The following is a 57,671-nucleotide window of genomic DNA, read 5'->3' on the forward strand; positions in this document are numbered from 1 at the left end:
TTTCGGAAGTGTATTCGCCGTTAATAATTTGCATGTATCAGCTAAGGAATTACCTGTATTATTTATGATTTCGGGATTGAGCTCATTGGTGATTATGCCTTTAATCGGCAGGTTAAGTGACAAGATCAGTAAGTTCAGAATTTTCACTGTCGCTTCTGTCTGGACAATGATTATTTGTGTTGCCTACACGAATTTGTCCGTAACCCCATTCTGGATTGTCATTGGTCTTAACATATTAATGATGATCGGGGTGATGAGCCGGATGGTACCTTCTTCTGCTTTAACAAGTGCTATTCCTGAAATGGCAGACAGGGGTGCTTTTATGAGTATCAATGCATCCATGCAACAGATTGCCGGTGGGATAGCTGCTGCAATAGCAGGGATGATTGTTGTTCAGCAGACTAAATTCAGTCCGATAGAACATTACGACATTATTGGTTATGTGGTTGTAGCAGTTTCTCTGATCAGCATAGGTTTAATGTACAGGGTAGATCAGCTCGCCAAAAGTAAGGCTACAGCAACTCCCCAGGCTGTGGAAGAAAAGGAAGAATTAGTCATATTAGAAATGTAATTAGCTATTCTTCTCCAAAAAGGGGGCTTATCGATAAGATAAGTCCCCCTTTTCAATTTATGATTTAACTTCTTATTCCGGACTCATCGGCCATCTTGTGAAACAGACTTTTAATCAATTGGTTAAGTTCTTTCTGATGATAACCAGCTGTTATTTTATCTAAACCACTTAATACATATAAACTCAATCTGGTATTTTGTAAATAGGCCCGCTGAAATTCTGGTGTCAGGGTAGATACATAGTTATACTCCTGAGCCAGAAAATCTGAGGTTTCTTTAGTCAGGCGGTTAGCTTGTTCCAGGTGATTCAATGCATAGAGGTTTTGAATTGTATAAATTCTGTCCAGAGTATCTCTGACGGAATAATTTTTGAGTGGCAGGTCTCTTAAACTTTTCTGCATAATATGATTCGCCTGTGCTGGTTTCCCTTCCAGGAGTAGGTTACTGGCCAGTGTATTATTAAAGTTCCAGGTTGAATTAACGATTCTTCTCGATTCAGGATCAAGATATGATGCTTTTTTAAATCCGGAATAATCCATCTTATTCATGACATTGGTGTACATGACATCAGAATTTGTTTTCTCAGATTTGTCCCTGGTATCATTTGCTGAAGTTTTAAAAGGCAGCAGACGATAGGCATATCCTTCCAGGTAAAGATACTGATCAAGACCTGCATAAGTATCTTCTGATACGGAGGTCGCAAAATAGACAGGACGCTCCCAGTTATTATGAACTAACAGGTCAAACAGCGCAAGATCACCTTTACTGGCGTAGGATTTATTAAAATTCCATTCCATTGCCGGGGTTACATTTGCCTTTTGAGCCGGGGTGATGGTTTTTGTCTTAACCAGTTGCTCCGGATCTATAGTTAGTTTCAGCTTTTTGGTGGGTAGAAAGTTCATATATGAACCATCCGCCATTTGTACCATGTCATCTTTATTGTCAGAAGTCATGACGGTTAACAGATCTTTCAGTTCAACACTATCGGTCAGTCCATAATCAACATAGGGAAGATAATCTCTGACTCCTGCCTTATATTTTGCCTGGACCATGGTGATGGGTAAGGGAGCAGAATGATTCATCTTTTTCTTCAATTGATTAATAAAATCACTGTCGGGCAGAAACTGCATACAGATTACTCTTACATCAGTTCTGAACCCCTCAACCTCCTGCGCATACCACAAAGGGAAAGTATCATTATCAGCATTGGTGAAAAGTATAGCATTCGGGGCACAGGAGTTCAGGTAGTTTTTTGCCCAGTCAGCAGCAGTGTATTTATGTGAACGGTCATGATCATCCCATCCCTGTATGCCCATCAGTACCGGAACTGTGAGCAGACAGATCCCTGTAGCAATAATAAGGCTCAGCTTCTGATGCGCAACTTTAGCCAGGATTTCTTTCAGGGCAAGGACGCCGAAACCGATGCAGATTGCAAAGGCATAAAAGGAACCTACATAGGCATAATCTCTTTCACGGGGCTGTAAGGGATCCTGGTTGAGATAGAGAATGATAGCGAGTCCTGTGAAGAAAAACAGGGTCATCACCACTATGGCTGCCTGTCTGTTCCGGCGATATAACCAGATTAGTCCGGCTATTCCAAAAAGGAACGGGAAACAGTAATATACATTATGTGCTGCATTTGTGGTTATACTTAATGGCAGGTCAGACTGATTACCCAGACGTAAGGTATCCAGTGGTTTGATACCAGAAATCCAGTTGCCGTTTTCGACACCACCTTGTCCCTGAACATCATTTTGTCTGCCTGCAAAATTCCATAGGAAATAACGCCAGTACATAAATCCAACTTGCCAGGAAGCAAAGAAATTAAGGTTCTGTAGAAATGTTGGGGTCTGTCCCGGGCTCATATTCAACCATTGCTGATAGAACTGAGGATGACCGGTTTTCTGACTGTAAGTTCTCGGGAAAAAGAGGTTTTTATCATAAGTAGTTTGATAAGTTTTACCGGATACTTCGTATTGTGCCGCACCTTTTCTATAGGTGTCTCCGGTTTCTTTGTTTTCAACAGTCTGGGCATCAAAAGTCTTTCCGTAAATTAATGGTGCAGCTTCGTAATTTATACGCCCCAAATAGTTATACAGGGAATAAGCATTGTCAGGGTTACTTAAGTTGATATTGGTTTTTGCGTCCGCTCTGATCAGGAGCATGAAATAAGAACTGAAACCGAAGAGAATAAATACCAGGCAAAGCAGGCCAAGGTTAAGATTGTACAGCTTGCGACGGATGGAATAGTTAATTGCCAGATAAATCCCCAGCGCAAAAAGGAGGATAAAAGTGAGCCCGCCAGCACCAAAAGGAAGTCCGAAAGTATTTACGAACAGTAAATCAGATTCAAATGCAAACAATACAAAGTACTGAATCAGGATAAACTGGACGATCCCAACGATGAGACAACCTATCAAAAAGGCTTTAATTGTTCCCAGAGTAGTGGCTTTCTTTGCTTTTTTAAAGTAATAAACCAATGTTATTGCAGGAATGGTGAGTAAGCTGAGTAAATGAACACCGATGGAAAGCCCGACTATAAAAGCAATAAAAACAAGCCATCTGTTGTTCATCTCGCTTTCCCATTTGAGAATAGCCCAGAATGCAACAGCGGTAAACAGGGCAGAGAGGGCATAAACTTCTGATTCTACTGCTGAAAACCAAAAAGTATCAGAAAAAGTGTAGGCCAGGGCACCAATAGCACCTGCAGCAATAATACTGAAGGTCCTGGTTTTAATTCTCTCTTTTCTATAGACCCTGGCTGCAAGGGCTGTGATCGTCCAGAAGAGAAACATAATTGTCGCAGCACTGGAAAGAACTGCGCTGAAATTGATCCAGTAGGCAATCTTAGTTTTATCACCCATGGCAAGTAGGCTGAATAATTTACCAATCATTGAAAATAATGGAGCCCCTGGCTGGTGACCAACCTGTAGTTTATTAGCAATAGAAATGAACTCTCCGCAATCGTAAAAACTTGCCGTAGGTTCCATGGTAAGCCAATAGGTCAACAACGCAATACCAAACAGTATAAAGCCAGTGAAGGTATTGATACGGTGATAGGCCCTTTTTTCTTCCGGTGTATTGATCATATCAGCAAACTCTGTATCGATCATTTGTTTAACTTCTGCCATATTGAATTTAGCAGATGCCGGTTTTTGTTCCATTGAAGTAATCAGGTGATCATATAGCTCGTCAAATGTATTCTCGGTAAGAGACAGACCTAAAAGATGCTGACGTACTTCGAGCTGTTGCTGTGCGGTTAACTTCATGACAACTTCGGTTTGATGTTAAGCAGTAATTGTAAGTTTCCGATAAAACTCTGGGCTTCCTGTAATTTATTTTCTACTTCTTTCTGACCTTCTTTAGTGAGCGCATAATATTTACGAACCCGGTTATCCACTAATTCGGTACTGGTACTTAACATACCATCAGCTTCCATTTTATGAAGAGAGGGATACATGGCACCTTCTGTAAGTTTAATGTCTCCATTAGTGATTTCTTTCACTTTTTGTGTGATCTCGTAACCATACATCTTCTCATTTTCCTGAAGAAGTTTCAAAATGATAGTTTGCAGGCTGCCCTTTAACATTCCGTTTGTTGTACTCATAATACAAATATATAATTTTCTTATATACATAGGAAAATTATGTATGTTGATTTTTGGCCTTTTAATTTGAGAATATGGAGGAAGTGGGCAAATTTCCCGGAAATTGCGAATCTTCCGGGAGATTGAAACACTAACGTACTTTAGTATATATTTCTACAATTTCCTGATTGACTTTTAGGCTGTCAATTTTTTCTATTCCTTTCTGGGTTAAAGTATCATTCTTTAGTGTCAGGGTAAATTTGAAACTTTTGTTCTCCCAGTCCCTGTAGTTGCAATAATCTAAATGTTCTTCATAATCAGTGCCATTAAGGGTATAAGTTCCTGCACCTGAGTCATAAACCGGAGCTGTTACTTTTCCATGTGCTGTATCGTGTTTGAAAAAAGCAAAATGACTCCCGTTAAAGATTTTGATCATCTCTTGTCCTTTTACCGGATAGGTAGCCTCTACTTTTTTGCCGATAGTCACCTTACTGGATACCAGTTTCCATGTACCGGTAAGGGGCGGCGGTAAATGATGCTCATCTACAGGTTTACTCTGGCAGGCGGCCAGGCAGCTTAGCCCGGCAAGGCATAATAGTTTAAATTTCATTTAAGGTTAATTTTTTTGTAAGAGTTGGTTCGTTATTTAAGTTAAACACAATCTAGCAAAATAAATTATATAATAAGAGGTGAAATTTAGTGTTGCGAATCGTATCTTTTATACTGCAATCTGGATTATTGCGTAGTTCTACGCTTGTTATTCCAGTGTCTTTAAAAGATTTTTAAGGTATCAAGGCAGGAAAATTATGATAAGAAAATTAACGCTCATCGAAGGAACAATGTATGCAGGAGGAGATACAGCAGTAAATGCTGTTGTAAATGCTAAAATATGTGGTGTAATCCATGAAAAGAGTCTGCATGCAGCTCTTGCTAAAATACAATTAAGACATCCTTTGTTAAATGTTAATATTCAGGAAGATGTGTCCGGAATTCCATATTTCGTAACACTGGATAATATCCCTGAGATACCTGTGCGTATTTGTGAAAGGTATACTGATGCAGACTGGCAAGAAGAAATGACAAGGGAGTGCCTGACTCCATTTGATGTGCTGGAGGGCCCGCTGATGAGAATGGTCTGGTTGAAATCGCAGACAGTCTCAGACCTGATCCTGTCTTGTCACCATTGTATATGTGATGGGAAGGCGGTATTAAATCTACTGGAAGAAATTTTATATTTGCTGGATCAGCCCGAAATGGAGATGGACACTTATGAATCATTTTCTTCTTTAGCTGATTTTATCCCTGACAGGGATAGAAATAGCCGGATCAACAAACTGCTGATCCTTTTGACTGGTAGGATGGTCAGACTGGCTTTGTTAATCGGATCATCGAGAAAAGCAATTCAAAGAGAGAATCCCTATCTGATCCACTGGAGATTAGATAAGCAAGAGTCTGCTTCAATATTATTCAAATGTAAGACCGATGGGATTTCTATGAATGCTGCATTGGGAGTCGTTTTTCTAAAGGCATTTGCTCACGTAGAAACGATCAGGTCTTATACCAAACTCTTTTGTGCAGTGGATATGCGGAAATTTATTCCGACAATCAAGGATAATATGTTATTCGCTTTTCCTGTAACAATAGGATTAGGGCTGAAGGCTAAGAAAGGGACTGGCCTTTGGGAGATGGCCAGGTTATTCAGGAATGAATTATTAACCAAAATTGGTAAGATTGATGTCTACAGACAATTTATGATCAGTGAGAGTCTTTTGCCTTTACTCCCAAAAATCATCAAATATGCCAAAACAGATAAAGGTGCACATGATTTTACCTTTTCCAATATGGGGAATCTGGCGATAAAAGAAAATTACGGGACGTTTGTACTGGACAGGTTATATTCTCCTATAACCATATTTCCATTTGGCAACCCATCTACTTTATCTACGTCAACCTTTCGGGGGCAGATTGATTTTATGTTTACCTCAGATGAACATTTTCTGAAAAAAAGTGATGCACTTCAGCTGAAAGCAAAAGCAATGGAGTTATTGTTTGAAGCTACCGGGCATGAAGTCGTTTAATGGATAACCAATTCACAATCAATCATGATTTTCTGATAAGGGAAAACAGTTTCCTTCTGATCGATCAGCTGTAAAAGTAGTTTAATAGCCTGGTCACCTATTGATTCCGGGTTTTCTTCAATAGAAGCAAAAGGTGGTTTGTCGAGGTAACTGATAAAAGGCATATTCCCGAAACCGATATAATCTGTATGGTCCAGGCCTGGATAATTATTTGAACGGAGGTATTTAATAGCATCAAATAAGATCTGTTCTTTAAAGGCTATCAGCGCAGTCGGGGGATGTGTTACATCATAGAAAAGAGTTTGAATTGCCTGATGGGTATTCTGCTGGTCGAAATTGGTATAGGCGACAAGGCTGGCATCGAAAGGAACCTGGTTATCATTCAGGGCATTAATGTAGCCTTTAAACCTGTCATGTGTAAAACTGATCATTTTCGGACCACCCAGATAGGCAATTCTCTGGTGTCCTTTTTTAATTAGCAATTCTGTTGCCTGATAACAACCCTGATAAGTATTACTTAATACTTTATGACAGCTTAAATTGAAACTTGGGTTTCTGCCATAATAAATAACTGGTAAACCCAGATTTTTGAATTTATCCAAATGATCAAAATTCTGGGTGTTTTTGGAGATGGCTATAATCAATCCGTCAACCCGGTTCTTCAGGAACATATTTGTGAGATCAATTTCTTTTTGCAGCTCATCGTATGACTGTCCGATAATTACATTATAACCATGTTTACCTGCAAACTGTTCAATACCAAAAATACTCCTGGTGAAGTAATGGTCCATCAGGTCAGGCAAAATCACACCAATGGTGTAGGATTTCTGAACCTGTAGATTGAGTGCAGATTTATTGGGTGTGAAATGCAGTTCTGCTGCCAGTTGTTTTACACGTTTCCTGGTGTCATCATTGATTGTAGGATAATCATTGAGCGCTTTGGAAACTGTGGATATAGAAATATTCAGTTTTTGCGCCAGAAACTTCAGGGTGACAGGTGTTTTTGTACTCATTATTCTTGATCAGGCTAAATATAAAGAAAATAAATTATTTTTATAAGGGATGTGGTAGGCTAAGGGGATAGCTGGATCCTGATTGATTTCAAACGTTTGAAATGATGTACCAAACGTTTGATAAATAATTTTTATCTTTTTAGTTATAATATAGTTGCATCCCTTTCTAAATTGCAGGGGTATATGTTGATGTTTTTTATTTTTTCGGGGATTACAAAATGAAGATAGCGAGCGAATCTGTTATATATAAAATGATCCAGACGATGCGCTGGTTTGGTCCGGGTGATCCTGTAAGTTTAGCGGATATCCGTCAGGCTGGCTGCAGTGGTGTGGTCAGCGCATTGCATCATGTGCCAAATGGTATGATCTGGACAATGGAAGAGATCAGGAAACATCAGTCTCTCATTGAAGAAGCAGGGATGACATGGGATGTGGTAGAAAGTCTGCCTGTGCATGAGGCAATCAAAACCCAATCTGGAAACTATAAAATCTATATTGCAAATTATAAGGAATCACTAAGAAATCTTGCGGCTTGCGGTGTAAAAATAGTTACTTATAATTTTATGCCGGTTTTAGACTGGACAAGGACTAATCTGGCTTTCGAGTTACCTAACGGAGCTAAAGCACTGAAATTTGAAAAAGCTGCGATCTGTGCTTTTGATGTTTTTATTCTGAAAAGGCCCCGTGCAGCAGCAAGTTATTCGGAGGAAGAAATAAGACGCGGAAAATCATGGTTTGAAAGTGCTGATGAAGCAGCGAAAATCTTATTGCAGCGGAATATCATTGCAGGACTGCCAGGTAGTGAAGAGAGTTTTACCCTGGAACAGTTTCAACATGCACTGGATCAGTATGAAGGAATAGATGAAGATAAACTGAGTAACCATCTGATTCAGTTTTTAACTGAAATTATAGAGACGGCTAATGCACTGGGAATTAAAATGGTTATCCACCCTGATGACCCTCCGTATCCGATTTTTGGCTTGCCACGTGTAGTGAGTACTGCCAGTCAGCTGAGAAAGTTATTTCAGGCTGTTCCATCTTTGAATAATGGTTTATGCTTCTGTACTGGATCATTAGGTGTCCGTACTGATAATAATCTGAAAGAAATGATCAGGGAATTTGCGGAACGGATTCATTTTATCCATCTGCGGAGCACTAAAAGAAATGCTGTGGGTGATTTTTATGAGGATAATCATTTAGAGGGGGATGCAGATATGTTTAACGTGGTGAAGGAGATTTTCCTGCAACAGCAGAAGTATAAAGTATGCATTCCCATGCGTCCTGACCATGGTCATCAATTACTGGATGATTTAAGAAAAAAGACCAACCCCGGCTATTCAGCAATTGGTCGTTTAAAGGGTTTGGCAGAGTTGCGCGGACTGGAGTTTGGAATTTTAAATGAATACTTGCTGAATCAAAAATAATATCTCTTTTAGAGGGGTAATAAACAGAAAATGAGCTAATATGACTGAAGGTAATATCATTACTGAGAATTTTTTATTGACAAACAAAAAGGCTGTATCACTTTATCATGGTTATGCCAAAGACTTACCAGTGATAGACTTTCACAACCATTTATCTCCTTTACTGATTGCTGAGGATAGGAAATTTGAGAATCTGACTGATATCTGGTTAAAAGGGGACCATTATAAATGGAGGGCCATGCGGGCCATGGGGATTGATGAAGAGTTGATTACTGGTAAAGCAGGTGATGCTGAAAAGTTTAAAGCCTGGGCCGGAGTTGTTCCTTCTACTTTAAGAAATCCCTTGTTTCACTGGACCCATATGGAACTTAAAAATCCATTTGGTATTGAAACTTATTTGAACACTGGTTCGGCAGAAAAGATTTATCAGCGCGGAAATGAACTACTTCTCCAGGATGAGTTTTCAGCCCGCTCACTTTTGAGAAATTTCAATGTAGAAATGCTGAGTACAACGGATGATCCTTGTGATGCTTTAAATCATCATCAGCAATTGGCTCAGGAAGGTTTCGAAATAAAGGTAAAACCAACATTCAGACCAGATAAAGTTTTAATGATTACAAGTCCCGGTTCGTTTAAGTCTTATCTTAAACTTTTGGGAGATAAAGCAGGAATAGAGATTACAGATATAGACTCACTGCTGGAAGCCTTAAAAAGAAGAGTTGATTTTTTTGCTGCGCATCAATGTTCAATTGCAGATCACGGAATCAGTGTTTTACCCGGACAATTTGCTTTAAGTGCAAAGCTGGTGCAGGAATTTAAAGTATTCTTAAAATCAGACCAGGCCTTGTTTTCCAATCCTGATGCTTTTGCTGGTTTTGTATTGACTGAACTTTGTAAAATGTATCATGAAAAGGGCTGGGTGCAGCAATTTCATCTGGGGGCTATCAGAAATAACAATAAAAAGATGTTTCATGAGTTAGGTGCGGATGCTGGATTTGATTCGATCGGTGACTATAGGCATGCCGGAAATCTGAATGCATTTTTAAGTCAGTTGAATAAGACTGATCAATTGGCAAAAACGATAGTTTATAATCTGAATCCTTCAGATTTTGAAATGATCGCAACGACAATAGGTAACTTTGCAGACGGAAGGGTAAAGGGCAAAATGCAACTGGGTTCTGGCTGGTGGTTTTTAGATCAGAAGGATGGAATAGAACGACAACTGAATGCGCTTTCGAATATGGGGATAGTCGGTACTTTTGTAGGTATGCTGACGGATTCACGAAGTTTCTTATCGTATTCGCGCCATGAATATTTCAGAAGGATACTATGCAATCTTTTTGGTTCAGATATGGATCAGGGGCTTTTACCTGATGATGAGCAATGGGTAGGCCAGGTCATCCAGGATATTTGTTATTATAATGCTAAAAACTATTTTGGATTAAATCAGGGTGTTTAATTGGTTTTTTGGCCGGAAGAGGCCCTGATAACAAGGTTAGAAGGAATGACTGTCACCTCGTTCAGTACCTGGTTCCGTTTTGATCCCATTGAACTGATCAGAAGTTTTGCCGCTGTCTGACCAATCTGGAATGCGGGCTGGGAAACAGTGGTTAAAGATGGGTTTAAAATTCCGGCTGATGGATTGTTGGAATAGCTGACGAGCTTTAGCTCTCCGGGTATAGTTAAACCTAGTTTTTCACTGGCGATATAGACAGGTAAAGTCAGTTTGTCGACAAGGGAGATTATGCCGTCAGGTCTGTTTTCTGATTTTAACAGGTTGTAAATCTGGGTATAGCTGTTGTCATCTTCCCTGCAAAACAAAATATTGTCTTTACCGGCAGGTATGTTGTTGTCCTGGAGTGCTTTTATGTAACCTGCAATCCGTTGTTTACTGATGATCAGGTTATCGGAAATGGTACACAGGTTTATTTGTTTACAGCCACTATCCAGCAGATGCTGTGTAGCCTGGTAACAACTTTCAAAATCGTTGGTGACTACCTTGGGAACTTCTACCTGTTCCATCATTCTGTCGAAAAAAATTACTGGTATGTTTTCTGGTGCAAATTTGGTGATATGGTCTGCGACAGTTGTTTCTTTGGTAACTGAGATCAATAAACCATCTATTCTTCCTTTTCTGATATATTCCAGTATTTCTTTTTCTCTGTTGTAGTCTTCATGTGTTAAATAGATAAGTACATGATATCCGGCTGTTTTAGCAACTGATTCTATTCCGTTAATAACCAGGGCAAAGAAATGATCCGCTACCTCAGGCAGTACCACGCCTATAGTCTCGCTTTTCCCGGTCCTTAAACTCCTGGCATAGGCGTTAGGGGTGTAATGAAGTGCTGTTGCCAGTTCTCTTACTTTTTGTTTGGTGGGTTCACTGATTTCATAACTGTCCCGAAGTGCTTTTGAAACGGTTGTAACAGATAAATTTAGTTTGTCCGCCAGGATTCTGAGGGTAACATTCTCCATGAGTACTTTATCGTTAACGTAAATAATTACAGGGAAACCGGTTGAATTGAAGATACAAATCTTAATCTTTATATAAGGCAATTGTCTTCGTCTTTATTGAATATTAGTGTTTGTTTTAATGTAACTGGAAATTTAACATGGAAAAAGTAACTAAATCAGATAAATTGAATCCATTGGATTCGCTTGATCAGTGGGAAGATGCACTGTTGTCCCGTTATCCTGATCCCAATTCAATTTCCCAGGATAAAGCTGCGGATGCATTCAGAGATTATGAAAAAACTGAAAAAGCAGCGGTAAAGGAGTTCTACAGATTACAGCATATCAATCAGACTTATGATTTTGTTCAGCAGAAAAGAGCTGAATATTTGAAGTTTAACAGGATGGAAATGTCTGTATGGGAGGCTTTTGAGTTTTTAAACCAACTGGTTGATGATTCTGATCCGGATACTGATCTCGACCAGTTGCAACACTTATTACAAACCAGCGAAGCTATCCGGGCCGCAGGGCATCCTGACTGGATGGTGCTGACCGGACTTTTTCATGATATGGGAAAAGTACTCTGTTTATTTGGGGAGCCTCAATGGGCGGTAGTAGGAGATAGTTATCCGGTCGGTTGTGCCTATTCGGATAAAATTGTTTTCCCTGAGTTTTTTGCCGGGAATGCAGATTCGACTAATCCTTTATACAATACAAAATATGGGATATATGAGCCTGGTTGTGGTCTGGATAAGGTGACAATGACCTGGGGACATGATGAATATGTTTATAATCTGTTAAAAGATTATCTGCCTGAACAGGGATTGTATATGTTACGTTATCATTCTTTTTATCCTCAGCACCGTGAAAATGCCTATGCGCATCTGATGAATGCACACGATAAAGAAATGTTCAAATGGGTAAACCTGTTTAATCCTTTTGATTTGTACTCTAAAAGTGCGGTAGCCCCTGACTGGAAAGTACTCAGGCCTTATTATGAGGATCTGGTTGCCAAATATCTGCCCGCGAAACTGTGGTTCTGATAAACCTGTTCGATTTTTCTTTTTGATTTATTACATTTACCTTGATACAGGGGTAAATGTAATAAACCCTAAATATTCCATCTAATACTAAGCTAATGAATTCAACACTCTCAGCGGGAGGGATAGGCGTCTTTGTGATTTATTTTGTCGTTGTCGCTTTATATGGTTACTACGTTTACAATAAGAAAAATAAAAATCAGACGAATGATTCGAAGAGTTTCTTTCTGGCCGAAGGTTCTTTAACCTGGTGGGCCATAGGGGCTTCAATTATTGCTTCCAATATTTCGGCCGAACAATTTATCGGGATGAGTGGAGAAGGGTTCTTTGCCGGTATTGCAGTTTCTGTTTATGAATGGCTGGGTGCAGCTGTGTTAATCATTGTGGCCATCTTCTTTATGCCGGTATATATTAAGAATAAAATCTATACCATGCCGCAGTTTCTGAAGACCCGCTATAATGGGAGTGTAGCGCTGATTATGAGCGTTTTCTGGATTTTTCTGTACGTCTTTATCAATCTGACTTCAATTTTATATTTAGGTGCGCTGGCGATTAATGGTTTAATAGGAGGCGATTATTTTCATGTGGTCATGGTCTGTCTGGCTGTCTTTGCGATCCTGATTACACTGGGTGGAATGCGGGTTATCGGTTATACTGATGTGATCCAGGTGGGGGTATTGATTATTGGTGGTCTGGCGACAACTTATATGGCGCTCACGATTGTTGGTGAGAAATTTGGTTTGGGCAGTGATGCTATTGCCGGTTTTAATGTCTTGTTAAAGGAGGCGCCTGAGCATTTTCATCTGATGTTCGCCAAACCAAAAGCCGGGGCTTCACAAATGGATATCAATAAGTATCTTATTCTGCCTGCGGTGGGGATGTATGCAGCTGGTCAGTGGATCAGTAACCTGAATTACTGGGGCTGTAATCAGTATATCACGCAACGCGCATTAGGGGCAGATTTGCAGACTGCACGCACGGGTATATTATTTGCCAGTCTGCTTAAGATATTGATGCCGGTTATTGTCATGCTGCCGGGTATTGTCGCTTATGTTTTATTTAAAAGCGGACATATACAACTGTCAGGAGGGAAAGATAATGCGTATTCGGCTATTCTTGGTCTTTTGTCACCGGAATTAAAAGGGCTGGCTGCTGCGGCTTTAACTGCAGCTATCGTGGCTTCTCTTGCGGGCAAGTGTAATAGTATTTCGACAATTTTTACCCTGGATATCTATAAAAAACACATTAATACTGTATCCAGTGAAAAAAGAATGGTCTGGACAGGAAGGATAACAATAGTGATTGCCATGGTGGTTGCAGTGCTTTTTACCTGGAATGACTTATTGGGTATCGGGCGCGCAGGAGGGTATACTTTTGTTCAGAAGTATACCAGTTATATCAGTCCCGGTGTTTTTGCTACTTTCATTTTAGGGATGTTCTGGAAACGTACCAATAGTCTGGCGGCTTTTACAGGAATTATATTTGGATTTTTAATTTCGGTGTTCTTTAATGAGTTTGCAGTGAAGGTGTTCGGCCCGGAGACATTTTTATATACAGCCTTTCCAAATATGGACGGGAAATATGAAATTCCGTTTTTTATCTGTCTGAGCTGGTCATTCCTGATTACAGTACTGGTTATGGTCTGTACGAGTATTTTAGGTCCGAAAATTAATCCTAAAGCTTTTGAGCTGGACGCTGAGATGTTCAGGTTAAAGCCTTCTTCAATAGTGATGATTGTAGCTACAATGTTATTACTGATTGCAATTTATGCGAGGTTCTGGTAAAGAACAGGCTGGCTGTTAGTGTGGTTTCAGGTTTAGGAGGAAACGGGTAGTTAAAGCTACAGTCTCAACAGGACTTAATGTATTTGTATCAAGGATCAGGTTTGCATTTTCAGCATGATCAAATGTATCATTCAGACCAGTCAGGTTATGTATTTTGTCTGCATGTGTATCTGGGAGCATTGCTTTCCGGTAAAGCCCTTTTGTATCCCTCCGAATCAGTGTATTCAGATCACATTTCAGCCAGATTAATAAAGCTCCGTACCTGAGTTTGAGTTTGTCCCTGCCTTCCTGGTAAGGGTTAATTGCTGCTATGAAAATGAAATCATAATCTTTTGAAACGGACCAGGCAAAAGCACCCAGGCGGGAGATGTTCTCCAGACGGTCGGCTTTACTGAAACCAAGATCTTTACAAAGAGTCTGACGATACACATCGCCATCGATGAGTTTTATTTTTAAGTTGTGCTTGTTTCCCCAGTCCAGTAAAGAATTGGATAGTGTGGTTTTGCCAGCACCTGATAAACCTGTAAACTGAATGATATGGCCCATTATAATTTGGAGAAACTTAGGTATTGAACAAATCTCGGCAGCGAAGAGTTATTGGCACTGGCTGCATGAGGAAGGGTATGACGCCAGACTATAATATCACCTTTTTTACCTGGAACGGGTATACGCTGTGCGGTCTCACGCATTGCCAGATGTGCATCTTGGAGGGTTTCAAATGATTTAATCCAATCGTCAAACTGATGATGAAAACCTGGGACCAAAGTAAAGGGGCCTCTGTCTTCAGGGACATCGTCAAGATAAATCAATCCCTGTATATAATATTCTTTACCCTTACTCAGGTCTATATCCCAATGGAGAATATTGTCTTTGAATTTCCATGTTGTTGTTTCTGGTGGATTAAAGCTTAACTTCTCGGTGTTAGGTATGATTTGTTGAGTATCATATAGTTCTGAAAATAGCTGGTGTACCTTTGGATGCCTTCTGATCAGTTCCATGCGGGGTTCCTGATAAACTTGCAGCATTAGTCCCTGGCGATCGGGATGATTAGTATACCAGCTAGAAGGGTCGGAAAGATCTATGTTTAAATGGGTGCATATTAATGTCCTGACATCATCGCAAAGGGTATGATCAATCAGATCGCTTACTTTCAGATAACCTTGTTCTTCCCAGAATTGTAACCGTGCTGGATTAATTATAGCGGGACCTTTATGTGTATCTTCTGTGCCTGAGTTTTGCTGGTCAAGCCAGTTGTTAAACTGGGTTATGTTATGGTCCAGAAAATCTTTTCCTTTAAGGTCTGTTATCCATTCTTTGAAATGATTGAGATCTCTGCATTCCGCATATATAAAATTATAAATTTCAAACTTTCCAAGACCTAAAAAGCTTAGCCAGATATTTTCTGTATGATCATAGTCTGCAGCCAGGGCAGGAACGGAGATTCCGTATTTCCGATTATAGTGGACCTCATAAAAGACAGGAAGGAAAGCGCAATTTATCATTATAGTATACTAAGATTATTATTTAATTGTTCATAGGCGGTGTGACAATGTCTATAGAAGAATTTTTCTCTTTCCTGGTGAGTTTCTGGTTTGAAAATTTCCTTTGATGACTTGCTGTGAAACCCTAAACGGGTATTCATCTTTTCTGGATCCCTGATTGGAATTCCAGTAAACTGGCTGAATGATCCGACCATTTTTTTGCTTCCATCTGCGTAATTAAAGAAGTAGTTTTTAGGATGGGCATCTGCATGGATGTTTTGTAGCTTCAGGAAATACTGTTCCAGTACTTGTGCCGTATAACCATTAAAATCACCACCGAAGCTGGCTGGCTGTTCGGTTTTGAGCAGATTGTTATCAATCATCCCAGGTATGGATTGTAACCCCCGGCGTTTATCGTGTGAAGCAATTATTTCATCTGGCTGACGATAAAGGAAGAAAAATGGGGTTTGTGGATACCATTCCCGCAATAATTCGTAAAAATGAATATGCCAGCTGTCGAGTTTAATAATATAGCTGGTCTCTTTAAAGTTGCGTTTTTGTCCCATAAATTTTATGGCCGACTTAAACCAGACTTCACGGGTCAAAGTACTGAGGTCAGCTTGTTTTTCTGTAGCCCGTAAAATCTCATCAAACAGAGGGGCTTCAGCAATTACAATATTTTCTTCAGGGTCTGCGAAAGCCTGGGACAATAGGGTAGACCCGCAACGCGAGACATGAAAAATGAATGAACTGGGAGCCAGTGATTCCAGATCCTGACCTGCCACGGGTAGAAAATCTGGAGTGGAGAAACTCTCTAAATTAGATTTTTCTATTTGTTGACATCTGCAGCTTTGGATGGTTTCATCAAAAAATGGATGGATCATCCGGATATTCTCCAGATGCATCCATTTCAAAGTCCAGTCGTCCTGGGCTGAATGGCTGAGCTTGAAGGGTATCCAGTTTGCTATTAAAGATCTTTGCATTAGTGTTCTGCTTTGAGAGTCGCAATCAGGTTTCTGGCAGTATCGGTGTTCATCTGCTCTAAATTTTCTATCATTCTGGCCTTTGTTTCCGGATCATAACTATCCGAAGTGCTTCTTCTGGAAAGATCGTAACCATGGGCTTCAAATAAGCGGTCTGTCCAGTCGTTGCGGATTCCGTCGATAATTAAATGAACTCTTGGCGTACTTCCGGCATTAATGATACTATGCGTTACACTAAAATCAATATACCAGCATTCACCTGCATCCAGATGAAGTTTCTCCTGTTCAATGGTGAAATGCACATCCGGATTGGTTACAATAGGGATATGTATTCTGAATATACCATCATGATAGGCACATCCCAGGTCTTTGTGGGGTTTGATATGGCTATCCGGTGCCAGGTATAAAAGGCGTATGGCTTCTTTCTCACATTGCCACGAATCCAGAATTTCTTTAGTATAAGGCATCAATCCGAGCACTGGGGTATCCTGGTAAATTCCATTTGGATGTGCATGAATATCATTGCTTTTTCCGCTGGCAGAACGTAAAGAAATACTTCGCCAATCCCCATTATAGTCCTGGGTATTAAAGTGTAAAGGCCATTCTTCCTTTAAAGCATATCCGAGTTCAGTGTTGAGCTTTTCTACATGATATGCACCGGAAAATTTTATATAATTCATCTGGTATATTAAGAGCAAGCTAAATATAAGATATTAGTGGTGGAATATTTTTGATATTGTGTACAAAAACATAATTAAATTGACCTATGGATCTGCTTTTTCAATATTTTAAAAAATATAACCAGCTTTCTAAAGAGGCTGAGGAAGCTATTGCAGCAATCAGTAGCATCCAGCAAATAAAAAAAAACAAGGATCTGCAGCCTATCGGGCATACCTGCAAAACAATTTATTTTATCAATAAGGGGATGGCCCGTATCTATTATTTTAAGGATGGTGTAGATATTACGGAGAGTTTTGCTTTTGAAAATAATACCCTCACCAGAGTAGAGAGCCTGTTTACTGGAAAGCCAAGCCGAAAAGCAATCCAGATTCTGGAAGATAGTGAACTGGTTGCCATCAGCTCGGTTAAATTATTCGAATTATATGACAGGTTCCCGGAAATAGAAAGATTGTTCCGTCGGATTTTTGAGGCTGCTTATGTAGATACTGTTAACAGGATTGAAGGGATGCAGTTTCATTCTGCGGAGGAAAGATATAATGCTTTACTGAGTGAGGCACCGGGTGTTTTATTAAGAGTTCCGTTAAAGTATATTTCTTCCTATCTGGGGATTACCCAGGTAAGTCTCAGCCGGATCAGGGGAATGCGTTGATTATTTATCTTATGTTAAACAGATAGCCATTTATTGCCACCAATTTTGTAACAGAAGAACTCAAAATATGGAAGTGATCAATGAAATTGATACCAATACGCTCAGGAACTGGTTGGAAGAAGGTAAAAATATCTCTGTATTGGATATCAGAGAAACTCAGGAACGTAAGGAATGGTTTATTCCGGGAAGTATTCATTTTGATGCTTATGTGAAGCTCAAAGCCAATGATCCGGCTGCCTTGGAAGGTTTGCATCTCGATAAAACAATCCCTGTAGTGACCGTGTGTGCAGGAGGGAAAACGAGTTTAATAGCTGCTGATCTTTTACAGAAGCAAGGTTACAAAGTCTATTCGCTGGCAGGGGGAATGAAAGGCTGGAGTTTATCCTGGAACACGGCTAAGATCACAATGCCTGATTTTGAAGTTATCCAATTCAGAAGAACAGGTAAAGGTTGTCTTTCTTATCTGGTTATTTCGGGTGAGGAAGCTATTCTGGTGGATGCGTCTTTACCATTGGAAGCTTATCAGGAAATATTACTTCAAAATAACCTCCGGCTGAAGTATGTTATAGAGACACATATTCATGCAGATCATCTTTCAAGATCAAAGGAAATAGCAGCTTATAACGGGGTTCCTTTATATCTGCCGGTACCTAATCAGGTGAGGTTTGACTTTAAACCGGTAGATGAAGCAACGGTTTTTAATGTTGGGAACATAGTTGTTACAGCTATTCATACTCCAGGGCACACTTTAGAGAGTACGTGTTATCTCATAAACAGTAAAGTATTACTTTCGGGAGATACTCTTTTTGTGGATGGTGTGGGCCGGCCTGACCTGAAGGCTGATCATGAGGTTGCCAAACAAAAATCAAAAATGCTGTACAGGTCTTTAAATAGACTGCTGGGCCTGGACGAACAAATCATTGTCTTACCTGCGCATACCAGTCGACCAGTTGATTTTGATCAGGCAATGATCCAAAGTACTATAGGATTTGTCAAGAGGAATGTTGAGATCCTGAAACTGAACGAGGAAGACTTTATCAGCGCTATTCTGCAACGTATTCCTCCGACTCCAGACAATTATCTGGAAATTGTAGCTAAAAACCTTAAAGGTGATTTCAGTGATATTAACCCTGTTGACCTGGAAGCAGGTGCAAACAGATGTGCTATTTCTTAAATATACAGCTATGGAAATACAATTGGGATTAAGAGAAAACTGGAAGCAATTCTGGCTGTTGGTTTTGATCAATGGTTTGGTTGGCGGAATGATTGGTTTGGAAAGAACATTACTTCCTGAGATTGCGGCTAAGGAATTTCATCTGACGTCAACCTCGGTTATGCTTTCGTTTATTATCGTATTTGGTTTGTTTAAGGCTATAACTAATTATTTTACAGGGGTATTTGCTAACAGGTTTGGAAGAAAAAAACTCCTGGTTTTTGGCTGGCTGATTGGTTTACCTATTCCATTTATATTGATGTATGCAGACAGCTGGAACTGGATTATTGTTGCAAATGTCTTATTAGGTATTAATCAGGGCTTAACCTGGAGCAGTACCGTGACCATGAAAATCGATCTCGTAGGAGAGAAGGAGAGAGGTTTTGCAATGGGACTAAATGAATTTGCAGGATATGCTGCTGTTGGACTTGTCGCGTTGATAACGAGTGTTATTGCCGGACATTACGGGCTGAGACCTTATCCTTTTATAATTGGAATTGTGCTTGCGGTTATGGGAACTGTATTGTCATTCTTTTTGGTGAAGGATACTTCTGCTTATGTGAAGAAAGAAATGCTCCAGCATAAAAATGTTCCGCTTTTGAAGAATGTATTTGCTGAAACATCCTGGTCTCATAAAAATTTAGGTACAGTTACTCAGGCAGGGCTGATCAACAACCTCAATGATGCAATGGTATGGGGAATAATGCCTGTTTTATTAGTCCAGAAAAACTTCAGCATTGAACAGATAGGGATTATAACGGCAATTTATCCTGTAGTATGGGGTTTCGGACAATTGATAACCGGGAAATTAGCGGATATCTATTGTAAGAAGGATTTGCTTTTTCTGGGAATGTTAATGCAGGGTATTGCTATTATAATGATCCTTTTTTCTCATCATATTATACACTATATCATTATTTCAACGGTATTGGGCATTGGGACAGCGATCGTTTACCCTACTTTTTTATCTGGGATAGCCGAAGATACCAATCCACAACAGCGGGCACAAAGTTTAGGTATATTCCGCTTCTGGAGAGATCTGGGTTATGTTCTCGGGGCTTTAATTACAGGAGTTTTTACTGATTTGATTAGTATCGGTTTTTCTATTGTGCTGATCGGAATTCTGACTGTTATTTCTTCGGTAATTATACAATATAGAATGTATTGCAGATCAGGAGCCAGGCGGGTATTGATCCCGTAATTTTTACGGGCAGATTATCAAGGCCATAAAACTTGTCAAATGACAATTTTATATCAACTATGTTTCTTTATTTTTGAATAATGGAAGAACTGATTAACTACCTTCTTCAATTTGGACAATTGAATGAATCACAATGTGCTTTGATTCAATTGAAAGCACATCGTAAAAAGATAAAAAAAGGAACATACTTTTCAGAGGCTGGTAAAGTTGCCAGAAATATAGGGTATGTTACGGACGGTGTTTTCAGGATCTGTTATTACAGTAAAACTGGTGAAAGTTTTACACGGTACTTTGTTTATGAGAATCGCTTTGTTGCGGATATTAATAGTTTTATTGATGAATTGCCTTCAGCAGAATATATTGAGGCTGTTACTGACTGTGAAATTCTTGTGTTTTCAAAAAAGGACTTTACCGAACTCTCTTTAACAATACCTGGCTGGAGTGATATTTTTTCTAAAATCACTTCTTATGTGATGGAAAATAAAATGAGAGCAAGTAGTAATATGCTGGTACAGGATGCCCAGACGAGGTATTTACATTTTTTAGAACATTATCCGGGATTAACTAATCGTATTCCGCAACTCATGCTGGCTTCTTATTTAGGAATTACTGCATCTTCACTCAGTCGTATCAGAAAAACTATTGTTTAGCTGTTTTTATTGTCAATTGACAATTGCGAAATATCATTTTATGCTGAGCTTTGTGACGTTAATAAAAGGACAATGCCTTATCTTCTAGCTAAATGAGTTTAAACGATACACAAAAGCCAGTCTATGGCTTGACAATAATAGTGACCAGTCTCGCCTTCGTCGTAGCTCAACTAGATGTCTCGATCGTAAATATTGCCTTGCCACAGATTGCAGACACCTTTAAAGTAGATATTAGCGTATTACAGTGGATCGTTGATGGCTATACGCTTGCATTTGCTGTATTGATGTTATCGGCAGGAAATCTAAGCGATCTTTTTGGGGCCAAGCATCTTTTTCAGCTTGGGATGCTGCTTTTTGGTATTGCATCTGTAGCTTGCGGGTTTGCAACTAGTCCATTTAGTCTGATTGCGGCCAGGGTATTTCAGGGTATAGGTGCAGCAATGATGATTCCAAGTTCACTGGCTATTCTAAACCAGACTTTTGCTGATATACCCGGTAGGAGAGCAAAAGCAATTGGTTTGTGGACGGCAGCAGGTAGTGCAGCCATTGCTGCAGGGCCAATAGTTGGTGGGGTGCTTATTAAACTCAGTGACTGGCGTTTTATATTCTTTATCAATGCTCCGCTCTGTCTTGCGGGTATATTACTTACTTTTCGCCTTAAACAACAGCGAATACCAACTCTGGTCAAAAAGTTTGATTTTTCTGGCCAGATAACCTGGATGCTTTCTATTACGTTGCTGATTGCGGCAGTTATAGAATGGTCTAAACTGGGATTTACTAATCCATTAATTTACGGAAGTTTGTTGCTTGGGGTCATTTCCTTTATTGTTTTCTTAATACTAGAAAATAGAAGTAGTTATCCAATGCTGCCCTTGAACCTTTTCAATTCAGCTTCCTTTAACGTATTGTTAATGTTAGGCGCGGTTCTCAATGGTTTTTACTATGGCACAGTGTTTATCCTTAGTCTTTATCTGCAAAACATACTACACTATCCACCGCTTACAGCTGGCCTTGCCTTTTTACCGCTGACTGCAGGGTTTGTAATCTCTAATTTATTAAGCGGTAATGTTATCAATCGTTATGGTATACGGATACCTATCATGATTGGCTTAAGTTTGTTTGGGTTAGGCTTTTTTGGTCTCTTTACAGCTGGTCTCCATACGTCTTTCTGGCAATTATCGGTTCCCTTCCTGCTTATTTCTTTGGGCATGGGCTTGTCTGTTCCCGCTATGACAAACGGTATTCTTGCCAGTGTAGATAAAACACTTTCAGGAACCGCCTCAGCTGCTTTAAATACAGTAAGGCAGGCCGCCGGGGCAATTGGTGTAGCTGTTTTTGGTGCTATTGCAGCACATGGTGGTATGGCAATTTTGCATACAATAACAGTAAGTGTCACAGCCGCTATTGTTTGTACAATCCTTATTATTTTAATGAGCCATAAGTATCTGAACAAAGGTATTTAATGTGTTTGAATCTCCCAATAAATTAAATATTATGATGAATGTTGATGTTCTGTTAGGCCTCCAGTGGGGCGATGAAGGCAAAGGAAAAATTGTTGATGTACTTAGTGCTGGTTACGACTTAATTGCCCGTTTTCAGGGTGGCCCCAACGCAGGGCATACTTTAGAGTTTGATGGTAAAAAGTTTGTGTTAAACACCATTCCGTCGGGTATATTTTTCGATAACACAATGAATTTGATTGGTAATGGGGTAGTGATTGATCCGATTGCTTTAGTTAAGGAAATCGATATGCTTAAAATTGCGGGCCATGATTTACTGGTTAAAGGTAATTTAATGATATCCAGAAAAGCACATCTGATCTTGCCTACACACTTGTTACTGGATGTTGCATCAGAGCAAAAGTTGGGGGAGGACAAAATAGGTTCAACGTTGAAAGGTATTGGCCCTGTTTATATGGACAAGACCGGCCGTAATGGATTGCGGATAGGTGATATTACCTTACCAGATTTTGAAGAGCGTTACCAAAAATTGGTAACAAAACATACAGCTTTGCTTGGCACTATGTATGGTGAAGTAGTAGATTTTAGCGAAAGAGAGGAAGCGTTCTTCGCAGCCCTCAAAATTTTAAGCCAGTTTCCATTGGTAGATTCTGAGCACATCGTGAACAGCTATCTTAAACAGGGAAAGAAAGTTTTGGCAGAAGGTGCACAAGGTACATTGTTAGATATTGATTTTGGTTCTTATCCCTTTGTTACGTCTTCTAATACAACAACTGCCGGCGCCTGTACAGGTTTAGGGATTGCGCCCGGTAAAATTGGTGAGGTCATAGGAATTTTTAAAGCTTATTGTACTCGTGTAGGGGGAGGTCCGTTTCCTTCTGAATTGACTAACGGAACTGGCGAAGAAATACGCCGGACGGGAAAAGAATTTGGTGCGGTAAGTGGTCGTCCACGTCGTACGGGCTGGATAGATTTGCCAGCCTTAAAATATGCCATTATGCTAAATGGTGTTACTCAATTGGTCATGACAAAAGCAGATGTATTGAGTGGTTTCGAGAAGATATATGTCTGCACGCATTATCATCATCAGGGTGAAGTAATTGATTACATGCCCTATGATATTTGTTCAGCCAAACCAGAGCCGATATTAAAGGAAATAGATGGCTGGAATGAGGATATTATGGGGATAACCGATACCTTACAGATTCCTGCAAAGTTGATGGCTTATATTGACTTTTTACAAAAAGAACTGGAGGTGTCAATTAAATATTTGTCTGTTGGTCCTGACCGTAGACAAACCATAAGTTTATAAGAAAAAAAACTGTTTAGATGTTTGTGGATTTATCTATTCCGAAACATCCTATAATTATGACAAAGATTTTTAATACTATCGCTTTTCTGCTTTTATCGCTTCATTTATTTGCTCAAGAACCAGAAACTCAAATTATGCGGATGGATACCATAAATGTCCGGGGGAAAATAATTGCAGTAGATGGAAGTAAGGTTTCCAATGTTTGGGTTCAAAGCAGAACACCAAACAAAAAATATTTCCATGGTCTTAATGAAAGCACATCTACGGATAGTTTGGGTAATTTTGTGCTTAAAGGGTTAAAACCGACTGATACGCTTAGCTTTAGGGCCTCAGGCTCGGACTATACTTTCATCAATCATGGAAGCAGATATATCACTATTAAAATAGCCCCCGTGGCTTTAAGAGCTGGTGGTGCGGATAATCCTCAAATTACTGCAAGGCGTATCAATAAAAAAAAGGATGTAAATTTTATCTTAGCTAAGGATAATAATATTTATTGTTTTGGGCCAACAGATCATGCAGGATTTCCAGGAGGGACGAAAAATTTCGTCCGATATGTAAACAAGAATCTGGTTTACCCCTTATCAGCAATTAAAAATAACATCGAAGGTAATGTGACAGTAGAGTTTTCTGTTGCTAAGAATGGTGATGTCTTTACTCCAAAAATTATAAATGGTCTGGGATATGGTTGTGATGAAGCAGCTGTAAATGCCATTTTAAAAAGTCCAAGATGGATACCCGGTTTTGAGAATGGTAAAGCTGTTACCTCTACTTTCCAAATAGATGTCTCATTTAAAATTGAAGACTAATTTATGGGAGAGGCCCTGTCAATAAATTAGTCCCGTAATTTTTTAAATCTTCTTAATGCGATTCATTAAGAAAGCAATGCAATTATCTTAAGGCTGCATCCACACTCTGCTTGTACAGGGGGCCAATGGGAATTTCTTTTTTACCTAGCTCAACTATTGATGGAGAAAAGGAGGTTATTTTTTCTGTATTGACTATAAATGAACGGTGAACACGAAGAAAGCGATGGTTTTGAAGCTCAATTTCTATGCTGCTAATTTTATATTTAATGGTCAATTCATTTTCGGTAGTTGAGACCTTAATATAATCTCTGATACTTTCAATGTATATTATATCTGCAACATTGATTTTATAATTTTTGACCCCTGATTTTAATATAATAAAAGGTATTTCCGGAGCAGTTGCAGCGATATTAACAGGTTTGTAATTCTGTCGGAGATAACGTTCAATGGCCTTAAAAAAACGATCGAAAGTAATAGGTTTAAGAAGATAATCGACAATTTCTAAATCATAGCTTTCTAGTGCAAATTCCCGATAAGCTGTAGTGAAAATAGTTTGTGGTGGTTTTTTTATCATTTTTAAAAAATCAATCCCTGAAAGTTGGGGCATTTGAATATCCAGAAATAATAGATCTATAGCGTTGTTTGATAATATAGACAATGCTTCGACTGCATTTGAACAAGTCGCAACTACTTCAAAATTGTCAAAGTGCCCTAAATGTGTTTCCAATAACTCTATTGCCAGCGGTTCGTCGTCTACTAAAAGGCATTTTACCTTCATAAATTGATTTCCAGCTTTACTAAAAATTGATTTTCCATTCTTTTTATTGTTAAAATATGGTTACTTCCATATAACAGATCCAATTGCCTTGAAATATTATCCAGGCCAATTTTTTCTAAATTACTATTTGTTTTATTGTATCTCGTGGTATTAACTATTTCAAACATAATAGAGCGATCTGTAGATGCGATGCTGATATGAATTTCTGGATTTCCTATATCACTTCCTGCACCATGTTTAAATGCATTTTCAACCAGAGAGATTAAGATCAGTGGGGCAATCATGGCATTAGATTTTATCTGAGTATTAAAACTCAATATCAGCCTGTCATTATATCTTAGCTTTTCAAGCTCAATATAATCTTTAAGTAATTCAATTTCTTGTTTAAGTGGTACTAAGGCCGAATTGCTTCGATATAATATATAATCCAGAATGGCTGATAAACGACCTATAGAATCTGATGTTTTAGGGGAGTTTTTTAAAGAGAGAGCGTAAATATTATTCAGTGTATTAAATAGGAAATGTGGGTTTAACTGTGCTTTTAGCTGTTTGAGTTCGCTTTCCACTTTATCCTTCTCCAGGGATAGTGTTTTCTTTTGCATTTCATTTTGCATGACTAAAAGTTTCAGTGCAAGAAACAGGAATGCTATTGAAAAATTCTCATAAAAATACACCTTAAATAACTTATAGAGATCAGTACAGATCTCTATAATAGATTCTTGTTCAGGACATTCAAAACAAACAATGTGATGTGCAAATTGAAACGGTTCTGCCCCATAGACAATGATGATTCTTGAAGCAACACAGATCAGATAAGCAAAAATGATAAAATATATTATAGTTAAAAAGTACCTTTTTGTGTAGAGTAGCGCAGGAATAGTTACATAACTTAAAAAATATGCTGATGGAATTCGCGTGATCAGTAAGGCTATGGCATTAACCAGAGTGTAACTGAAAGACCATTCTACACCACCCATATCGTTTCTGCTGATTGAAAACAGCAGGATGATAATCCAGAAAAAAAGATGTGCTTGTAAGCGATGTCCTTTAAAATAGAGGAAGAGATTATTTAGGAAATTCATTGCGAACAAATGTATCAAATTGAAAGAGCAAGAATTTCAAAAAAGACGAAAACTCTAAATTCAATGATGGATAGCTGAAAAATAGGTACGAATATGTTTATGGGTAAAACAGCAATATCCGGCATTGAATGTTTGTTTCTGTCATCACCTCGTTTTCACTCTTATTTCAATAAATACATTCGTAGAATACTTAAAGAATAATGAATGAAAAAAGTAATGACACTCCTTACAATTATCCTGTTTTCTGCTTTTGCGCATGCTCAGCAACTAAAAAATGCAGATAGACATGCTCCGATTTATAAACTGATCAATTCCTTCATGGAATCGATCATCAAAAAGGATACTTCAAATTTGGCTTCTCTTTTTATGGACAGGGTAGCATGGGTCAATGTTCAGACGAAAGAGCCCCTTAAAAAGTAATGATGAACTCCAAAGCACCTATAAATGACAGGCTTCATGGTCTTGATCATTTAAGAGCCTTCGCTATTATTTTCGTTTTTATTTTTCATTATGGCAGGCTTTTTTACGCTCCACAGTCTTTGATATCTATAGGTAAATTTGGATGGACAGGAGTAGATCTCTTTTTTGTATTAAGTGGGTATTTAATTGCATCACAATTGTTTACAGGGATTTTAATAAAGGGAATTAATCTTCGTATCTTTTTTACTAAACGTATCTTCAGGATCATTCCCGTCTACCTGGTTATACTATTGCTTTATTTTCTCTTTCCGTCTCTCAGAGAACGAGAAGCGCTTGCGCCACTATGGAAATATCTTACATTCACTCAAAATATAGGACTTGATTTACGTAATCAAGGTACATTTTCTCATGCCTGGTCGCTTTGCATTGAAGAACAGTTTTACTTATTATTTCCTTTGATACTTTGGATACTTGTTTATTTCAGACGGATAAATAAAATATTTATACTGTTGCTTATTTTGTTTCTATCTGGCTTTATTTTCCGTCTGTATACATGGACAAATTTTGTAAGTCCTTTTAAAGGAACAGATATATTTTGGTTCTACTGGTATAAATGGATTTATTATTTGACTATATGTAGGTTAGACGGTTTGATTACAGGCGTACTAATCGCTGCGATATTCGAATTTAAGCCGGTATATCGAATTAGGATTCAACCATTTGGAAACCATTTACTGATCATTAGTGCTCTGGTTCTGACAGCTGCTTTTTACCTATGTGAAAATGAAGGGTCATTCTCTGCCTCAATCTTTGGTTTTCCATTAGTAAGCCTGGGTTATGGTCTAATGGTGCTCGGAGCACTCTGTCCAGGCAGTTTGTTATACAATCTCAGATCCCGTGCCACGCAAAAAATTGCGGATCTGTCATTTGCTATTTATCTTAGTCATAAAATAGTTTTACACCTGTCCCAATCTGTATATCTTTCATTGGAGAAAGATAGTTGGATGATGTTTGCAATTGGTGTATTAGCCACTATAGCGGTAGCCTATGTCTTAAACGTGTTAATTGAGAAACCATTTTTAAGAGTTAGAAATATTGTAATTAAACGGATGGATTTTTTAGCGGACGGCGGAGAATGTAAGTGAAATTCCTGTTCAATTATTTCTTCTATATCATTTTCGAACATATAGTGTATCATAAGCGAACATCATTTTTTTATTCAATATGCTGATAGATAATTGATTAGGTAACTGGCACGAAGTTGGACTCAATCGCTACAAATAAAATCAACTATGATACTTTCAACCGAAAAATCAAAAAAAGCAATATTGAATCATTCCACAATCTTGAGAAAATCAATGTTAATTACCCTATTAACAATTGTTTTAATAGGAAGTTCTTCTGCTTACGGACAGGAAAACAAGTCCTCTTCGCTTTATCAAATCATAAAAAACCGGGATAGTCTTTTGTTCAGTGTTGGTTTTAATACATGCAGTTTACCACAGTTTGAAAACTTATTAAGTGATGATTTTGAATTTTACCATGATCAGGCAGGTATTACATTATCCAAAGAAGCTTTTGTCAACAGTATGAAAAACAATGTATGTGGTTTAAATTATAAGGCCCGCAGAGTATTGGAGGATGGAAGTATGGAGGTGTATCCCCTAAAAAAGAACGGGATAATTTATGGTGCTATTCAAACTGGTATTCACCGGTTTTATGCACTTGAACCAGGCAAACCAGAATATTTCACCAGTCGGGCAAAATTTACTCATGTATGGAACCTACTAAATGGCGAATGGAAACTTTTGAGAGGTTTAAGCTATGATCACCAGGAAACTGAATTTTCACCTCCTGTTTTTGAAGATCCGATAAAAATGAATGCATGGTTGAAAGAAAATAATGTTCCGGCTTTAGCAATTGGTCTGATCAGAGATGGTAATTTACAGGAGATTAAGATATACGGAGAGCTTGATAAGGGGAAGCCTGTTTCATATAATTCCATTTTTAATGTAGCATCACTTACAAAAATGGTCACCACAATGCTTACCCTCAAATTGGCCAGCAAAGGAAAATGGAATTTAGACGAACCACTTTACAAATATTGGACAGATCCTGATATAAAGGCTGATCCACGCAGTAAGAAAATCACTACTCTAAATATCCTTACTCAGAAAAGTGGCTTCCCGAACTGGCGTAGGGAACTGAGTACAGGCAAGCTTGCTTTCCAATTTGAACCAGGAACAAAATACCAATATTCAGGTGAAGGATTTGAATATCTTCGACATGCGTTGGAAAGTAAATTCCATAAATCTTTAGATCAGCTGGCAGATGAGATTATTTTCAAACCACTTGGTATGACTGATAGTCATTATATATGGGATAGCCATATGGATGAATCGAGGTTCGCTATTCCTCATGACAGCAAAGGAAATGCGTTACCAATTGAAAAAAACACTACTGCCAGCGGAGCGGATCAATTAAAAACTACGATAGCAGATTATGGAAAATTCTTAATTGCCGCAATCAACGGTGAAGGTTTATCAAAAAAGATAGCTGAACAAATGGTTAGCCATCAGACAAAGACAAAAGACAACCGTTACATAGGCTTGGGTTGGTTTATTTATGACCAATTAGGTGATGGAGAATATGCCATTTCCCATGGTGGCGATGACCCTGGTGCACATTCCATTTTTTTCCTTCTACCTAAGTCCGGTAATGGGGTGATTATTTTTACCAATTCAGATAACGGCCCAAAACTTTACGCAGATATTTTAAAAAATTACCTGAAAGACAAGGGGAAAGCAATAATTGATATTGAAATGAAATAAATACATTCTTCCTTTATATTTTAATACCGAGCTTGTTTTCTTCTGATTAAAACTCACATAAATTGTAGTAATTAGTGCAATGGTTTGCCTGCATTGATCCACTGGTAATATGAGAAAAACTGAATATTTTGGGAGGTCTGTAAATCAAAAGAGCCCTTAATTATATAATTAAGGGCTCTTTAATGTTTTATCTAATTTTGCGGACCGGACGGGACTCGAACCCGCGACCTCCGCCGTGACAGGGCGGCATTCTAACCAGCTGAACTACCGGTCCGTTTCCCCTTTCGGGGCTGCAAAGATAGAAAACAAAAAATCAAATGCAAATCTATTTCTTAGTTTTTTTCTTTTTTCTGTTTAACCAGATCATAAATCCTGTTACAGGAAGGCTAGCGGCAACTAAACTCGCCAAAAAAGCAATAACCTTTCCAGGTAATCCAAGGATGGCGCCCACGTGAATATCATAATTCATCGCTATCAGTTTTTCACCGGCGTTCTGTTCTTCGTAATTCCGTCTGTTCAGCAGTTTCCCAGAAAACTGATCAAACTGCAGTACATCTGAATGATAGAAGGTTTCTTTACCTTTAATACCACTGATAAAGATTGCACCATCGGCTCCCGAGGCAGGAGAGACAGTTATCCGGTCGGAAGTCTTAAATAATAGTTTTGCTGTATTAAAAGCCTTATCAATTGGATTAGTTACCAAACCTGTAGCATGCGATTTTTCGTATTTTATCTGGGGAGGGGTGATTGACCTGGAAGCGACTACATAAACTGTACTCTGAAACCAGGGGAGTGCAAAGACCATTCCTGTTAATGCCAGAATCAAAGTAATCAGCATGGCGTAAAATCCGGGGACGTTGTGTAAATCATAATTTACCCTTTTAAAACTTGCATCCCATTTTATTTTAAAGCTTTTGTTAATATTTGTTTTATTCCATTTTTTTGGCCACCACATGATCATACCAGTAATCAGCATAATCACAAATATCAATGTACTATAACCAACTATGGTCTGCCCATATTTATCATTCAGTAATAAACTCCAGTGAATGAACTTGACTACATTGAAAAAGTTGTACTTATAATCAAAATGTCCTGTAATAGCTCCTGTATAGGGATTGATGAAAACAGATTCATAATAATCAATTGTTCCAAAATAAGTCAGTGCTTTTGGATTACCTTGTTTATAAGTCATGAACTCCCACGCTTTTCCAGTGTCCCGGTATGTTGTAGAGAAATTAACCGTATGATTTTTTCCTAATGCATTTTCTGCTTTCTTTAAAAGGACACTATAAGGTAATGTGGTTGTTTGCGCTGGTGGTTTAATAAAGAATTTGTCTTTATGTATGATATCGGATATCTCCTTCTGGAAAACGAACAGACATCCGGTAATACTTACAATTAATACCACCAGGCCTGTTATTAATCCCAGCCATAGGTGTATCTGGCCGGTTATTTTTCTAAATCTGGTCATTAAATTTTAGTATGCAGAGCGTATTGAGTGTAAGAAACAATGATCATTAAAATGTTGTAGTAATTTAGACTGATTAAAAATTATGTAAAACAAGCATTTTTTTGTGTTACCATCAAACTTTTTTAATATTTCTTTTTTCAACAGCAGGCCTGGGGTGTTGAAAATGCTTGAGCGGGCTACTTTTATTTCTTACGATAGGATAAGATTTTTAGATAGCTGAAGCTCTAAATTTGCTCAAAGATCAAATGATTAATGATGATATAAATATGTGGAAACTGATTTGCCTGTTGAGAGATAATATAATCGGATATTATATATCGCTGCATTTCAAAATGTATTAGATTTGCAATTCAATATGAAACAGATAAAAACTTTAACTATAGCGCTTCTTTTGGTAGGCGGTTTCTCAATAGGTGCACAAGCCCAGGATGAAACGAAAACAACTGAGAAAGAACCCATGTTTAATTTCTCCCCGGCTTTTGAGTTCCTGCGTTCAACACACGCAAATTACTTTAATGGCCCATCGCTGAAAGTGACCAGGAATTTTGGCGGTCATTTTAAACCGGGGATCGGAATAGGCTATGCGACTACCAGTCTGCATGGTGATAATGGATTTAAGCTTTACCGGATGAAAATCCTGCCGGTTTACGCTAACCTGACTTATGAGTTCACTACAAGATCAAAATTTGAACCTTTTGCTGAAACCTCAGTAGGTATTTCTTTTATGAAATATGATAGGGCAACTGATTTAAATCCCAATGATATAACACCTATTAAGGAAAATGGACTGTATGTATATGGTGGATTAGGTTTGAGATATGCTGTGAGCAAACATATTGCGCCTTATATCGGAGCTGGTTTTAAAGGATATCGGATGAGTACAAATGACCTTGATATTAATCCGCATGGAATAACATTCCAGGTAGGGGTACGGTTTTGAGTAATGCCGATGAGACCATAATGCATCTGAATAAGCGGTTCGAAAATGTAAATTATGAAGATAAGCACATTATCGGTCGCTATTTTGATAAATGTACCTTTTATAAATCGACTATAAAGGGATGTTTATTCGAAGACTGTACTTTCAATAATTGCAATTTCGAAGAATGTGATGTCTCGCTGATTAAATTTAAAGATACTTTCTTCAGCGATTTGTCTCTGTTAAATTGTAAAGCTATTGGCATACTATGGTATGATGCATTGAACCCCTTTTCTATCAATGCGAAAAATACAATTCTGAGTTATTCCAGTTTTTTTGGGAAGAACTTAAAAAAAGCTAAGCTGATTGGTTGTACGGCGAGGGAAGTAGATTTTACAGGATGTAATCTAAGCAACGCAGACTTTAGCGGGACTGATTTTCTGGGTTCGACTTTTTCCAATACAGATCTCCGGCAGGCAAATTTTAAAGGAGCAGAGAATTATCAGATAGATCCTTCGGGCAACAAAGTCAAAGGAGCAATCTTTCAGTTACCAGCTGCTATCTCTTTTCTGGATAGTCTGGGTATAAAAATTGTTGATTAAACAAAGAGATCCATCTTTAAAGATGGATCTCTTTGTTATTTAATAACCTGCTGTAAAACGTTGTTTTGGATGTTTTGGGTTTTCCAACTCATCAATGATAACAACAGCCAGATCTTCTACAGATAATATACTTCTGCCTTCAGCATTGAAAACCGGAGTATCAAGACTTGTTCTATAGTTACCTGTACGAACACCTGATGTATGAGGTCCCATTTCAAAAGCAGGACTGAAGAATGTCCAGTTTAATTCTTTTTCCTCTTTTAGAATATTCAGATAATCCCTTGCTGCGGTCGCACCGGCCTTATAAGCAGCTGGGAAATCCGGTGTGTCAACAGCTTGTATACCTGGGGCAACTTCTAAACTTCCGGCTCCGCCAATAACAATATATCTTTTAGCGTCCGAATGTTTAGTCCCATGCTGGATAGATTCAGAACCTTTTATAAATTCTGCATACATATCCGGATTTGCCCATCCTGAATTATAGGCACTAATCACAGCGTCACTACCATTTACTGCTTTTGTTACCTGAGCAGCATCTAATACATCTGCTTTTTCAACATGCAAATGATCATTTTTTACAGTTATTTTCTCAGGGTTTCTGACAATTGCTGTTACTTCATGACCTCTGTTTAATGCCTCTTTCAAAATTGCTGTGCCTACAAAGCCCGAGGCGCCTACTAATGCTATTTTCATATGATTTTATTTTATAGGTGTTTAAATTTATTATGCTGATTGGAACTTTTTACCGAAATCTTTTAATGTTTTATGCTCTAATTTACTTGTTAATGATAACTCTGCCTCTGTATAAAGATCATTCAGATGTTCGTTAATTTGTTTGCCAACCGGACAATCTGGATTTGGGGTGTTGGTTCGTCCAAGCAGAGGGGCCTGACGAACTGCCTGGTAGATTTCCGATAACAGGATGTTGTCTGCTGGTCTGGCCAGCGAGCACCCGCCACCATTACCTTCTTTACTGGAAATAAATCCCAGTTTACGGAGGTTACTGATTTCTTTCCTGACGAGTGCCGGATTTAAGTTAATACTCCCTGCAATGTATTCCGATGATAACCTTTCTCCTTCGCTTAAATCAAGCAATGTAAGAATATGAAGTGCTGTAGCAAATTTCGCGTTGTTCATCTGTAATAATTATTGTTACAGTACAAATGTATGGAAAACAATAGTTTAGTGAAATTGATTATGTCTTCTTTGTGTAAAAATGAAATTCACCTGTTATAAATTAGGAGAAGCTATTGAAAATGGTGAACTTCCGGATCGTAAATGCTCAAGCCTTTTATAAACGTATGAACAAAGTTTTAAGTTTTGGTGAGTTATTGCTCAGGATTTGTCCGGATTCTCCCGGAGACTGGCTTAAAGATAACTCGCTGCCAGTTTATGTGGGAGGAGCAGAGGCTAATGTTGCCGCTGCACTCGCTCTTTGGAATATCCCCTCAGCGTATATTACTGCTGTTCCGGATAACTATATGAGTCATCAGTTAGTTGATTATCTGAATAAGCTCAAAATAGATACCAGTGCTATACAATACTTCGGGGAAAGGATCGGTTTGTATTTTCTCGATAAAGGAAAGGACCTCAAAAACGCTGGCGTAATCTACGACCGTAATTATTCGTCATTTTCAGCTTTAAAACCTGGTATGATCAACTGGGATAAAGTATTGGAAGGGGTAAGCTGGTTCCATTTCAGTGCAATCTGCCCGGCAATCAATGAGTCTGTTTCCTCAGTTTGCGAAGAAGCATTGCTGGCTGCTTCGGCAAGGAATATTAAAATTTCCATTGACCTGAATTACCGGGCCAAGCTCTGGAAATATGGCAAAGAGCCTGATCAGATATTACCTTCCTTAGTACAATATTGTGATTTGGTTATGGGCAATATCTGGGCTGCTGAAAAAATGCTGGATATTAAACTCCCTGAATTTTCAGTTGAAGAGCAGTCTAAAGATTATTATCTGGAACTGTCCGCACAGAGTTCTAAAGTGATACAGGAGAAATTTCCTCAATGTAAGTCTGTAGCGAATACTTTCCGGTTTGACTATGGTCAGGGGATAAGGTATTATACTACGTTATATGCCAATGATGAATTATTTGTTTCCAAAGAATATCTGTCAGAACAAATTGTAGGAAAAGTAGGTAGTGGGGATTGTTTTATGGCCGGGCTGCTATATGGGTTTTATAAAGAGCTGGAGCCACAAGAGATTATAAATTTTGCTGCATCAGCAGCTTTTGCCAAGTTATTTACAGAAAGCGATTTCAATACTATAAAAATTGAAGATATAAGTCCATTAGTTAAATCATATGAAAATCAATAACAGAAACAGATGAAATCTAAAACCAGTTCTTTAAAAGCTATTACTGATCAGGGCTTATTGCCTTTGTTTTTTTATGAAGATGCTGAAATAAGTCTTAATGTTGTGAAAACATTATATCGTGCTGGTGTGCGGGTGATAGAATATACCAACAGGGGAGCAGAGGCATTAGAGAATTTTAAAATGCTGATAAAAGTAGTCAATCTTGAAATGCCTGAATTGCATCTTGGGATAGGAACTATTAAAAATGCAGTTGAAGCTAAGGATTTTATAAATGCTGGAGCACATTTTATAGTGTGCCCGGTAATCGATACGCAGGTAGGTGAGCTGGTGCATGAAGCCGGGCTTTTATGGATTCCTGGTTGTTTTACCCCAACTGAAATTAACATCGCTCACCAGCATCAGGCAGGATTGATCAAGCTGTTCCCTGCTAACTTATTAGGACCTGCATATGTTGCTGCGATTAAAGATCTTTTTCCAGGCCAGTTATTTATTCCGACTGGTGGAGTTGAAATTGAAATAGCAAATATCAGAGAATGGTTAAAATCTGGCGTGTGTGGTGTTGGGATGGGCAGCAAACTGATTAGTAAAGAAATTCTGCTCAATAGAGACTATGACTCCCTGTTTGAGCTGACCAGAAAAACACTGGCGATTATTGAAGAATCGAGAGTAGGTTAGGGTCTGTTTAAAACAGACCCCGAATTATATTATCTGGCCAGTCTTTTTTCAAGAATAACTGTATTACCTATTTTTCGTTTTCTCGAATTATTAAGGATAACATTGTATTTCCCTAAGAAGCCTGTGCCAATTGTATTTTGAGGAAATGCTGAACTCAATTGTATTTTTTGCTCCTGGAACGCAACTCCATTTAAAATAAGAGCAGGAACTTTTACCTCATAAATGGTGTCAATTAGTTTTCGGGCATGAATATCAGAAATAATGGTTCTGACAGGTTTAAGATGATAGGTCGTAATTAGCCGTTTACCCAAAACTGAATTTGAATTAACCTGGAAGTCAACACCTGATCCAAAGTCAATAGCAAAATTCGTTTTAATGCCATCAATTTCAACCGCTACTTTTGGATAGGAATCATTTTTATAGTTGATGGTAGTTATAGTTTCTGCTGGCTGAAACGGAGTCTTGGAAATTGATATTTCATTTTTATCATTATTGATTTTCCAGTTATACCTGTAAATTATAGATGTTCCTGTCGAACCAGTAATTATAGAGTCTGGAAAAGCATAATTTACGATTGCTTCTTCGCTTCTGAATTTGACATTTCCTATGGTTATTTTTGGGGAATAGAACAGTAACCGGTCATGCTGTTTACCATTAGGGGAGGTTAAGGTTAACAGGCTATAACTGGGAGAAAGAGCCCTGGTACTTTGAAAATAAGGGGTTAATCTTAAAGGTTTTGAATAAGTTCCGAATAGTAGTGACATACTATCCCGGTCAATTTTTACCGGAATAAATATTCTGTTGTACTTGTCCTTCTGGAAAGTTATCTTAGTAACTGCCTTGGACTGTGCTTTGAGATCAGACGCGTAGAAACTACTTACAGTAATGATACAGCTTGCTGTAAAAATGAACTTCAAAGTCCCTTTAAATACTGATTTTATGTTATTCATTATCGTATGAATTTATCCATATAAAAATAATCAATTTAATAGAACAAAACTATCTTTAACATCTGTTTAACATTTATCTGATAATTTAAAACAGAATTTTAAACAATTCCGACATTTTAAATGTTTAATACGAAATTACTTTCTATGCCCCTTTGGTTAAAACGCTCGTTCCAGGTTCTGGTTGCTCTTATTTCGTTAATCGCTTTGCTCTTTATCGGCCTTGCGTTATATGTAAATGCACACAAAAAAGAGCTGCTGGTTTCTATTACAAAGGAGTTGAATAAAGACTTGAATGGCAGTCTGACAGTAGGCAGTATGGAACCTACTTTACTGAAAAGTTTCCCCGGGGTATCTGTATCTCTGAAAAATGTAGAGATCAAAGATAGTTTATGGAATGTTCATCATCATTCCTTGCTCACATCAGGTAATTTTGGAGTTGAAGTAAATACCGCGGCCTTGCTGAAGGGGACTGTTGAAGTCAGAAAGGTTTCTATCAATGATGCCTCTATATATCTATATACTGATAGTAATGGTTATAGCAATACTTCTGTTTTTAAAAAGAAGAAGGAGCCCAAAGTTAAAGACAAAACTAGCGCTCCGGCCGAAATCAGACATTTTGAACTGCATAATGTCCGGTTTATACTGGACAACAGAAAAGGAAATAAGCTGTTTTTATTTGCGATACAGGATTTCAGAGGCCGGGTCGATTATCCTTCTGCCGGCTGGAAAGCAGATGTTCATTTAAAAACGTTAGTCCGTAGCCTGGCTTTCAATACGCAGAGAGGAAGCTTTATTAAAGATAAAGTAGTTGAAGGAAAAATGCATATCATCTATCATCAAAAAGATCAGGTGATTGAAGTTCAGCCAAATGTATTGAATATTGGCGCTGATCCGTTTATCATAGGGGCTAAATTCAATGTCTCAAAAGATCCTGTAGATTTTTCTATAAGTGTAGAGGCCCGTCATATTTTATGGAAGAATGCCTCTGCCTTACTTGCCCCAAATATTACTTTAACACTGAATAAATTTGACCTGGATAAGCCGATCTTTGCTAAAGCGCTTATATCAGGTAATATGGGGGCTGGGGGTGATCCGTTGCTTGTTGTAAATGCTGTTGTAAGAGACAATAAACTGACGGGGCCAGGCGGTATTGTAGATAACTGTAATTTTAAAGGAATATACACGAATAATTTTGTGAATGGTAAAGGCTTTAATGATGCCAACTCAGTCGTTAAATTGTTTCGTTTTTCCGGCAGCTATAAAGAAATGCCATTTAAAGTCGATACCGTGTTTATCAATAACTTTGAGAAACCTGTAGCTATGGGTACTTTCACTGCTAAGTTTAATGTCGCCAAACTGAATAATATTTTAGGTGAGGATGTATTGAATTTTACAAAAGGTATTGCAGATTTAAAATTACATTATAGTGCAGATATTGTCGGTCTTACCTTAAAGAAGCCTATTTTAGCTGGTACCATTAGTGTGAAAAATGCCGATGTGAGTTATGTGCCCCGCGGAGTTAATTTTAAAAATACATCTATTACACTTGATTTTAAGGGAGAAGATTTATTGATCAGAGACATCAGGCTGCAAAGTGGTAAAAGTGTAGTGTTTATGGACGGAAGTATTAAAAATTTCCTTAATCTTTATTATAATGCACCTGAGAAAATCTTACTGAGCTGGAGGATGCATAGCCCTCAGATTTATTTAGGTGAATTTTTGGGTTTCCTGGGTTCGAGAAAAAATAGTACTCCCACCAGGCCGAAGAATAAAAGTAATAATTTTGCCACCCAATTGAATACCATGCTGGATAAAGGTAGAGCGGAGATAAATCTGAGGGTAGACAAGGTATCCTATAGCCGGTTTGTCGGTACTGATGCGAAGGCAGATATTTTTCTTGACGAGGATGGCCTGAGGCTTAAAAATGTAAGCATGAAACATGGTGGCGGGGCTATTAGCTTGAATGGTAGTATGAAACAAAAGGGTGACCTGGGTAATTTTGCACTGAATACCGTGATTTCAAACGTGAACGTCAGAGATTTCTTTTATTCATTTAACAATTTTGGTTTAGAAAGCCCTACTTATAAAAATCTGAGAGGAAATTTCTTTACGAAGGCAAATGTGGCTGGAAGTGTGAACAGTCAGGGAAAAATAATCCCGGGATCAATGAAAGGAGTTATCAATTTTGATCTCAAAAAGGGGGCGTTGGTAGGTTTTGATGCGGTAAAAAGTATTGGTAAGTTTGCTTTTCCTTTCAGGAACCTGGATAATATCACATTTGATAACCTTAACGGTAAATTTGATATTAACGGAAGGCTGGTGAAAATCAGACCAATGATGATTAATTCTAGTGTACTGAATATGAATCTGGAGGGGATTTATGCAACAACAGGAAAAGGGACTAATATTTTTCTTGATGTGCCTTTACGGAACCCTAAAAAGGATGAGGATATTACAGATAAACAGGAGATAAAAGAGCGCAGAATGAAAGGTATTGTCATCCATGTCCTGGCCACAGACGGAGACAATGGCAAGATTAAATTTAAACTCGTTGGGAAAAAGGAAAAGGATCGTTAGGGTTGTAAACTTTCAAATTTATCTCCGATAAGAAAGATAAAATCTTCGTCTACAGATACTTCATCATTCGTTACCCACATATCGTCTTCAGATAGAAATATTTCGAATTTCTCGTGTTCCGGAATTTCAACTATAAATGTTGAATCATCACCATCTTCAATTTCTGTAACTGTAACCGGAATAGTTTCTCCTTCAAACTCTACTGAGAATTCTGTTTTTAAATCTGCCATGGCCCAAATATATTAATTTTTTAGATCCGTATCGTGTTTGATTGATGGAATAGGGGCATGGAAATGGTTTAATGGACCTTTTCCTTTCCCGGTCACTACATCAACTCCTTGTTTTATAGCCTGATGAACATATAGTTCTGCCTTCTGTATCGCAGCAGGTAACTCAAATCCTATTGCCAGAAATGAGGCTATAGCTGATGATAATGTACAGCCAGTTCCATGTGTGTTCAGAGAGTTTATAGCCGTGTTTTCATAAGAAAACTCCAAACCATTTTTATCCAGATAAATATCAGACAGCTGATCACCTTTGAGATGACCTCCCTTAACCAGGACTGCCTGGCAATTCAGGTCCAGAATTTTGCGTGCGGCAATTTTCATTTCTGAAACGGTTGAGATTTCCATTCCGGACAGGATAGCTGCTTCATCCAGATTTGGTGTTACTAAGGTTGTTAGCGGAATCAGGAACTGCTTCATCGGTTCAATAGTATCTTCACCGATTAGCCGGTGGCCACTGGTGGAGATCATCACAGGATCCAGAATTATCGGGATGGCCTGGTAATGTTTTAAAACTCCGTACACAGCCAGCAGTACTTCGGGATTAGAAATCATCCCTATTTTAATAGCATTGGGCCTGATATCACTAAGCACTGCTTCGATCTGAGCTATAACAATGGATGTGGGCAGGTGATGCAGATCTTTTACGCCTGTAGTGTTCTGAGCTGTAATCGTAGTAATGGCGGAAGTTCCATAGCAGCCAAGCGCCGAAATTGTCTTTAGGTCAGCTTGTATGCCAGCACCTCCGCCACTATCCGATCCGGCAATGGTGAGTACAGAAGGGTAATATATCATTCCGGTAAAATTATTAATATATACAGGAATATCAATAGCTAATCATTGCCTTAGTTACTTGTATCTACGGTTGTCTCTATGACGTCCTGGATGTTTTTTGGTAAGATAGAAAGTAAATCATATCCGGTTGCTTTTTCGATGTCCCTTACTGATACACGATATTTTTTCCAGTCTGTGTTGATACTGTTAATATTGGGTGTATTGACAGCAATAACCCGTGTTGTTGTGCTGACTCTGCTCAGGTCATTGTCACCAGCTGGAATAATCACTGCTATCTTCCATATATTGGAAGGTACAGTAACTTTGCCTCCGGCAATTGTAGTGATGCTGGCGCTGCTATTACTACCTACACCACCACTACCATAACTACCCATAATAATATAAACTTCGTTGCCCTCGAGTACTTTTGCACGCAGGTAGTTTTCCAGATCAGCCCAGGTTTTCTGGTTATTGTTAGGTGCCTGAGGAATCATATTTGACATCAGGAAAGTAGCACTATTTGCATTGGTAGAGCTGGTGCGATCGGCAGAAGGAATATTATGGCCGCGGTCAAATCCAGAACCACTATAACTATTACTTTGTACCATGAATGCATTAGCAGGTAGGCCGGTAAAACCAGCAAAGTTGTTTAACCTGGCAGTAGCACCGTTAAAATTGCTTGCATCAAGGTGCCAGCTTACCCAATTAGGTGTTCCTCTTTTGCTGCTGTAAGATTCTACATAGTAATGCTGATCGATCAGGAAATTATCAGCATCAACCATTGTTGCATTGGAAGGATTACCAAACAGTAAATTGCTGTTGTCTCCTGATACTGGTTGTATATCTGTTCCGGCTACAACGTTGCGCGGAGGTGCTGCAGTTGTATTGTTAGCTGTATCTACCGGATTAGTATCGGGTACCCCTGTTATGATACCGGAATCACCTGTTCCTTTAAAAGTGATATCGTCAATATTTACCCTGGCTGTGCCTGTTTTTTTGATTTGGAAACGAACAGCTGTATTAATCGCTACTTTAAAGGAATCCAGTTTTAACACTGTATTATCTTCAATAATATCAGTACCTATCTGTGTATAGGTTTTTCCTTCATCTGATGAAATCATCAACTGCCAGGTAGAGGAAAGGTCTGTGCCGTATTTACCATGTTTTATATACAGCATGGTCATACCTTTAACATCAAAGTTCATGGTAACACTTCCTGTTCTTAGTCTGATACTTTTTGTCCCGTTTTTTAAATCCGGAGCCGTTGAGCCAATCAGGGCATCGTCGAGTGTCCAGCTTCCGGTTGGTGCTGTGAAATTACCGACAGCATAAGCAGTTTTTGCCGAATTTTCAAAACCTTCGGTTATACTATAAACTGCTGGTGCGACAGGAGGTGTAACGATAGTATCTTCTGTTGTTTTCTTTGAACAGCCTGCTAAAACGAGTATAAGGCTGCTAGAGATAAATAAGTTTCTAAAAGTCATAAGGGTGTTTGCAAATAATTATTGTGGACGACAAATATGCATGATTACTATTAATTCAATGTTAATTAATAGTATGTTCTTATTTATTAATACTATTAGTTTAATGATCAGCTGTCCGGATATCATTCCAGATCCAGTGTTGTACATCAATTGATAAACTGGAACTATTCTATATAGAATCGGTTTTTAATTTTATAATTGGCTGCAAGGTGTTGGTTACCAGTTTAATGTGTGTATTTTTAAATAGAATAGGGTACTGGTTAATCCATGAAATACCGTTGAAATGTTTTTTGGTCGTTTTTTTGTTATCTCATGATTTTACCTAATAAACTAATACAAATTTTGATTTAATACTGATGAATAAACGATATACAATGCTTAGCAAAACAGGTACTGTGATTAATTTTGATCAGGCAAACTTCATATAAGGTGGATAAGCTAATCGAATATCAACTGTCATTGTATATAACTGGTGCCTCTCAGAATTCAGTAAAAGCAATCAATAACCTCAAATTTATTTGTGAAAAGTATTTGCATGGAAATTATGTACTGGAAATTATAGATGTTTATCAACTTCCTGAGGTCGCTTATAAGGAGCAAATTATCGCGTTGCCCACATTAATCAAAAAGAGGCCGGCACCCGAAAGAAGGTTAGTCGGGGATTTGTCTGATACTTTGAAAGTATTAAGTGTACTTGGAATCACTCTTAAAGATATAGAATGAGTAATCAAAAGACTAATGAACAGCTGACTGCTGAATTAAAAGGATTGCAGGTTCAGTTAGAAGAAGCCAATGATACCATTGAAGCTATCAGAAAGGGTATGATCGATGCATTTGTAGTTCCCGGGCAGGAGAGCCATCAATTATATACACTTAAAACAGCCGATAAGACTTATAGAGTTTTAATAGAGAAAATGGGTGAGGGAGCAGTTACGTTAAATAAAGATGGTTTAATCCTTTATTGTAACCCACGTTTTGCCGCAATGGTGGATTTGTCTTTAAATAGAGTAATCGGTAAACAGTTTGATCTGTTTATCCATCACTATACAACTGCTAAGCTCAAAGAGATCATCAACTCTGGTAGTCTCTCAGATTACAAAACAGAGGAGATCCTGATTAGTTCCAATCTTTCCAGTATGCCTGTACTGATGTCTATGACTAATCTGGATCTGGAAGAGGGAACTACATTCAGTATTTTACTGACAGATTTAACCATACAAAAGGAAACTCAGGTAGTTTTAAGATCAAAAAACGAAGAACTTGAAGAAGCGAGGAATCAGGCACTAAGACTAAATAATGATCTGGAAGATACAGTAGTCGAAAGGACTAAAGACCTTTCGGTAAGCAGGGAACATTTTATGTTGCTGGCCAATAATATTCCTCAGATTACCTGGACGAATTTACCTTGTGGACGGTTTAATTTCTTTAATCAGCGCTGGTATGATTATACAGGCTTGTCTTTTGATGCGACATTTGAAGAATCATGGAATAATATTATTCATCCTGATGACCTTAATGCAACACTCGAAAAATTTAATATCTGTATTCAAACAGGAGAGGTTTTCGAAATTGAAAATCGTTATAAACGGAATGATGGTATTTATCGCTGGCATCTTAACAGAAGTATGCCATTCCGAAATGAAAATGGAGAACTCCTGTTTTGGGTAGGTACGGCAACTGATATTGATGATCAGCGTAAGTCAATCGAAAAGAAAGATGAATTTATAGGTATAGCCAGCCATGAACTGAAAACACCTCTTACAAGTCTGAAAGCCTATTTACAGTTAATCTCTAACTATAGGAAAGAACCAGTACCGGCTCAGGTAAAGACCTTTATTGTGAAAGCAGAAGGCTCTATCAGTAAGTTGCAGACCCTGGTCAATGATCTGCTGGATATGAGTAAAATACAGGCGGGAAAGTTATATTTCAGTCAATATCCGGTAAGTGTTAATGAACTGGTTGCTATGTGTACGGAAAATGCTGGTTATATGTTCCCGGATTATAATATCATTTATAAACCAGGTGATGATGTAAAGGTTAATGGGAATATTGAACGCCTGGAACAGGTATTGATGAATCTGATCAATAACGCTGTCAAGTATTCACCTTTGCATAAAGACATTATGTTATCAGTTACAAAGGAGGGCAAGCAGGTCAGGATTGCAGTGACTGATTATGGTATAGGGCTATCAAGCGGACATAAGGATAAGATCTTTGAGCGTTTTTATCGTGTAGATGATAAAAATTTTATGGCAAGTGGTCTGGGAATGGGGCTGTATATAGCTATGGAAATTATTAAAAATCATAAGGGGACAATAGGGGTACAAAGTAAAATCAATAAAGGATCTACTTTTTACATTTTATTACCTTTGCTTACATGAAATATGCTTTAACTCTTTTGTTGTGTTTTTTTGGATTACTGGGTAAGGGACAACACCTGAAACTTAGTCAGCTCAAATCATTTGTAGGTCAGCCTGTTGCTTCGGTTTCAGATAGTCTTAAGAGTACGCGCTGGGTAGTAAGACCTGAGCTTTCAGCGGTTAAAGGAGATCAGTTATACCGTACCTTTTCTTATGGAAATCATGGGTCTGAAAGAACGAAAGCATTATCATGGCTCCGGATCCAGGCAGATTATGGAGTAGTTAACCAACTTTATTATCAATTGAATAGTCAGGCATCATACGAGCTGATCCTTAAGGATATTAAAGCTTCCGGCACAGAAAAGAAAGACATACAAAGTATTGAGAATAAACAAATCAGTACCTACTATTTATCCACTGATTATATTTTTCAGACTATAGTAGGGGCTGATAGTTACACGATTATGGTTATGTCAAGCAGGGAGCACTGAATTTAAAATGCCTCTCCGAGATTAATCGAAAATCCTGAATAACCTTTACTGATACCATAGTCAACGGCTATGTTTGTATTGGAACCCTTATTAAACTTAATACGCAGACCGGTTCCGACTGCCGGATGAATAGTCTTAAATGCATTGTTTTCAGGCTCGGTTACAGAAGTAGCATTTGCAAAAACGACGAAACCAAATAAACCGTTATCAGTTAAATCTCTTCTGTACTCACTTTCTACATAAAAAAGACCTTTACCTCTGTACCTGTTCTGATCCATCCCCCTGCCTGATCTGTTATATGGATCCCAGCCTATACTCGGCAGGTTAAGATAAGGGATGTTGTTACTCAGCCCTGTCCATAAATAGGTCCAGAAAGCCAGTGTATTCTGCTGACGTGGTTTTGTACTGAAAGAGATATATTTTCTGGCATCTACATACAGAGACTTCCAGCTAGTGTTGCTGCCCAGGAAAGTAGGGTTGGTCCTTAAAACTATGTTCAGATAACCGCCTGGCAGGGGATTGATAGAACTGTTACGTGTATCATAGAGCAGGTTAAAGGATATTCCTGATGAAAAAGAATTGCTACCCTGCTCAGTTCCCGTATTATAGCCTGTGAATTTTTGAAGTCCCGGATCCGGCGCTTTGATGTTAACGAAGTAATCCAGATTATAACCAAAACCGGCGTAAAAATATGGTTTGATACGTTTCAGTGCACTTTGATAAAATCTGATGTATTTATAGCTAACCAATACTTTGTCGTCTTCTTTTCCGGAACCTAAACCCCAGGTATACTGAGGGTATACGAGAAACCGTGTATCTCCCTGTATAGTCCATGAATTATCTTTTAGCCAGATATCAGAACGTAAAGGAAGTCCGAACCTGCCTTGAAAATTCCAGTAAGGGGTAAAGGTTGCATTGGAAATATTCGTTGTTTTACGGTCACCTAAATAAAATCCCGCACTTGTTGAAGTAATCAGTGCGCGACCACCACCGGGAACATTGGCACCAATAGGAAGTAACGAAAAGAAAACTTTTCTGGAGTCTTCATGATCATTTTTATGAGACTTGATTTTAAATAAAGTCTTGGCCACATCTATTAGATCGCGTTTATCAGAGGTGTCTTTAGGGTGGTTATTGGCAGAAATAATATCACTGGCATTTTGTGCACTGACATGATAAGTAATAAATAAAAATGAAAACAGGAGGAGGATTCTTTGCATTAGGTCTAAAGATAGGTTTTTTCGTAAACTACGTTGCAAATAACGTTCCAACATGAACTATAAACGGATTCTTTCCAGGAAATCAGCATAAAAATCAGGTATTCCGCTTTTGGATATTCCTTTGATTACTTCTTCTACAGGGTAGTTTAATTTGATGATTTCAGCTTGCACATCATTATTACTAATGTCCAGCATCAGATAAGTAGCTAGTGGTTTTTCTTCTTTAGACCGCCCTACGGAACCGCAATTGAGAACCATTCTATTAGGTTCAGAAGGAATTGTCCTGATATAGGATTCATGTGTGTGGCCCATGATTAATATATCCGCCTGTTGTTCGTCCATCATTTGATTGACATCATCCAGATCGTGGTTTTGATAGATATATTCTTCATTGCTCCTGGTACTGCCATGTACCAGTTGAATATTAATGGTTTTGCCATTATGGTTATAAGTTAACCTGAGCTGTCCGGGAAGATGGGCCAGATACGTTCTGCAATCTTCATTAATCGAGTTTCTTGTGTAATTTATTGCAGTGATTCTGGCTTCTGTTTCTTCCATACTATGTTTTATAAGCGGAATGATGGGATAGTCGAAGGCAATTCTTTCATCGTGGTTTCCCATCAGACATGGAATTCTTAAGTTCTGAATGGTTTCGATAACCTCATTGGTCCAGGGGGCAAAGTCTACCAGATCTCCCAGACAATATACCTGATCGGCCTTTCTTTTTTCTATATCCTCCAGCACTGTTTGAAGTGCAGGCAGATTTCCATGTACATCACTGAATATAGCTATCAGACTCATGATTTATAACGTTTAGAAATGATAACAATTAATAAGGCAATTCCACTCCATAATAACATCTGCCAGGTAGAGAGGCTCCAGCCTCCAAATTTCCAACTAAGCAGCCCAAAATAAGTACCTACCGCAGCACCTATAAAATAGGTAGTCATATAAATGGTATTCAGTCGGCTATGCGCATGTTCGTGAAGACTATAAATACGGGTAAAATTAGTAATCTGTGTGGCCTGTACGCCAATGTCCAGGAAGAAGATGCTGATGATTAAAACAGGGACAGAAAAAGGAAATAGTTTAATCAGGATAATACTTCCAATGATCATCGAAACAGTTAGTATTAAGGAATTATAGACATTTCCTTTATCAGCAAGTTTACCGAAATATGGAGCCACGAGTGCCCCTCCAATGGCAATAAGACCAAATAAACCAATGGTACCCGTATGATAATTTAATGGTTGAGCACTTAAATGAAAGGTTAGTGTTGTCCAGAATGAGCAAAATACACCAAAAGTGAAAGCACCTAATAAAGCGGCCTGTCTTAAAACCCTGTATTCCTTAACCAGAGATAAGGTAGACTTTAAAAGACTCAGGTAGCTGCCTTTGAATTTTGGGGTCACTTCTGGCAGGTAAGCTTTTAACAATATGCTTATAGTCAGAACCATAATTGCTGATATACCATAGACATATCTCCAGCCAAACCATTGTGTAAGGAGGCCGCTCAGAACTCTTGCTCCTAAGATCCCAACTAATATACCACTGAATACCTGACCTACATTTTTACCCCGGTTATGTTTGCCTAAAGTGGCTGCCATAGGTAAAATAATCTGGGCAGGTACAGAGAAAAGGCCCACTAAAAAACTTAAAATATAAATTACAATAAGTGATGATGAAAGAGCAAACAGTGTTAAAACAACTGTAAGTAAGCCACAAAGTAACAAAATAAGATTCTTGCGATTTAGCTTGTCTCCCAAAGGCAGTAAGAAAAACATGCCCAGGCCATATCCAAGTTGTGAAAGCATGGAAATTTTGCCTGCCTGATTTTCATCGGCATGTAAGGACAGACCAATTTCCTTTAGGATCGGTTGGTTATAATAAATATTGGCTACAATAATACCTGCCGAAACAGCCATTAAAGGTATAATTGCTGGGTGTAAGTCTTGTTTATCTGAAGTCATGTATCGATTAATTCTGACGCAAACCTACGACAGGGATGACTTTACGGGTTGTACTTTTAATCGGTATATTTGTAAAAAACAACGGATTGGAACGATTTATTCAGCACGAACCACTTTTTATCAGGCATTTCAAGACAACAGTATGGCCGTTTCCGGTACATAATCACAACCATTTTGAGTTGATGTTTATCCATTCTGGTAATGGTCATCATGAGCTGAATGGTAAACTCAGCCCTTACACAGGGCCTTGTCTATTTCTACTGGCACCTGCTGACTATCATATTTTTATGATCCAGGAAGCAACTGAGTTTAGTGTGCTGAAGTTTACAAATTGTTATCTCGATGATGTTTCTGCGGGAACTGTTAAAAATGAATGGAACAAGTTGATTGATCACCTGTTGGTTATAAACAATGCTTCTGAAACTTGTCTGGTTGAATCAGCAAACGAACTGGATAAAATTGACCAGATCATGCGTATGATCGTAAGAGAATGGGAGGGAAGTCATACATCCAATGAAGTTATATTTTATCTGATCAGAAGTGTTTTTGCATTGATTAAAAGAAATGCCTTCCATCAGCGGGTACCTGATAATCTGCTTAATGGTAATCTGTTTATCAGTATGATGAATCATATTCATGTGCATATTAAGGATCCGTCAGAATTGCGTTTAACTGTACTGTCTGAGCGTTTTAACTTATCTCCTAATCATCTCAGCAGTTTATTTAAACAGCAGATGGGTCTCTCTGTCAAAAAATATATTGATGACTATAAATTTAAACTTATTGAAAACCGTTTGAAATTTGGTAACTCCATGATCAAAGAGATCAGTATTGAGTTTGGCTTTGCAGATTTAAGCCATTTCAATAAGTTTCTGAAAAACTATGGAGGTATTAATCCAACAGCTATCAGGAAAAAATCTGCCGGTGTATAAAGCTACTCCTTGTTATATAAGGTAGCTCCACCCGAATTTGAGGAAAGAATGGAAGCTGAACTATGTTTCCGCATTTTTTCTTCATAGTTAGCAACCGTCCCGAGTATATTAGTCCCTTTGCCAGCTGCTTCAGATAAACAGCTTGTCAACAGAAAGGCATCATGGAGAGCTGTGTTTGCACCCAATCCTCCCGCTGGACTCATTGCATGGATAGCGTCTCCCAGTACTGTTATTTTATTGCTGATCCATTTTTCTTTTGGAATTGAAGTTCTTACAGGGGTGATACTGAGTGTCGCAGGTTCAACAAGTCCGAACAGTACTTTAAGAGAAGAGGCCCAGGATTTTGTAACTTCTCCTACACAATTCAGAATATCTTCTTTAGACATCATTAAATTTTGATCTTTCTTCAATCCAAAACGTTCGCGGTTGCCAATAAAAGACCAGTAAATATAATCCTCTGTGTGGCTTATATTAAACAGGTGGTTTTGCTTTATAGCTTGCAGAGCTGATCCTTTAAATTGCATAGCATCTATAATTACAGCCATTTCCTCTTCAAAAATGACTGAAGTACCGAGCTGTAAAATTTTTGCTATTTGTTCTTTAGCTATGGCACTATAATAAGTCTTTCCATAAACATTAATATTGCCTGTATCTTCTAACTTTTGTCCTGGGAATTTTAACATAGACAACCTGGAATTAATGCCATCTGCAGCTACGACTAAATCTGCCTGGTAAGAAGTGCCATCTTTAAAATGAACCTGAACTTTTCCGTCAGGAAGTTCTTCATAACATACAAATTCCTTATTGAAATGAACATTTTCATCTAATCCGGATAATAACACTTCTCTCATGGTTAGCCGGTTTGCTCTCAGATCAGGTAATTTCTCCTGTTCACCGTCACTCCACGAATCAACCCAATGATCCTCCAGTATATCGAGTTGTGAGTTTAAGGTATTTACCCCGGTTGAATGAACAGCACAGGTATCAGTAAAAATTTGATAAAGCTCTTCCGAAAGACAATAAGTAAGCGCATCCTGGCCAGTCTCATTAATTCTGATCCGGTAACCTTGTATCCTGCTGTTTACTGCTGGATCTTTCTCGAAGATTTGGAAAGAGATATTGTTTTTTTTAAGTCCCTGTGCTAAACTAAGTCCACCTAAGCCCGCCCCGATTATGGCAATATTGATATTTTTATTTTCCATTATATTAAATATTTGATGATACAAAGCTGCATGATTATCGAAAATCAATTGTTACCTGAATCGGGGGAAGTATTAGACGATTAGCGGTAATACCCAGACAGGCAAGGACAGTTGTGTCTGGTTGAGGTTCTAACTTAGCCTTTATGCAAAAACAAATTATAAGAAACTTATTGTTAGCCCTTTTATTTTTTTTTGGTAAAAGCAGCTTAAAAGCTCAGATTACGCAGTTCCCTTTTGAGTTTAATGGAAAACATCTTTATATAAAAGTACAGGCTAATCAAAGTGATTCGCTCCATTTTATATTTGATACAGGAGCAACAGGTGCATCTATAGATTCTGCAGTTGCCGAGAAAACAGGTATAAGCAAAGAAAACCGTAAGATAGTATTGATTGCTGGCTCGGGTGGGGTTAAGAATTATACGATGGCCTTACACCAAAATTTAAACGTAAGAGGGGCGGTGATTAAGAATGTAGATCTTTCATTAGTTAATTTTTCTTCACTTTCAACTGATATTGGTGTAAAACTGGACGGTATACTTGGGTATGAGTTACTAAATCAATATGTGACAAAACTGGATTTTGATCGTAAGATAATATCATTATATAATCAGATTACAGCTGTAGATACCTCCGGATATACGGCTATTCCATTTGAGTTTAGTAAAAATATCCTGATTCCCCGGTTTCCGGTTTCTATTACACTGGCAAACGGAGAAACCTTTACCGGGAAGGTGATGTTTGATACTGGTAATACCTTCTCACTGATTGTAAGTACTCCCTTTAGTAAATATCATGATTTTGACAGCAAATTGGGTAAAACTGGTTATACAGTAGGGAGAGGGATGAACTCTTTCACCAAAGACCAGTTGGCTGTCATTAATTCCATGTCATTTGATGGTTTTAAATTTGGACAGATGAGTATCAGACTCACAGTGAATGATCAGGCTGTACCAAAAGATGGTTATCTGGGGATTTTAGGGATTGAGGTCATTAAGCGGTTTAATGTAATTCTGGACTATAAGCATCAGAAAATTTATCTGAAACCAAACCAGGCATATTCGACCGCTTTTAATATGGAAGAGCTCAAAGTCTCTCTGAGTGCTAAGGAAAGTAAAGAATTTCTGGAGAAAAATAAGACCAGACCAGGTATTAAAGTAACGTCATCGGGGTTGCAATATAAAATTCTGAAACAGGGGGATGGGCCAAAATCCACAATGACTGAGCGGGTCAGCTTACAGTATACTGCAAAGCTGGTTAATGGACAAAAATTATGGAGTACTTATGATAATAACAAACCATGGGTACATCGCCTTGATAAAACACTGGAAGGGGTAAGAGAAGCGGTGTTGATGATGCCTGCCGGCTCAAAATGGATATTATATATTCCCTCTTCACTTGCCTTTGGCGATGCCGGAGACGGGGATATTCCTCCAGGCGCTGCAATAATTTTTGAGGTGGAAGTTCTTAAATCAGCTATTTAACAGCTGATTTAAGAATCATTCAAAGAATTTTTTCTGCAGGGAATTATCCCTGTTTTCTTACATATTTAGTCAGGATTACAATAACCTGTCCTTCAATTTTACCTTCTATCTGATCGGTATTGTTTTCTACCAGGCGAATATTTTTAACTACAGTGCCTAATTTTGCGCTGAGTTGAGAGCCTTTTACATCTAAAGTTTTGGTGAGAACTACAGTGTCACCAGTCTGAAGGATACCACCAATACTATCTTTATGAAGCTCAACAGTATCTGTATCATTGTCAAGTCCACCAGCTGCTTTAGCCCAGGCAAGTCTTTCTTCATCAAGATACATCATATCAAGATTATCCATTGCCCAGCTTTCATTACTCAGACGGTTTAACATGCGCCATGAAACTACCTGTACACCAGGAACCTCACTCCACATACTTCCTGTTAAACAACTCCAGTGTTTACTGTCAAGTTCTTCTCTTTTCTCAATTTGTGCCAGACACTTATCACAGATGATGATGCAATTGTCTTCAGTACTGGTCGATTGGGGAGGAACTTCATATAATTTCAGGGATTCTCCCGACTGACATAGTTCACATTTGTTTTCGCTTCGTTCCAGTAATTGTTCTTCCAGTTTCATCTCTTAATTATTAATAGATGGCGAAGGTAATTATTTTAGACGGGAATAGAGTATAAGGATCCTTCAGGTAAGATTTCAGCTCTAAATCAGTATTTTTAACAGAATGATTTTTCAGTTGTTTTTTTTTTGACCTTTAGAAAATTAATCCATTCTTGGATACGCTGAAGTCCCTCAGGATTCAACATGCAGCAGCGTTCCCTGCCTTTTTCTTCTACAAAAATAAATCCTGCTACTTCCAATACCTTAATATGTTTAGAAATAGCTGGTCTGCTGATATTGAAATTTTTGGCAATTTCATTAATCGAAAGCTTCTTTTTAGAAAGCATCATCAAAATTTCCCTTCTGCTTGGATCGGCAATTACCTGGAAACTATCTAGTTCAAAGTTGTTCATGCAATATGTCTAAAGGATCGTTTCATAAATTATAAATGCAGGTTATTCAAAGATATGCGTAACTCGTATTTATGCAAGGATTCTGATTGTATTATTTATAAACATTCTATATAGACGGTATCCAGATTGTGACAAGATCGCAGGAATTGCATTGAACTGGTCTTTTAAAATTGTTTAATTTAGGGTTTTATGAATCTTGCAAAAGAAGAACAATAAACATAAACAGATGAAACAATTGATATCCTCATTATTTATTTCTGCCGCTTCTGTGATGTCTCTTTCTGCACAGCAAACGCAGAAACCTATATTATATGGGCATAACTGGATGGCAATTACAGGTAAGCCTCTGGCAGCAACTGCCGGTGCAATGACCTTTCAAAAAGGTGGAAATGCAGTTGATGCAGCTTGCGCCATGCTGGCAGCAACCTGTACCATGTGGGATACCTTAAGCTGGGGAGGTGAGACCCAGGCATTGATTTATAATCCGGTAACCAAAAAAGTAATTGCTATAAATGCAATGGGAGTAGCCCCCACAGGTGCTACCGTTGAGTTTTTTAAGAATAAAGGATACAATTTTCCGCCTGAATATGGTCCACTGGCTGCTACCACACCAGGTACACCCGGAGGGCTTATCTATATGTTAATCAATTACGGGACATTAAGTTTGGAAGAGGTCCTTGCGCCTGCTATGCAAATGGCTGCTGGTTACCCAATAGAAGCTCAGGCTGCAAATACTATTGAACATGGAAAGGAACAAATCAAACAATGGCCTTATAGCAAAAAGGTTTTGCTTACCCATTTAGGAGAGAAAAGAGAGGCACCCGAAGCTGGTGAAATTTTCGTACAGCAAGATTTATTGAAAACGCTTAGTCAGATGGTTGAGGCAGAACGTAAAGCGCTGAAGCAGGGTAAAAGCAGAAAGGAAGCGCTGATGGCTGCTTATGATCGTTTCTACACTGGGGATATAGCCCGAGAATTTGTACGGGGGAGCAAGGAGCAGGGTGGGCTCATCACTATGGAGGATTTGAAAAATTGGCGCCCCATAGAAGAAGAACCTCTTACTGTGAATTATAAAGGAATTGACGTATATAAGCTAAAGCAATGGACCCAGGGCCCGGTAATGTTACAAGCATTAAATATTCTGGAGAATTTCGATCTCAAAGCTATGGGATATAATTCGACAAAATATATTCATACACTTTATCAGGCTATGAACCTGGCATTTGCGGACCGTGATTTTTATTACGGAGATCCATATTCAAAACCTATTGAACCAATGAAAGGTCTGCTGAGCAAAGACTATGCGAAGCAACGTGCCGGTCTTATTCATTACGATAAAAACAACCCTGATATCGGTCCGGGTAATCCTTATCCATTTGAGGGTAGAGTAAATCCTTATATCAAACTACTCAAAAGCAGGGGATATGAACTCGATACGACCAAAAGAAATTTTGCTCCGGCGCATGATATGACTAATTATACACCCGAGTCAGTCTACCTGGAAAGGTTATGGTTAGGGACGACTTCAATAGAAGCAGCCGATAAAGATGGTTGGGTTGTATCCGTGACCCCAAGTGGTGGGTGGTTACCTGCTTGTATAGCAGGAAATACAGGGATAGGTATGAGCCAGCGCATGCAGAGTTTTGTGCTTGATTCTACAATAAATCCTTTCAATGTGCTGGCCCCGGGTAAGAGGCCGAGAGTAACCCTTTCTCCTTCAATGGCCTTAAAAGGTGGAAAACCATTCTTGTCTTTTGCGGTTCAGGGAGGAGATACACAAGATCAGAACCTTTTACAGTTCTTTTTAAATGTAACAGAATTCGGGATGAATGTACAACAAGCGACAGAAGCAGCAAACTTTAACACCAATCAGCTCTGGCTTTCTCTGGGAGGTACCAAAACAGCAGACCGGATGCCTAAACCAGGTCAGATTTTATTAGATGATCATACAACCGAAGCAACACGGGACGAGTTGAAGAAAATGGGTTATACATTAAGTTTCGGCGCGAGAACCAGCGGCCCCATCAATGCGATATACTTTGACTGGAAACATGGAAGTTTCTGGGGAGGGTCCAGTAACCATGGAGAAGATTACGGGATTGGTTGGTAGTTATTCCGATCTTTTGATTATAGAATAAAGATGAAACTTGCCTGGGATGAATTGCCCACAAAGAATTTTATAGCTGATTTAGCCACTGTGATCCCTGTAGCTAAATCAGCTATAATACCTGGGAAATCATTTTCCAGGTATTGCATATCCGTAGATTCAGGAACCCTGATCAGTAAATCACCGCCGCTGGTTCTGATTCTCCAGTCTTTAAATGTCTGTTGTTGTTGAAGGATCTGTTTCCATTCCTGCTGATACTTGCTCATTGCCCTATAAATTAAGCTGTATTACCCTTGCCGGATCATCATAATAAAGGTAATCATTAAATAAAGTTCTGTTATAGCCACTGCCTGTGAATCCAACCCGTGTATGATCTTTATCATAATTAGTCCATAGCAATACCGTAATTATAGGTAATCTATGATTGTAAGGGATGGTTTGATAACCATAGACATTATAACTCTGGGTATTATCACCAGTTTTGATACTAATGGTGCAATTGCCACAGGTCACTTCAAATCTGTAATCAGAATCAGGTATTCCATCAGATACTCTGACACATGAACTTAATAAAACGCAAAGTAATAACAGTGATAATAATTTAGTCATTATGAAAATTTGGATTCCCAAAGTTAATTATTAAAAGCAAATTATTGTTTTTGATGTGATAATATAGCATGAATAGCTATTAGTACATTGATTTATAGTTTGTTGTGAAATAAAATAGATGGATGATTATCTTTCTTTTAACTTGCGCATGAGCTGATCGATCCCTTGAGTTGCACTTTCTGTAGCTGAGTTAGCAAATATAATATAGCCAATACCTTTTCTCCGGTCTATATCAACCATAGTGAAATAGGTACCCGCGGAACCAGCATGAGAGGATAAATCAGTATTATTCTCAATGATATTGGCCCAACCCATTGCATAATTCTCTCTGCATCTGTGGAGGAAGTTATAGGTGCTTGCGCTAAGATAATTATCCTGATTATTCAGACCTTTCAGGTTAAGCTGGATGAATTTAATATAATCGGGAAGGGTGAGATTAAGATCACCGGCGGGTTCAATATAATTCAGATTATATTCTATTGTTGATGCAAGGGGTGTCAGCTTGTTGTTTTCAATAAGATGGCCCCAGGTATCTTGCTTTGACTGGTTATTCGGCCATGAAAAACCAGTCAAAATATTTAAGTCTCTGTTGAAAGTTTCTAAGATCATATCTTCCCAGCTTTTATTGGCTACTTTTTCCAACATTAATGCTGCAAGTGTATAACCAGCATTCGAGTATGTATATTTTGAACTGGTGTCAATATCAACTGGTTTCTGAGATAATACAAAATGTCCGAAACTCTTTCTTTTTTGTACTTTAGTTCCTTTGAACTTGGGAACTTTATTCCATTCTTCTCCTGCTGTGAAGGGCTGGATTCTTGCTCTGTGAGATAGAAGATCCTGAAGTGTTATCTTTAAATAAGCGGGATTTGAATCTTTTTTCCATTCCGGAAATAAATCAAAGAACTTTGTATCCCATTTGATTTGATTTTTCTCAACGGCCTTAGCTATTATAAAGGCAGTCATTGCTTTCGTATTCGAACCAATATGAAACCTGTCTGTGACAGAAGCCGTATCTGGAAGATTGTTGGCGTGATGACCTGAAAAGGATATTTCTATAGTAGAATCCTTAGTAATTACTGCATAAGCAAGCTCAGGTATCTGATATGCGGTACGTAGAGAATCGGCATACCTGCTGTTCTTTTGTCCAAGGCTAAAAGTTGAAAAAAACAATTGTGTAAGTAGGCATAGCGCTATTATTCTATAATTTATGAACTTCTTTCTCATCAATTGTCTGGCATTGGTTTTATTGAAATTTAATCAACTGTTTTCTGATCTGTTTTACTTTTGCAAAAAATCCAATACTCTCTTTATCTATAAGGAAGTCCATAGTTTGGAGAAGTTCTTCTTTAATCCAGTCATGTTTTGTCGTTAAATTAGCTAAAATATTCAGGCAATGTGATTTTATTGCAACCGGAACTTTCTCATCAATCAACCAGCTGAAAATAGTATCTGCTAAAATCCCGGTATCATAATCTGCAATGATTTTTCTGATTTCCGGTGAAGCATTTTTTCTGGTCATTAACGCCAGAATTTTGCTGTAATGCCGGCGTGCTGAAAGATTGTTTTGCGCAGGGAGTTTAAGCAGGAAATAATTGGCCTGAGTTAAGAATCTATCCTGCTGTAATGAATACACATTTTCTAATATCCATGCAGCCCTGAATGCAATTTGCTCATCGTGGTAAAAAGTTAAATCAATTAATTCTTTAACCAAAAAGTTCTTTGAAGCAATGATCGCAAGTTTTTCTACCTTACTTTTCTGAAGCGTCGTTTTTAAGTCCTCAAGCAGGGTACTATAGGGCATGGTTTAAAGATTTAACGTGTCAAAAATCTCTCCTCTGGTTAATTTTCCATTGATTTGGGCAATGACTTCGACTTTAGCCTTGAGACATAGGGCTTGATCTGACACACGAAAAATATCTTCAAAAAAGACTAGCTTTAATCCTTGTCTTTCGATTCTCAGCTTTACTGAAAAAGTATCTCCCGAAGTAAGTGATTTTTTAAAATCCATTTCTATCCTGGATACCATTAACAGGATGCCGTTGTTAGTCAGTTCCTTAAAGGAAATGTTTTTTGACTGTAGGTACTCATGACGGGCATGTTCCAGGTAGGATTGATATATAGCATTGTTTACAATGCCTTGTATATCGCACTCATAATCTCTTACTTTTAATTGAATCTCGAATATGTAATCTTGCATAAGGTCACAAAGATCAAAATAATATTTTATCTATAATCTCTTTGATAATCACAATTGATCTATCAGCTTATATATGTTAGGGTTATGTTTTTTTATTTTAATCCTGACAAATTTTGATGCTGGCATATTACTTTCTCCAACAACATTGTTAATGGATACTAAGACGTTTGTTTCGGGAAAATAAGTTACAGTATTCCTTTCTGGTATCTGATAAGAAACAATAACGAATAAAGGAGCAATGCGTTCAATACCATTGTCATAGTTAAACAGATCTACCTTTTCACCGTCTGTAAACCCACCTTTTTCAATATCTTTTTGATTCATAAACACCACCCGCCGTTCGTTCTTTATACCACGGTACCGGTCGTCAAGGCCATAAATTGTGGTGTTAAACTGGTCGTGTGTACGTGTAGTAGCCATCAGGTATTCATCTGGTGCAAGTAGATTGTCAGGCGTAGTGGTTAACGTAAATGGCGCACGGTCGCCATATTTTTTAGTGATGAAATTGCCTTCACGCGCA

Annotated in this window: 57 protein-coding genes and 1 tRNA gene (2 of these 58 only partly in view); 27 read left to right on the top strand and 31 right to left on the bottom strand. The window is 38.3% G+C overall.

The annotated features are described in order from the left end of the window. Positions 1–571: the end of an MFS transporter gene (locus tag HDF25_RS19180; RefSeq protein WP_184627748.1), read on the top strand. 710 nt of this gene lie to the left of the window's left edge; 571 of the gene's 1,281 nt are visible here — the last part of the coding sequence; the start codon falls outside the window, past its left edge; its stop codon occupies positions 569–571. Between the two features lie 64 nt (positions 572–635). On the opposite strand, the gene HDF25_RS19185 is transcribed toward HDF25_RS19180, so the two are convergent. The 3 genes from HDF25_RS19185 to HDF25_RS19195 all read right to left on the bottom strand — a co-directional run bounded on the left by HDF25_RS19185 (position 636) and on the right by HDF25_RS19195 (position 4,766). Then, on the bottom strand, positions 636–3,839 hold the full coding sequence (locus tag HDF25_RS19185; protein ID WP_184627750.1) for a protein O-mannosyl-transferase family: 3,204 nt from the start codon (positions 3,837–3,839) through the stop codon (positions 636–638). Then, the gene (locus tag HDF25_RS19190; RefSeq protein ID WP_221450958.1) at positions 3,836–4,177 is read right to left on the bottom strand and encodes a PadR family transcriptional regulator; all 342 of its coding nucleotides are present in this window, start codon (positions 4,175–4,177) and stop codon (positions 3,836–3,838) included. Before HDF25_RS19190 ends, HDF25_RS19185 begins: the two co-directional genes overlap by 4 nt. Positions 4,178–4,307: 130 nt before the next feature. After that, a complete protein-coding gene (locus HDF25_RS19195; protein ID WP_184627754.1) occupies positions 4,308–4,766 on the bottom strand; it encodes a hypothetical protein in 459 nt (152 codons plus the stop codon). A 196-nt stretch (positions 4,767–4,962) separates the two neighbouring features. On the opposite strand from HDF25_RS19195, the gene HDF25_RS19200 reads away from it, so the two are divergent. Further along, entirely contained in the window at positions 4,963–6,234 is a 1,272-nt protein-coding gene (locus tag HDF25_RS19200; RefSeq protein WP_184627756.1) for a condensation domain-containing protein, read from the top strand. Here the strand turns inward: HDF25_RS19200 and HDF25_RS19205 are convergent. Continuing rightward, a complete protein-coding gene (locus HDF25_RS19205; protein WP_184627758.1) occupies positions 6,231–7,247 on the bottom strand; it encodes a LacI family DNA-binding transcriptional regulator in 1,017 nt (338 codons plus the stop codon). The genes HDF25_RS19200 and HDF25_RS19205 overlap by 4 nt on opposite strands. Positions 7,248–7,465: 218 nt before the next feature. Between HDF25_RS19205 and uxuA the strand changes: the two genes are divergently transcribed. Continuing rightward, a complete protein-coding gene (gene uxuA, locus HDF25_RS19210) occupies positions 7,466–8,671 on the top strand; it encodes a mannonate dehydratase (protein ID WP_260409412.1) in 1,206 nt (401 codons plus the stop codon). Positions 8,672–8,711: 40 nt separating this feature from the next. Further along, positions 8,712–10,130, top strand: a complete 1,419-nt coding sequence (gene uxaC, locus HDF25_RS19215; RefSeq protein WP_184627760.1) for a glucuronate isomerase — start codon at positions 8,712–8,714, stop codon at positions 10,128–10,130. On the opposite strand, the gene HDF25_RS19220 is transcribed toward uxaC, so the two are convergent. Further along, a complete protein-coding gene (locus HDF25_RS19220) occupies positions 10,127–11,146 on the bottom strand; it encodes a LacI family DNA-binding transcriptional regulator (protein WP_184627763.1) in 1,020 nt (339 codons plus the stop codon). The two genes, uxaC and HDF25_RS19220, sit on opposite strands and share 4 nt — an antisense overlap. A 137-nt stretch (positions 11,147–11,283) precedes the next feature. Between HDF25_RS19220 and HDF25_RS19225 the strand changes: the two genes are divergently transcribed. Then, on the top strand, positions 11,284–12,165 hold the full coding sequence (locus HDF25_RS19225; RefSeq protein ID WP_184627765.1) for an inositol oxygenase family protein: 882 nt from the start codon (positions 11,284–11,286) through the stop codon (positions 12,163–12,165). A 95-nt stretch (positions 12,166–12,260) separates the two neighbouring features. Beyond that, positions 12,261–13,946 carry a sodium:solute symporter family transporter gene (locus tag HDF25_RS19230; protein WP_184627767.1) on the top strand — a complete coding sequence of 562 codons (1,686 nt, stop codon included), beginning with the start codon at positions 12,261–12,263 and terminating at the stop codon, positions 13,944–13,946. A 15-nt stretch (positions 13,947–13,961) separates the two neighbouring features. Here HDF25_RS19230 and HDF25_RS19235 read toward each other — a convergent pair whose 3' ends face one another. From HDF25_RS19235 to HDF25_RS19250, 4 genes are read right to left on the bottom strand one after another with little or no spacing between them, the layout of a single operon-like run. Then, entirely contained in the window at positions 13,962–14,492 is a 531-nt protein-coding gene (locus HDF25_RS19235; RefSeq protein WP_184627769.1) for an adenylyl-sulfate kinase, read from the bottom strand. Beyond that, the gene (locus HDF25_RS19240; protein ID WP_184627771.1) at positions 14,492–15,448 is read right to left on the bottom strand and encodes a phytanoyl-CoA dioxygenase family protein; all 957 of its coding nucleotides are present in this window, start codon (positions 15,446–15,448) and stop codon (positions 14,492–14,494) included. Before HDF25_RS19240 ends, HDF25_RS19235 begins: the two co-directional genes overlap by 1 nt. Next, a complete protein-coding gene (locus HDF25_RS19245) occupies positions 15,448–16,410 on the bottom strand; it encodes a hypothetical protein (RefSeq protein ID WP_184627773.1) in 963 nt (320 codons plus the stop codon). Before HDF25_RS19245 ends, HDF25_RS19240 begins: the two co-directional genes overlap by 1 nt. Continuing rightward, on the bottom strand, positions 16,410–17,090 hold the full coding sequence (locus HDF25_RS19250) for an aspartyl/asparaginyl beta-hydroxylase domain-containing protein (protein ID WP_184627775.1): 681 nt from the start codon (positions 17,088–17,090) through the stop codon (positions 16,410–16,412). The genes HDF25_RS19245 and HDF25_RS19250 overlap by 1 nt, the downstream gene beginning before the upstream one ends. Before the next feature lie 86 nt (positions 17,091–17,176). On the opposite strand from HDF25_RS19250, the gene HDF25_RS19255 reads away from it, so the two are divergent. From HDF25_RS19255 to HDF25_RS19285, 7 genes are all read left to right on the top strand, one after another. Then, the gene (locus HDF25_RS19255; protein WP_184627777.1) at positions 17,177–17,740 is read left to right on the top strand and encodes a Crp/Fnr family transcriptional regulator; all 564 of its coding nucleotides are present in this window, start codon (positions 17,177–17,179) and stop codon (positions 17,738–17,740) included. A gap of 67 nt (positions 17,741–17,807) precedes the next feature. Beyond that, positions 17,808–18,914: an MBL fold metallo-hydrolase gene (locus tag HDF25_RS19260; protein WP_184627779.1), complete on the top strand. Its 1,107-nt coding sequence runs from the start codon at positions 17,808–17,810 to the stop codon at positions 18,912–18,914. 10 nt (positions 18,915–18,924) lie between these two features. Further along, positions 18,925–20,154 carry an MFS transporter gene (locus HDF25_RS19265; RefSeq protein ID WP_184627781.1) on the top strand — a complete coding sequence of 410 codons (1,230 nt, stop codon included), beginning with the start codon at positions 18,925–18,927 and terminating at the stop codon, positions 20,152–20,154. An 80-nt stretch (positions 20,155–20,234) separates the two neighbouring features. Then, entirely contained in the window at positions 20,235–20,804 is a 570-nt protein-coding gene (locus HDF25_RS19270; protein WP_184627783.1) for a Crp/Fnr family transcriptional regulator, read from the top strand. Between the two features lie 92 nt (positions 20,805–20,896). Further along, positions 20,897–22,267 carry an MFS transporter gene (locus tag HDF25_RS19275; protein WP_184627784.1) on the top strand — a complete coding sequence of 457 codons (1,371 nt, stop codon included), beginning with the start codon at positions 20,897–20,899 and terminating at the stop codon, positions 22,265–22,267. A gap of 34 nt (positions 22,268–22,301) precedes the next feature. After that, positions 22,302–23,576 (top strand): adenylosuccinate synthase, encoded by a 1,275-nt coding sequence (locus HDF25_RS19280; RefSeq protein WP_184627884.1) that lies wholly within the window; start codon positions 22,302–22,304, stop codon positions 23,574–23,576. Positions 23,577–23,593: 17 nt separating this feature from the next. Continuing rightward, entirely contained in the window at positions 23,594–24,385 is a 792-nt protein-coding gene (locus tag HDF25_RS19285) for an energy transducer TonB (RefSeq protein ID WP_184627786.1), read from the top strand. 82 nt (positions 24,386–24,467) lie between these two features. Here the strand turns inward: HDF25_RS19285 and HDF25_RS19290 are convergent, their stop codons facing one another. Both HDF25_RS19290 and HDF25_RS19295 read right to left on the bottom strand, forming a co-directional pair. Further along, positions 24,468–25,163 (bottom strand): LytR/AlgR family response regulator transcription factor, encoded by a 696-nt coding sequence (locus HDF25_RS19290; protein ID WP_184627788.1) that lies wholly within the window; start codon positions 25,161–25,163, stop codon positions 24,468–24,470. After that, the gene (locus HDF25_RS19295; protein WP_221450959.1) at positions 25,160–26,245 is read right to left on the bottom strand and encodes a sensor histidine kinase; all 1,086 of its coding nucleotides are present in this window, start codon (positions 26,243–26,245) and stop codon (positions 25,160–25,162) included. Before HDF25_RS19295 ends, HDF25_RS19290 begins: the two co-directional genes overlap by 4 nt. Positions 26,246–26,449: 204 nt before the next feature. On the opposite strand from HDF25_RS19295, the gene HDF25_RS19300 reads away from it, so the two are divergent. The 3 genes from HDF25_RS19300 (at position 26,450) to HDF25_RS19310 (ending at position 29,496) form a co-directional block, all read left to right on the top strand. Beyond that, complete coding sequence (locus HDF25_RS19300) at positions 26,450–26,665, top strand: hypothetical protein (RefSeq protein WP_184627790.1); 216 nt, start codon at positions 26,450–26,452, stop codon at positions 26,663–26,665. Then, on the top strand, positions 26,665–27,810 hold the full coding sequence (locus HDF25_RS19305) for an acyltransferase family protein (RefSeq protein ID WP_221450960.1): 1,146 nt from the start codon (positions 26,665–26,667) through the stop codon (positions 27,808–27,810). The genes HDF25_RS19300 and HDF25_RS19305 overlap by 1 nt, the downstream gene beginning before the upstream one ends. A 213-nt stretch (positions 27,811–28,023) precedes the next feature. Next, positions 28,024–29,496 carry a serine hydrolase gene (locus HDF25_RS19310; protein WP_184627792.1) on the top strand — a complete coding sequence of 491 codons (1,473 nt, stop codon included), beginning with the start codon at positions 28,024–28,026 and terminating at the stop codon, positions 29,494–29,496. A gap of 200 nt (positions 29,497–29,696) precedes the next feature. On the opposite strand, the gene HDF25_RS19315 is transcribed toward HDF25_RS19310, so the two are convergent. Continuing rightward, positions 29,697–29,770 (bottom strand) — tRNA-Asp (locus HDF25_RS19315). A gap of 51 nt (positions 29,771–29,821) precedes the next feature. Beyond that, a complete protein-coding gene (locus tag HDF25_RS19320; protein WP_184627794.1) occupies positions 29,822–30,970 on the bottom strand; it encodes a PepSY-associated TM helix domain-containing protein in 1,149 nt (382 codons plus the stop codon). A gap of 355 nt (positions 30,971–31,325) precedes the next feature. Between HDF25_RS19320 and HDF25_RS19325 the strand changes: the two genes are divergently transcribed. Further along, on the top strand, positions 31,326–31,910 hold the full coding sequence (locus HDF25_RS19325; protein ID WP_184627796.1) for an outer membrane beta-barrel protein: 585 nt from the start codon (positions 31,326–31,328) through the stop codon (positions 31,908–31,910). Between the two features lie 20 nt (positions 31,911–31,930). Next, positions 31,931–32,491 carry a pentapeptide repeat-containing protein gene (locus HDF25_RS19330; protein ID WP_184627798.1) on the top strand — a complete coding sequence of 187 codons (561 nt, stop codon included), beginning with the start codon at positions 31,931–31,933 and terminating at the stop codon, positions 32,489–32,491. Between the two features lie 39 nt (positions 32,492–32,530). Here the strand turns inward: HDF25_RS19330 and HDF25_RS19335 are convergent, their stop codons facing one another. Further along, entirely contained in the window at positions 32,531–33,184 is a 654-nt protein-coding gene (locus HDF25_RS19335; RefSeq protein ID WP_184627800.1) for an NAD(P)-dependent oxidoreductase, read from the bottom strand. 30 nt (positions 33,185–33,214) lie between these two features. Continuing rightward, positions 33,215–33,628 carry an RrF2 family transcriptional regulator gene (locus tag HDF25_RS19340; RefSeq protein WP_184627802.1) on the bottom strand — a complete coding sequence of 138 codons (414 nt, stop codon included), beginning with the start codon at positions 33,626–33,628 and terminating at the stop codon, positions 33,215–33,217. Between the two features lie 164 nt (positions 33,629–33,792). Between HDF25_RS19340 and HDF25_RS19345 the strand changes: the two genes are divergently transcribed. Next, a complete protein-coding gene (locus HDF25_RS19345) occupies positions 33,793–34,815 on the top strand; it encodes a sugar kinase (protein ID WP_184627804.1) in 1,023 nt (340 codons plus the stop codon). Between the two features lie 9 nt (positions 34,816–34,824). Next, positions 34,825–35,490 carry a bifunctional 4-hydroxy-2-oxoglutarate aldolase/2-dehydro-3-deoxy-phosphogluconate aldolase gene (locus HDF25_RS19350; protein ID WP_184627806.1) on the top strand — a complete coding sequence of 222 codons (666 nt, stop codon included), beginning with the start codon at positions 34,825–34,827 and terminating at the stop codon, positions 35,488–35,490. 29 nt (positions 35,491–35,519) lie between these two features. On the opposite strand, the gene HDF25_RS19355 is transcribed toward HDF25_RS19350, so the two are convergent. Then, on the bottom strand, positions 35,520–36,440 hold the full coding sequence (locus HDF25_RS19355; RefSeq protein ID WP_184627808.1) for a hypothetical protein: 921 nt from the start codon (positions 36,438–36,440) through the stop codon (positions 35,520–35,522). Positions 36,441–36,560: 120 nt separating this feature from the next. Between HDF25_RS19355 and HDF25_RS19360 the strand changes: the two genes are divergently transcribed. Then, positions 36,561–39,017, top strand: a complete 2,457-nt coding sequence (locus HDF25_RS19360) for an AsmA-like C-terminal region-containing protein (RefSeq protein WP_260409413.1) — start codon at positions 36,561–36,563, stop codon at positions 39,015–39,017. On the opposite strand, the gene HDF25_RS19365 is transcribed toward HDF25_RS19360, so the two are convergent. The 3 genes from HDF25_RS19365 to HDF25_RS19375 are packed head-to-tail and all read right to left on the bottom strand — an operon-like array spanning position 39,014 to position 41,559. After that, positions 39,014–39,247: a hypothetical protein gene (locus tag HDF25_RS19365; RefSeq protein WP_184627810.1), complete on the bottom strand. Its 234-nt coding sequence runs from the start codon at positions 39,245–39,247 to the stop codon at positions 39,014–39,016. The genes HDF25_RS19360 and HDF25_RS19365 overlap by 4 nt on opposite strands. Positions 39,248–39,259: 12 nt before the next feature. Next, a complete protein-coding gene (thiD, locus tag HDF25_RS19370) occupies positions 39,260–40,096 on the bottom strand; it encodes a bifunctional hydroxymethylpyrimidine kinase/phosphomethylpyrimidine kinase (RefSeq protein WP_184627812.1) in 837 nt (278 codons plus the stop codon). Between the two features lie 50 nt (positions 40,097–40,146). After that, entirely contained in the window at positions 40,147–41,559 is a 1,413-nt protein-coding gene (locus HDF25_RS19375) for a DNA/RNA non-specific endonuclease (RefSeq protein WP_184627814.1), read from the bottom strand. 429 nt (positions 41,560–41,988) lie between these two features. On the opposite strand from HDF25_RS19375, the gene HDF25_RS19380 reads away from it, so the two are divergent. Genes HDF25_RS19380 through HDF25_RS19390 form a run of 3 tightly spaced genes read left to right on the top strand, consistent with a single transcriptional unit; the run spans position 41,989 to position 44,410 of the window. Next, positions 41,989–42,282 carry a circadian clock KaiB family protein gene (locus tag HDF25_RS19380; protein WP_317618220.1) on the top strand — a complete coding sequence of 98 codons (294 nt, stop codon included), beginning with the start codon at positions 41,989–41,991 and terminating at the stop codon, positions 42,280–42,282. Beyond that, positions 42,279–43,940: an ATP-binding protein gene (locus HDF25_RS19385; protein WP_184627818.1), complete on the top strand. Its 1,662-nt coding sequence runs from the start codon at positions 42,279–42,281 to the stop codon at positions 43,938–43,940. Before HDF25_RS19380 ends, HDF25_RS19385 begins: the two co-directional genes overlap by 4 nt. Continuing rightward, positions 43,937–44,410, top strand: a complete 474-nt coding sequence (locus HDF25_RS19390) for a hypothetical protein (RefSeq protein WP_184627820.1) — start codon at positions 43,937–43,939, stop codon at positions 44,408–44,410. Before HDF25_RS19385 ends, HDF25_RS19390 begins: the two co-directional genes overlap by 4 nt. A 2-nt stretch (positions 44,411–44,412) precedes the next feature. Here the strand turns inward: HDF25_RS19390 and HDF25_RS19395 are convergent, their stop codons facing one another. Genes HDF25_RS19395 through HDF25_RS19405 form a run of 3 tightly spaced genes read right to left on the bottom strand, consistent with a single transcriptional unit; the run spans position 44,413 to position 47,600 of the window. After that, positions 44,413–45,630: a BamA/TamA family outer membrane protein gene (locus HDF25_RS19395; RefSeq protein WP_184627822.1), complete on the bottom strand. Its 1,218-nt coding sequence runs from the start codon at positions 45,628–45,630 to the stop codon at positions 44,413–44,415. A 57-nt stretch (positions 45,631–45,687) separates the two neighbouring features. After that, positions 45,688–46,431 carry a metallophosphoesterase family protein gene (locus HDF25_RS19400; protein WP_184627824.1) on the bottom strand — a complete coding sequence of 248 codons (744 nt, stop codon included), beginning with the start codon at positions 46,429–46,431 and terminating at the stop codon, positions 45,688–45,690. Beyond that, complete coding sequence (locus HDF25_RS19405; RefSeq protein ID WP_184627826.1) at positions 46,428–47,600, bottom strand: MFS transporter; 1,173 nt, start codon at positions 47,598–47,600, stop codon at positions 46,428–46,430. The genes HDF25_RS19400 and HDF25_RS19405 overlap by 4 nt, the downstream gene beginning before the upstream one ends. An 86-nt stretch (positions 47,601–47,686) precedes the next feature. Here HDF25_RS19405 and HDF25_RS19410 point away from each other — a divergent pair, with 86 nt between their 5' ends. Next, entirely contained in the window at positions 47,687–48,532 is an 846-nt protein-coding gene (locus HDF25_RS19410) for a helix-turn-helix domain-containing protein (RefSeq protein ID WP_184627828.1), read from the top strand. A 2-nt stretch (positions 48,533–48,534) separates the two neighbouring features. Here HDF25_RS19410 and HDF25_RS19415 read toward each other — a convergent pair whose 3' ends face one another. After that, positions 48,535–49,734, bottom strand: coding sequence for an FAD-dependent oxidoreductase (locus tag HDF25_RS19415; RefSeq protein WP_184627830.1), 1,200 nt, complete (start codon positions 49,732–49,734; stop codon positions 48,535–48,537). A gap of 143 nt (positions 49,735–49,877) precedes the next feature. Here HDF25_RS19415 and HDF25_RS19420 point away from each other — a divergent pair, with 143 nt between their 5' ends. After that, positions 49,878–51,215 carry an FKBP-type peptidyl-prolyl cis-trans isomerase gene (locus HDF25_RS19420; RefSeq protein ID WP_184627832.1) on the top strand — a complete coding sequence of 446 codons (1,338 nt, stop codon included), beginning with the start codon at positions 49,878–49,880 and terminating at the stop codon, positions 51,213–51,215. Between the two features lie 43 nt (positions 51,216–51,258). Here HDF25_RS19420 and HDF25_RS19425 read toward each other — a convergent pair whose 3' ends face one another. Both HDF25_RS19425 and HDF25_RS19430 read right to left on the bottom strand, forming a co-directional pair. Beyond that, positions 51,259–51,843: a PhnA domain-containing protein gene (locus HDF25_RS19425; protein WP_184627833.1), complete on the bottom strand. Its 585-nt coding sequence runs from the start codon at positions 51,841–51,843 to the stop codon at positions 51,259–51,261. Positions 51,844–51,938: 95 nt separating this feature from the next. Then, positions 51,939–52,235 (bottom strand): ArsR/SmtB family transcription factor, encoded by a 297-nt coding sequence (locus HDF25_RS19430; RefSeq protein WP_184627835.1) that lies wholly within the window; start codon positions 52,233–52,235, stop codon positions 51,939–51,941. Between the two features lie 226 nt (positions 52,236–52,461). Between HDF25_RS19430 and HDF25_RS19435 the strand changes: the two genes are divergently transcribed. Next, entirely contained in the window at positions 52,462–54,345 is a 1,884-nt protein-coding gene (locus tag HDF25_RS19435) for a gamma-glutamyltransferase family protein (RefSeq protein WP_184627838.1), read from the top strand. Between the two features lie 17 nt (positions 54,346–54,362). On the opposite strand, the gene HDF25_RS19440 is transcribed toward HDF25_RS19435, so the two are convergent. The 6 genes from HDF25_RS19440 to HDF25_RS19465 form a co-directional block, all read right to left on the bottom strand. Continuing rightward, complete coding sequence (locus HDF25_RS19440; RefSeq protein ID WP_184627840.1) at positions 54,363–54,608, bottom strand: hypothetical protein; 246 nt, start codon at positions 54,606–54,608, stop codon at positions 54,363–54,365. 4 nt (positions 54,609–54,612) lie between these two features. Next, on the bottom strand, positions 54,613–54,951 hold the full coding sequence (locus HDF25_RS19445; RefSeq protein ID WP_184627842.1) for a hypothetical protein: 339 nt from the start codon (positions 54,949–54,951) through the stop codon (positions 54,613–54,615). A gap of 126 nt (positions 54,952–55,077) precedes the next feature. After that, entirely contained in the window at positions 55,078–56,178 is a 1,101-nt protein-coding gene (locus HDF25_RS19450; RefSeq protein WP_184627844.1) for a serine hydrolase domain-containing protein, read from the bottom strand. Positions 56,179–56,197: 19 nt separating this feature from the next. Next, positions 56,198–56,755: a hypothetical protein gene (locus tag HDF25_RS19455; protein WP_184627846.1), complete on the bottom strand. Its 558-nt coding sequence runs from the start codon at positions 56,753–56,755 to the stop codon at positions 56,198–56,200. A gap of 3 nt (positions 56,756–56,758) precedes the next feature. Beyond that, a complete protein-coding gene (locus HDF25_RS19460) occupies positions 56,759–57,151 on the bottom strand; it encodes an acyl-CoA thioesterase (RefSeq protein WP_184627847.1) in 393 nt (130 codons plus the stop codon). Positions 57,152–57,199: 48 nt separating this feature from the next. Next, positions 57,200–57,671: the final stretch of an FdhF/YdeP family oxidoreductase gene (locus tag HDF25_RS19465; RefSeq protein WP_184627850.1), read on the bottom strand. 1,868 nt of this gene lie beyond the right edge of the window; the window shows 472 of its 2,340 coding nt (coding positions 1,869–2,340); the start codon falls outside the window, past its right edge — the gene reads right to left on this strand; the stop codon is at positions 57,200–57,202.

Origin of the sequence: Pedobacter cryoconitis, from assembly GCF_014207135.1 — a bacterium.
Classification (GTDB): Bacteria; Bacteroidota; Bacteroidia; order Sphingobacteriales; family Sphingobacteriaceae; genus Pedobacter; species Pedobacter cryoconitis_D.

Coding starts and splice junctions, on each gene's coding strand:
- HDF25_RS19265 (WP_184627781.1), top strand. CDS start 18,925: ATGGAAATACAATTGGGATTAAGAGAAAACTGGAAGCAATTCTGGCTG.
- HDF25_RS19435 (WP_184627838.1), top strand. CDS start 52,462: ATGAAACAATTGATATCCTCATTATTTATTTCTGCCGCTTCTGTGATG.
- HDF25_RS19395 (WP_184627822.1), bottom strand. CDS start 45,630: ATGCAAAGAATCCTCCTCCTGTTTTCATTTTTATTTATTACTTATCAT.
- HDF25_RS19220 (WP_184627763.1), bottom strand. CDS start 11,146: ATGGAGAATGTTACCCTCAGAATCCTGGCGGACAAACTAAATTTATCT.
- HDF25_RS19360 (WP_260409413.1), top strand. CDS start 36,561: ATGTTTAATACGAAATTACTTTCTATGCCCCTTTGGTTAAAACGCTCG.
- HDF25_RS19340 (WP_184627802.1), bottom strand. CDS start 33,628: ATGAACAACGCGAAATTTGCTACAGCACTTCATATTCTTACATTGCTT.
- HDF25_RS19325 (WP_184627796.1), top strand. CDS start 31,326: ATGAAACAGATAAAAACTTTAACTATAGCGCTTCTTTTGGTAGGCGGT.
- HDF25_RS19295 (WP_221450959.1), bottom strand. CDS start 26,245: ATGAATTTCCTAAATAATCTCTTCCTCTATTTTAAAGGACATCGCTTA.
- uxaC (WP_184627760.1), top strand. CDS start 8,712: ATGACTGAAGGTAATATCATTACTGAGAATTTTTTATTGACAAACAAA.
- HDF25_RS19270 (WP_184627783.1), top strand. CDS start 20,235: ATGGAAGAACTGATTAACTACCTTCTTCAATTTGGACAATTGAATGAA.
- HDF25_RS19400 (WP_184627824.1), bottom strand. CDS start 46,431: ATGAGTCTGATAGCTATATTCAGTGATGTACATGGAAATCTGCCTGCA.
- HDF25_RS19300 (WP_184627790.1), top strand. CDS start 26,450: ATGAAAAAAGTAATGACACTCCTTACAATTATCCTGTTTTCTGCTTTT.
- HDF25_RS19305 (WP_221450960.1), top strand. CDS start 26,665: ATGATGAACTCCAAAGCACCTATAAATGACAGGCTTCATGGTCTTGAT.
- HDF25_RS19250 (WP_184627775.1), bottom strand. CDS start 17,090: ATGAATTATATAAAATTTTCCGGTGCATATCATGTAGAAAAGCTCAAC.
- HDF25_RS19450 (WP_184627844.1), bottom strand. CDS start 56,178: ATGAGAAAGAAGTTCATAAATTATAGAATAATAGCGCTATGCCTACTT.
- HDF25_RS19245 (WP_184627773.1), bottom strand. CDS start 16,410: ATGCAAAGATCTTTAATAGCAAACTGGATACCCTTCAAGCTCAGCCAT.
- HDF25_RS19345 (WP_184627804.1), top strand. CDS start 33,793: ATGAACAAAGTTTTAAGTTTTGGTGAGTTATTGCTCAGGATTTGTCCG.
- HDF25_RS19420 (WP_184627832.1), top strand. CDS start 49,878: ATGCAAAAACAAATTATAAGAAACTTATTGTTAGCCCTTTTATTTTTT.
- uxuA (WP_260409412.1), top strand. CDS start 7,466: ATGAAGATAGCGAGCGAATCTGTTATATATAAAATGATCCAGACGATG.
- HDF25_RS19330 (WP_184627798.1), top strand. CDS start 31,931: ATGCATCTGAATAAGCGGTTCGAAAATGTAAATTATGAAGATAAGCAC.
- HDF25_RS19390 (WP_184627820.1), top strand. CDS start 43,937: ATGAAATATGCTTTAACTCTTTTGTTGTGTTTTTTTGGATTACTGGGT.
- HDF25_RS19385 (WP_184627818.1), top strand. CDS start 42,279: ATGAGTAATCAAAAGACTAATGAACAGCTGACTGCTGAATTAAAAGGA.
- HDF25_RS19320 (WP_184627794.1), bottom strand. CDS start 30,970: ATGACCAGATTTAGAAAAATAACCGGCCAGATACACCTATGGCTGGGA.
- thiD (WP_184627812.1), bottom strand. CDS start 40,096: ATGATATATTACCCTTCTGTACTCACCATTGCCGGATCGGATAGTGGC.
- HDF25_RS19355 (WP_184627808.1), bottom strand. CDS start 36,440: ATGAATAACATAAAATCAGTATTTAAAGGGACTTTGAAGTTCATTTTT.
- HDF25_RS19200 (WP_184627756.1), top strand. CDS start 4,963: ATGATAAGAAAATTAACGCTCATCGAAGGAACAATGTATGCAGGAGGA.
- HDF25_RS19260 (WP_184627779.1), top strand. CDS start 17,808: ATGGAAGTGATCAATGAAATTGATACCAATACGCTCAGGAACTGGTTG.
- HDF25_RS19225 (WP_184627765.1), top strand. CDS start 11,284: ATGGAAAAAGTAACTAAATCAGATAAATTGAATCCATTGGATTCGCTT.
- HDF25_RS19425 (WP_184627833.1), bottom strand. CDS start 51,843: ATGAAACTGGAAGAACAATTACTGGAACGAAGCGAAAACAAATGTGAA.
- HDF25_RS19365 (WP_184627810.1), bottom strand. CDS start 39,247: ATGGCAGATTTAAAAACAGAATTCTCAGTAGAGTTTGAAGGAGAAACT.
- HDF25_RS19310 (WP_184627792.1), top strand. CDS start 28,024: ATGTTAATTACCCTATTAACAATTGTTTTAATAGGAAGTTCTTCTGCT.
- HDF25_RS19280 (WP_184627884.1), top strand. CDS start 22,302: ATGAATGTTGATGTTCTGTTAGGCCTCCAGTGGGGCGATGAAGGCAAA.
- HDF25_RS19290 (WP_184627788.1), bottom strand. CDS start 25,163: ATGAAGGTAAAATGCCTTTTAGTAGACGACGAACCGCTGGCAATAGAG.
- HDF25_RS19350 (WP_184627806.1), top strand. CDS start 34,825: ATGAAATCTAAAACCAGTTCTTTAAAAGCTATTACTGATCAGGGCTTA.
- HDF25_RS19405 (WP_184627826.1), bottom strand. CDS start 47,600: ATGACTTCAGATAAACAAGACTTACACCCAGCAATTATACCTTTAATG.
- HDF25_RS19235 (WP_184627769.1), bottom strand. CDS start 14,492: ATGGGCCATATCATTCAGTTTACAGGTTTATCAGGTGCTGGCAAAACC.
- HDF25_RS19285 (WP_184627786.1), top strand. CDS start 23,594: ATGTTTGTGGATTTATCTATTCCGAAACATCCTATAATTATGACAAAG.
- HDF25_RS19445 (WP_184627842.1), bottom strand. CDS start 54,951: ATGACTAAATTATTATCACTGTTATTACTTTGCGTTTTATTAAGTTCA.
- HDF25_RS19460 (WP_184627847.1), bottom strand. CDS start 57,151: ATGCAAGATTACATATTCGAGATTCAATTAAAAGTAAGAGATTATGAG.
- HDF25_RS19415 (WP_184627830.1), bottom strand. CDS start 49,734: ATGGAAAATAAAAATATCAATATTGCCATAATCGGGGCGGGCTTAGGT.
- HDF25_RS19255 (WP_184627777.1), top strand. CDS start 17,177: ATGGATCTGCTTTTTCAATATTTTAAAAAATATAACCAGCTTTCTAAA.
- HDF25_RS19430 (WP_184627835.1), bottom strand. CDS start 52,235: ATGAACAACTTTGAACTAGATAGTTTCCAGGTAATTGCCGATCCAAGC.
- HDF25_RS19375 (WP_184627814.1), bottom strand. CDS start 41,559: ATGACTTTTAGAAACTTATTTATCTCTAGCAGCCTTATACTCGTTTTA.
- HDF25_RS19240 (WP_184627771.1), bottom strand. CDS start 15,448: ATGATAAATTGCGCTTTCCTTCCTGTCTTTTATGAGGTCCACTATAAT.
- HDF25_RS19335 (WP_184627800.1), bottom strand. CDS start 33,184: ATGAAAATAGCATTAGTAGGCGCCTCGGGCTTTGTAGGCACAGCAATT.
- HDF25_RS19185 (WP_184627750.1), bottom strand. CDS start 3,839: ATGAAGTTAACCGCACAGCAACAGCTCGAAGTACGTCAGCATCTTTTA.
- HDF25_RS19205 (WP_184627758.1), bottom strand. CDS start 7,247: ATGAGTACAAAAACACCTGTCACCCTGAAGTTTCTGGCGCAAAAACTG.
- HDF25_RS19195 (WP_184627754.1), bottom strand. CDS start 4,766: ATGAAATTTAAACTATTATGCCTTGCCGGGCTAAGCTGCCTGGCCGCC.
- HDF25_RS19275 (WP_184627784.1), top strand. CDS start 20,897: ATGAGTTTAAACGATACACAAAAGCCAGTCTATGGCTTGACAATAATA.
- HDF25_RS19230 (WP_184627767.1), top strand. CDS start 12,261: ATGAATTCAACACTCTCAGCGGGAGGGATAGGCGTCTTTGTGATTTAT.
- HDF25_RS19455 (WP_184627846.1), bottom strand. CDS start 56,755: ATGCCCTATAGTACCCTGCTTGAGGACTTAAAAACGACGCTTCAGAAA.
- HDF25_RS19440 (WP_184627840.1), bottom strand. CDS start 54,608: ATGAGCAAGTATCAGCAGGAATGGAAACAGATCCTTCAACAACAACAG.
- HDF25_RS19190 (WP_221450958.1), bottom strand. CDS start 4,177: ATGAGTACAACAAACGGAATGTTAAAGGGCAGCCTGCAAACTATCATT.